We start from the raw sequence: 57,671 nt of genomic DNA, 5'->3' as shown, positions 1-57,671 counted from the left end.
TCGGCGAGCGCCTGCGCCAACGCCAAGAACACCGGCAGCGCAAGGGCGGCGCGACCCGAGGTGGCGGGAATCGCGAAAGCGGTCACGATCAACGCGGCCGTCACCAGATGGGCGAGCTGACGTACGCTACGCGCGCCACTGACGATGAACACTGCTGCGCGCGTTGCCAAACCGGACTCGCGGACTCCCGCGGCGATGATGAATGCCGCGATGAGAAGCCAGATGGTCTCCTCGCCGAGAGTGTCGAACAGTGCGTCGGTGCTCACCACACCGGTCAGTACCAGAGCAAGTGCGGCACCGAGAGCTACGTAGGTGTCGTCGATCTTCGTGAACACCCAGAGCGCGACAGCTGCGGTGAAGACCACGAGCGTGGTCCGCCCGGCGCTGGGCAGCCCTTGCGCCGCGCCGGCGAGTACGGCCAGGAGTACCAGCAGCGCAACCGAACTCATGACACCCTGGACCAGTCGGCGGGTCAACAGATCGCGAAAGCGCCACGCGCGCATCGGTTCCGGGACAGGAGGTGGCTGCGTTCTGTAGCTGACCGTGTTCATGGTGACCAGTCTCGGTCCGTCCGATGAAACGTCGATGAACGTTCCATGAGCGTTCTTTCATGTGCCGTTCCACTGCCGTGGGTGACGTGGAAACATTTCTGGCAGAACGAAATCGTCGGTCGCTCACCGTGCCGGCAGGTCGAGCCCGAATGTCGCACCGGCACCGGGCCGACTGTCGAGTGTCGCGGCACCGTGATGCCCGTCGGCGATCGCTCGCACGATACTCAGGCCCAGACCCGCTCCGCCGTTGTCCGAGCGAGGCGAAGCACTGGTGCCGCGCGCGAATCGTTCGAAGATGGTCGGCGCGTCCTCGCTGGACACACCGGGACCGGTGTCGCTCACCCACAACAGAACTCGGTCCAGGGCGAGCTCGGAGCCCACGACGATTCGGTCACCGGGGCCGGTGTGCGACACCGCATTCTGCGCCAGCTGAAGCACTGCCTGCGTGACTCGTTGTGGATCGACCCGCACCGAGCCCGTGCCGACGTGCCCCAGTATCCAGTCGCGGTCGGCGAGCGCGCGTACCTTCGCGTCGATGTCGCGCGTGAGGGTCTCGAGATCCACCGGTTGCTTGTGCACGAAATCCGGCCGCTCGGCTTTGGCGAGGAGCAAGAGGTCTTCCACGATCCGGTTCATTCGGTCCAACTCGTCGGTGACGAGGCGGACCGTCTCTTCGCGCTCGCGTGGATCATCACCCATCAGTTCGAGATGCCCCAGCACGATCGTGATCGGCGTACGAAGCTCATGGCTCGCGTCGTCGACGAATTGTCGCTGCGCGGCGAACGCGGACTCCAATCGATCGAGCATGTCGTTGAAGGTGTCGGCGAGTTCGGCGACGTCGTCTCGGCCGTCCACCTCGATCCGCCTGGACAGGTCGTCGGTGGTGATCTGGGCTGCGGTCCGCCGAACCAGACGCACGGGCGCAAGGATCTGCCCGGCCACGACCCAGGCGATGCCGCCGGTGAACAGCAGTGCCATCAGTGATACTCCGATCACCACACGAACGGTGTCGGACACGTCCGCGCGTTCGCGGTCGACGAGGATTCCGATCGCGAAAGTTCCGGCCTGGCCTCCGCCGGAAGGTTCGGCGACCTGTTTCGCCCAGACGACCTCGCCTTCCGAAGTCTGCGTCGATCCCACACTGTCGGGTGAGTCCACGATCGCCGATACGACGGCCGCGTCGGCGACCAGATCTCCCGGGCCGCTGCGCTCCTGACGCAGCAGTCGGTCGGTGTAGCCGAACAGGATCTCGTCGTCGTCCGGGTATTGGCGCTGCAGGTGCAACTGGAGCAGATCGGCGACATTGCCGAACGGCAACCCGTCGTCCGGATCCCGGCCGGTCGCAGCGAACTCGCTGAACTCGCCGATCTCTTGCTCGAGCGCCACCGCGGTGTCTCTCTCGACATCGGCGAGGAGGATCGTTCGGACGGCAACCCCCACGGCCAGCATGGCCAGTGCCATGACGAACAACAGCCAGCCGAGGATGCGCACCCGCGCCGGAACACGGGTTCCCACCCGGGGACGACGAGGCGCAGGCTCGGGCACAGGTCCCCTCCGAGCGAGCACCTCGGTGCGGGCATCACTGCCGTCGATCAGTTTCTCGGTCGAGTTCACCCGTCGTCGTCTTCCACATCGTCGTCGCCATCCGCATCGTCCTGGCCACCGACGTCGTCATCATCGTCATCACCGTCCGGAATGACTTCGACAGGCGGAGGGGCAGGGACGACGATGGACTGCGGTGCTGCCGGCGGCTCCGCTGCATCCGGAGCCGTACCGCCCACCGGGCCCGTGGCCGCGGGAGGAATTTCAGCCACCGAGGGGGCCGCGGTCGAGGGTGCAGCGGTCGGGGGTACAGCGGTCGGGGGTACAGCGGTCGAGGAGGCCGGTGTGTCCGATGGGGGCGGTGCCTCGCCGGAGGTCTGGGATGCGCTCGGTGCCGCGACTCCGACGGTGACTCGCGGCTCGAAGCTCGGTGGCTGCGGGGTGTCGGCGAGTACGGTGCTCGCCAGTGCTACGCCCACCGGGACGATGACCACGGCCGCCAGGACGGCGATCTTGGGTGCGAACTTCACATCACCACACTGTCTCGAACGAGTGAGACGCCGATGAAGGCAACATGAGTGAGTTCTCATGTCCGGCTATGGACCGAATTTTCGTCCGCGAACCCGGTGCCTATCCGGCGGACGCGTGGGTCAGCGCGCCGGCGCAGATCGTCGCTCGGATCTCGGTGTCGGCCAGATCGTGTGCCGATCGGTGCACGGGATGCTCGACGAGAACGACGATGTCCGCCGTATCCCCCACGCGGAGTATCCCGCGGCCACCGCACGCCGCCCGCAGTGCCACCTCGAGAGGTACGGCTTCTTCGGGGTGCCACGGGGGTCGGTCGTCGTCGGTACGGAACACCGCCGCGGCGACTCCGGCCAACGGCTCGGGCGGACTGACCGGGGCGTCGGAACCGAACAGCAGCGTCGCCCCGCTGCGGTGCAAGGTTCCGTATCCGTACGCCACCGAGCGCCGTCCGGCCCACAGATCCTCGGCGATCTCGCGATCGGCCATCGCGTGCTGCGGCTGCACCGATGCCGCGACGCCGAGCGCTGCGAAACGCGTGATGTCCTCCGGCAGGATCTGTTGCGCATGTTCGATTCGACCACCGCAACCGGCGCGCTCGAACGCATCGAGAGCAACACCGTTCGCGCGGTCACCGATCGCGTGGATCGCCGGAACGATGCCGCCACGTGAGGCCCGCGACACGAGCTCGAACAGACCCTCCCGGGTCTCGAGCATCAGACCGTACGCGTCGTCACCCTCGATCCCCGGGTATCGGTCGTGGCAGCACGCGGTTCGGGTGTTGAGCGAGCCGTCGAGCATCACCTTGAGTGGTCCCCGCCGGATCAGTTCCGACAGAGCCGAGACGTCTCCGGTCCGCTCGCCGCGCTCGAGTGCTTCGTCGAGCCATTGCGGCCACACGGTCGTGTCGACGCGTACCGCGGGAGAGCCGGCCGTCAGGCGTCGATCCCAGACCGTCTTGTTGTCGGCGAACTCGAAATCCACGACGCCGGTGACTCCGCGGACCGCCAGTGCCGCGGTGGCGTCGAGCACGGCTCGATCGAGTTCGGCCGGGTCCTCCTGCTCTTCGAGAGCCATGACCGCTTCGAGGCCGTCGACGTCACGCAACACACCGGTGGGGTGGTCGATACCCAGGTCGTCGAGCAACGCCGGGCTCAGCCACAGCGTGTGCAGGTCCATGCTCGTCATCGCCACGCGGGCACCGGGCAGCGCATTCTCTAGCAGGTCCTTGTGTGGCTCCTCCGGCCACTGTGCATCGCGGAAACCGTTGGCGCGCACCACGGATTCACCTGCCGTACGCGCGTAGGGGTACACCAGCGCGACGGCGTCGGCCGCCGACATCGCCGGCCCGACGTCGATTCGCTTACGGGCCGCCGCCCACTGCGTCAGATGCACGTGAGAGTCCACGAATCCGGGTAGCGCCACCCCGCCCCCGCCGTCGAGCACCTCGTCACCCGCTGCGCGTCGAGTACCTGCGGGGGTGATCGCCGCGATGACCGACCCTGCCAGTTCGATGTCGAAGAGCACGCCGGAACCATCCAGTGCGACATTGGCGATAATCACTCCTGGGACTCTAGAGCGTCGACTTCACGGGCGCGCATGCCATCCTCTAGCAATGAAGACAGAGCCTGTTGCGATGCAGACACAGCAGACCGGTCCCGTCGGATATCACGCGAGCGTGACGGTGCGCTGGTCCGACATGGACGCCTTTGCGCACATCAACCATGCACGGATGGTCACCCTGCTCGAAGAAGCGCGAATCGAATGGCTGCTCAGCGAGGGCGAGGCCAACGAGTCACTGATCAAGAGTGCGTTGATCGCCAACGTGACCATTGCGTACAAGAAGCCGCTCCGTCATTCGGACAGTCCACTCGACGTCACCCTGTGGTTCGAGAAGGTGCGCGCTGTCGACTTCACCATCGGGTACGAGGTGCGCGCCGCGGGCGCGGCACCGGATTCGCCGCCCGCGGTGGTGGCGACCACGCGAATGGCGATGGTCGACGTCGGTGCCGAGACTCTGCGCCGCATCGCGCCGGAGGAGAAGGCCTACCTCGCGCGCTGGACTCGCTGAAACTCGGCCGCCCGGTCGACGAACCACGCCAACGCCGCCGGGTCGTCGACGGCACTCGCATCGACGGTGCCTGCCGCAGCGGCACCTTGGAAAAGTCGTTTGAGCGGTACTTCGAGTTTCTTCCCGGTTCGAGTGTGGGGCACCGCGGGCGTGGCGATGACGTCGTCGGGAACGTGTCGCGGCGACACCTGGGTTCCGATGACGGATCGGATGCGTTCACCCAACTCGTCGGTCGCGCCGCCCGGGACCACCACGAACAGCGGCATCCAGTATCCGCCGTCGGGTAGCTCGATGCCCAGAACGAGCGCCTCGGTGACCTCGTCCAGCGATTCGACGGCCTGATAGATGTCAGCGCTCCCCATACGAATTCCGTTGCGGTTGAGCGTGGAATCCGACCGGCCGTGGACGAGCACACTGCCGCGATCGGTCCTGGTGATCCAGTCGCCGTGCCGCCAGATTCCCGGATAGGTCTCGAAGTACGCCTCTCGGTAACGAGATCCGTCCGCGTCGTTCCAGAAGTACAGCGGCATCGACGGCATCGGCTCGGTGACGACCAGTTCACCGACGGTGCCACGGACTGCGTGGCCGTCCTCGTCGTAGGCGTCCAGCGCGACGCCGAGGAACGGCACCGACAGCTCCCCCGCCCAGACCGGCGCGGTCCGCACTCCCCCGGCGAACGCCGACACCACATCGGTGCCACCGGAGATGGAGAAGACCGGCACATGGGCTCCGATGTTCTCCGACAACCAGATCGACGACGTCGCAGGCATCGCGGACCCGGTGATCCCGACGGCCCGCAGTGCCGAGAGATCGTGATCGGAGCCCGGATGTGCGTCGGCCTTGATGCATGCGAGTACGTACCCGGGGCTGGTGCCGAGATAGGTCACGCCCAGCCGAGCGGCGATGTCCCACAATGCATCAGGCGTCGGAAATGCGGGATTGCCGTCGGCGCACACGATCGTGGAACCGACCAGCAGACCGGCGACCTGAAAGTTCCACATCATCCAGCTGGGGCTGGTGTACCAGAAGAACACGTCCTCGGGCCCCAGATCGGAGTGCAGGGCAACGGATTTGAGATGTTCGAGCACCACGCCGCCGTGGCCGTGCACGATGCCCTTGGGTAGACCGGTGGTACCGGAGGAGAACACGACCCACAGTGGATGATCGAACGGCACTGCGACCGGTTCCAACTCACGGCTCTGCACTGTTGCGGCAGACCAGCTCACTGCACTTCCCGACGCCTCGCCGACCGTCACCACCAGCCGTAGCGTCGGCAGCCCGGTCGTGAGCGCGTCGACATCGGCGGCCTTGTCTCGGAACTTCCCTCCGTAGACGTACCCGTCGGCCGTGATCAGTGCCGTGGGTTCGAGCTGCCCCAGACGATCGAGCGCTGCCGAGGCCGAGTAGTCCTGCCCGCACGCGGACCACACCGCACCCAGACTCGCGGTCGCCAGAAACGCGATCACCGCCTCGGGGACGTTGGGCAGATACCCGACGACGCGGTCGCCGCGTCGAACTCCCGCACCGGCCAACGTCCCCGCCAGCGCCCCGGCCTGATCGATCATCTCCTCCCACGTCACGGTCCGCGTCGAACCGTCTTCGCGGGCGTGCACGATCGCAGCGCGACCGGGTCGAGCGTGCCGAGTCACGTGGTCTACGTAGTTCAGTTCCGTACCCGGAAACCACTGTGCGCCAGGCATCGTGCGCTCCGCGAGCACCGTTGTCGGCACGCTGGAGGAGCGAACCTCGAAGAAGTCCCACACCGCTCGCCAGAACAGCTCCAGCTCGGTGGTCGACCATCGCCACAGAGCGAGGTAGTCCGGGAGAAGCACATCGTGACGTCGCTCGACGAAGCGCGCGAACTCGGTCACCCGAGCCTCGGCGAGGTCGGAATCCGTCGGCGTCCACAGCGCTCTGGTCATGGAAGCGAGTATGTCAGCCGAAGGGCAGCTGTTCGATCAGGCCGAGCGATCGCTCGCGCATCTCCACCTTGCGCACCTTGCCGGTCACCGTCATCGGGAACTCGTCGACCACGTGCACGTACCGCGGGATCTTGTAGTGCGCCAACCGCCCGTCGCAGAACTCACGCACCGCTGCCGAATCGAGCGGCGCAGCATCGTCTTTCATCCGGATCCACACCATCAGCTCTTCGCCGTACTTCGGGTCGGGCACACCGATCACCTGCGCGTCGAGGACGTCGGGATGGGTGTACAGAAACTCCTCCACTTCGCGGGGATAGATGTTCTCGCCGCCGCGAATCACCATGTCCTTGATCCGTCCGGTGATCGCCACGTAGCCGTCGTGGTCCATCACCCCGATGTCGCCGGTGTGCATCCACCCCTCGTCGTCGATGGCCTCGGCGGTCTTCTCCGGCTGCTCCCAGTAGCCCAACATCACCGAATACCCGCGCGTGCACAGCTCGCCCGCCTCCCCACGCGGCAGTGTGCTGCCCTCGATCGGATCGACGATCTTCACCTCGAGGTGCGGACCGACGCGTCCGACGGTCGACACCCGTTGCTCGATGGAGTCCTCGCTCCGAGTCTGCAGCGACACCGGAGAAGTCTCGGTCATGCCGTAACAGATCGACACCTCGGCCATCCCCATCCGCTCGATCACCTGCTTCATCACCTCGGTGGGGCACGGCGATCCGGCCATGATGCCGGTACGCAGACTGCCGAGGTCGAAATCCTCGAAGTTCTCCAGTGCCAGTTCTGCGATGAACATCGTCGGGACTCCGTAGAGCGACGTGCACTTCTCCGTGGCGACGGCCGTCAACGTCGCGACCGGATCGAACGCGGGTCCGGGAATCACCATCGCTGCGCCGTGCGACGTGCACGCGAGATTGCCCATCACCATGCCGAAGCAGTGGTAGAACGGCACCGGAATGCACACTCGGTCCTCGGCGGTGTAATGGCAGAGCTCGCCGACGAAGAATCCGTTGTTGAGGATGTTTCGATGACTCAGCGTTGCACCCTTGGGAAAACCCGTTGTCCCCGAGGTGTACTGGATGTTGATGGCGTCGTCGCAGCGGAGCCGCTCGGACACATCGGTGATCATGCGCGGAGTCTTCGCCAGCGCTCGATGCCCGCGATCGGTCATCGCTTCCCACTGGATGCTCCCGATGAACAGCACCTCACGCAGGGATTCCACCTCGGGACGCACGTCGTCGATCATCGCCGCGTAGTTCGAACCCTTGAACTCCGTGGCCGACAACAACACCGACACCCCGGCCTGCTTCAACACGAACTGCAACTCGTGCGAGCGATACGCGGGATTGATGTTGACCAACACCGCGCCGATCTTGGCCGTCGCATACTGCGCCAGAACCCATTCCGGGCAGTTCGGTGCCCAGATTCCGACGCGGTCCCCCACCTCGACTCCGGCCACGAGCAACCCGGCCGCCAACAGATCGACGTCGGCGACGAACTCCGAGTAGGTCCACCGCCGCCCGGACGCAACATCGATCAACGCATCACGCTCCGAGTACCGCGCCGCAGTTCGATCCAGATTTGCGCCGATCGTGTCGTCCAGCACCGCTGTGTCGGACGCACCGGAAGAATAACTGTCCATGAACCCCACGGTAGTGACCGCCGTCACCCTCGGCCACCCCCCGGATAGGGGTGATGTCACTCCAGGGTGAGGGCCTCGGTCGCCTCGAGCACATCGGCTCGCGAGGTGTCCTTCAACGCCACACCCGACCGCCCGAGCTTCCTGGCACCGGCCAACAGACCGGCCACGATTCGTGCCGACTGCGCATACCCCTGCCCTTCCGGCGGGTGGATGTTGGAGATGCAATTGCGATCGGCGTCGGTGCACCCGGGTTTCGGCAGATGCGTCAGATAGATACCGAGACTGTCGGCGACCGACAAACCCGGACGCTCCCCGATCAGCACCAGCACCGTCCGCACACCCATCGCCGCCGCGATGTGATCACCCAGCGCCACCCGCGCCTCGGTCGCGATCACCGGGGCTGCTATCGAATAGCGATCGGCCAGTTCGGCTTTCAACGCCTCCAGCATCGGCACACCGTGATCGGCGAGTGCGCGCGGGGACAACCCGTCGCTCAACACGATGCCGATCTCGTCCTCCGACAGCGTGATCGCAGACAGATCTTCCGGCTGCCGACCCAGATCGGGCCGTCGTAGATACTCCGCGCGACTCGTCGCCAACGACGTCACCACCGACGGCGCACCGAGACCGACCTGCTCGACCCGGCCCACGAACTCCTCGACCTCGAGCGGCATGTGCACAGCATCGCGCGCCGCAGCATGCGCCGAGCGAAACTCGAGCACCCGCGTGGTCGGCAACGAATCACCGATGCGGCCCAACCCGATTCGAGCCTGCGTCATCGCGCGCAACTCGCCCCAGAACTCTGTTTCCGGTCGTTCCGCTGGCGTGCTCATCGCGCACTCATCAACGCGCGCAGCGGCGATCCCGCGGCATCGACGTCGAGGACTCTGCCGTCGGCGTCCACCATGCCCAGTCGGGAGAGCCACGACTCGAATTCCGGTGCGGGTCGCAGACCGAGAACCTGCCGAACGTAGAGCACGTCGTGAAAGCTCAACGACTGGTAGCCGAGCATGACGTCGTCGGCACCCGGCACCGCGATCACGAACGCGACCCCGGCGGTACCCAGGAGCGTCAGCAGGGTGTCCATGTCGTCCTGGTCGGCCTCGGCATGGTTGGTGTAGCAGACGTCGACACCCATCGGCAGTCCCAGCAGCTTGCCGCAGAAGTGATCTTCGAGGCCCGCCCTGATGATCTGTTTGCCGTCGTAGAGGTACTCGGGCCCGATGAATCCGACGACGGTGTTGATCAGCAGCGGCTCGAGATCGCGGGCCACCGCATACGCACGCGTTTCGAGGGTCTGCTGATCGACGGGGCGGTCGCCGGTACCGATGTGCGCGCCCGCCGACAACGCCGAACCCTGGCCTGTTTCGAGATACATGACGTTGTTCCCGACGGTTCCGCGGTGCAGCGATCGGCCGGCCTCGTTGGCTTGCCGAAGCAGCGGAATGTTCACTCCGAAGCTCGAATTGGCTCCTTCGGTGCCCGCGATGGATTGGAACACCAGATCGACCGGAACGCCCTTGTCGATCAGTTCCATCGTCGTCGTCACGTGCGAGAGCACGCACGATTGTGTGGGAATCTCGAAGCGCTGCCGGATCTCGTCGAGCAGGTGCAGCAGTTCGGCCGTCGCCTGAGGCGAGTCGGTCGCCGGGTTGATCCCGATGACCGCATCACCCGATCCGAGCAGCAACCCGTCGAGCGTGGCCGCGGCGATTCCGCGGGGGTCGTCCGTCGGGTGATTGGGTTGGAGCCGGGTGGTGAGTGTTCCGGGCAGTCCCACCGTCGTACGAAAAGCCGACGTCACCTGCACGGCTCGAGACACCGCGATGAGATCCTGGTTTCGCATGATCTTGCTGACTGCTGCCACCATCTCCGGAGTCAGTCCGGCGGCCACCGACCGCAACGTCGCGGCCGCGTCCGGCCTGGCGGTGACCTGGAGAAGCCAGTCCCGCAGGCCGCCGACGGTCAGGTGCGACACCGCTCCGAAGGCGAGGCGGTCGTGTGAATCGATGATGAGCCGAGTGACCTCGTCACTCTCGTACGGCACGAGCAGATCGTGTAGGAAGACATCCAGTGACACCTCGGACAGCGCCCACTGCGCAGCAGCCCGTTCGGCATCCGATTCGGCTGCGCAACCGGCCAATTCGTCACCCGATCGCAGCGGGGTTGCCTTGGCCATCAGGTCGACGAGACCGTCGAACGTGTAGGTGGTGCCCGAGACCTGCTGGGTGTAGATCGTCATTCCAGTTCGGCCTCGGCCTCGGCCAGTGCGGCGAACTCCTCGTCCGGCGAATTCGCGACGAGATGATGCCTGCTGTAGATGCCGAAGTAGGCCATGAACGCCACGAACACTCCCAGGCACCACAGTGCCGCAGTGGAATCGACGACGAACGTGGCGACGACGGCGAGCGCCGCGATGATCAACGCGAATCCGGTGGTCACGACGCCGCCGGGGGTTCGGTACGGGCGTTCCATGTTCGGCTCGTTGCGACGGAGCACGATGTGGCTGACCATCATCAGAACGTAGCTCAGCGCCGCCCCGAACACGGCCATGTTCAGCAACATTCCGCCCTGGCCGGTCAGCGAGAGCAGGAAGCCGATGACGCCGGGGACGATCAAGGCGAGCGTCGGTGCCTTGCGAGAGTTGGTGATGGACAGAGTCTTCGGTAGGTACCCGGCACGCGAGAGCGCAAAGAGCTGACGCGAGTACGCGTACATGATCGAGAAGAAGGACGCGACCAATCCGGCCAGGCCGATGTAGTTGACAATCTTGCTCGCTGTTCCGTCCCCGAGGGCTTCGACCAACGGGTTGCCCGATTCCTTGACGGCGTCGGCCCCGCCGGCTCCGGTCACCAGGAACAGCACGACGGCACCGGTCACGAGCAGCACACCCATCGCGGCGATGATGCCGCGCGGGACGTTCTTGGTCGGGTCCTTGGCCTCTTCTGCGGCCAGCGGAACACCTTCGATCGCGAGGAAGAACCAGATGGCGAACGGGACGGCAGCCCAGATGCCGAGGTAGCCGAACGGCAGGAATCCCGAGGCTCCGGCCGCGTCGGTGGGCGCGATATCGGTCAGGTTGCTCGCGTCGAATTGTCCGATGGCGGCGATGGCGAACACGATGAGTCCGACCAAGGCGATCGCGGTGATGACGAACATGATCTTGAGGGCTTCGCCTGCGCCGGACAGATGGATTCCGATGAACACCGCATAGACCACCAGGTAGACCCACCACCCGTCGGTGATTCCGAACAGCCCGAGGGACTCGACGTAGGCACCGATGAACGTCGCGATGGCGGCGGGCGCGATGGCGTACTCGATGAGAATCGCTGTGCCGGTGGCGAATCCGCCCCACGGGCCGAGAGCACGGCGCGCGAAGGTGTAGCCACCACCCGCGGCGGGCAGCGCCGAGGACATCTCGGCCATGCCGAGCACCATGGCCAGGTACATGCCCGCGATGATGATCGCCGCGATGAGCAGACCACCGAAACCACCCTCGGCGAGCCCGAGGTTCCACCCGGAATAGTCGCCGGAGATGACGTAGCTGACTCCGAGGCCCGCCAGCAGGACCCAGCCTGCCGTCCCCTTCTTCAGGGTTCGTTTGGCCAGGTAGTCACCGCCCTCGACGTGTGACTGAGTGCTCTCGTGGGAGCCCGATTTCGGAGGAGACGACTGGGGGTCTACTACGGACATGACAAGCCTCTCGTAGCCTTTACTCTCGGGACGACGGTCACGCCCGAGGGGACGATTCACAACAGGTGTGGCGCGCGAATCGGTTCACGATAGGCCCGTGATGTAAGCGCCGCGTCATCGATGAATGACGGGCAAATTACGACTGGTGCCCCACGGCGTTGACGTCACCGATGTCGCCCTCGTCCGGTTCGGCGACTGTCAATACCGCGTCCACCACAGCTCTGTTGGTTTCCAACTCACGCTCCAGTCGCCGGAGCGTGTGTGCGATGCGTGATTCTGCGAAATCACCGACGAGGTCGACACTCGCCACCACATAGATCTGTTTGGGACCGACGAACTCGATGCGAACGAACCTGACCGACGCCACCTCGGGGAGTTGCTCGATCCGCTGCACCACCGCATTCCATAATGCCCTCGAACCCGGTTCACCGGTGAGGAATCGGCGGTTTCGATCGATCAGAACGAACGCGACGATTCCGAGCAGTATCCCCACGAGAATGGACCCGATGGCGTCGAAGGCGGCGTTACCGGTGAGTTGGTGTAATCCGATTCCGGCACCGGCGATCACGATGCCGATCAACGCGGCACTGTCCTCTGCGAACACTGCGCGCAGCGTCGGATCCGAGGTCTCGAGCGCGTAATCGAGAAAGTCTCTGTGGTACTCGGCGGCCTCGCCGCGAATCTGTCGAACCGATTGCAGAAACGAGACTCCCTCGAGCAGAAATGCGATGCCGAGCACCACGTATGCGACAAGGTAGTTCTCGCTGCTCGATTCGCCGGCGAACAGCGAGGTGATGCCGTGCCACACCGACACCGCCGCACCGGCGACGAAGAGTCCGACCGCTGCGAGAGTCGACCAGAAGTAGGTCTCCCGCCCGTACCCGAGAGGCCGTCGATCGTCCGGTCCGCGCGATCCCCGGCGATTGGCGACGAGCAGAAAGATCTCGTTCCCGGTATCGGCCCACGAGTGCGCGGCTTCGGCAACCATCGACGCAGATCCGGTGAACACCGCTGCAAAGGTCTTCGCGATCGCGACGCCGAGGTTGGCGACGAAAGCGATGACCACGGTGCGCAGGCTCTCGTCACCCTCGACGTGGTCGGACTTCGGTGCGCTCTTCATCGTTTGCACTGTATGCGCTGCGCGCAGTGGTGCGGTTGAGTGCCGCCTGGGGCTCTCAGCCGCACCACTGCCGCAGGCATTCAGCCCTGGAGCATCCCGGGAACGGGACATGCGTCGACGGCCTCGGCGACCACCAGGGGATCGTCGGGGATCTCCGGCCGTCGGCCTTCTTCCCAGTCGACGCCCACGAGCGGTGGGTGCTCGGCGAGGATGTCGTTCTCCTCGGCGGTGTACGCACGTCCGCGGCTGAGGAAGCGCACTCCCTCGGGCGATTCGAGCGAGAACCCACCGCCGCGGCCGGGAACCACGTCGAGCACGAGTTGCGTGTGCTTCCACGCCTGGAATTGAGACCCCGAAATCCACACCGGTACACCGTCGCTCCCGCTCGGGAGATCCTGTGGGACCTCGCCGACCCCGAGCCTGAGGTCGATGTACCCCAGAAGAACGTCCCGGTCGCCGACGATGAATTCGCCTGCGGGATAACACATCGGCGACGACCCGTCACAGCATCCCCCGGACTGATGCATCATCAGTTCGCCGTGGATACCGCCGAGGCGACGGAGCAGGTCCATCGCCTCGACGGTGGTCTTCAGCCGCGCAGGCGGCCGAGGGGCATTCATCAGAAGAAGCCCTGTGCCTTCTGCGCGTAGCTGACCAACAGGTTCTTGGTCTGCTGGTAATGATCGAGCATCATCTTGTGGTTCTCGCGGCCGATACCCGACTGCTTGTAACCACCGAAGGCCGCGTGCGCGGGGTACTGGTGATACGTGTTGGTCCACACACGACCGGCCTGGATATCGCGGCCGGCGCGGTAGGCAATGCCGCCGTCCCGCGACCAGACGCCTGCGCCGAGCCCGTACAGGGTGTCGTTGGCGATCTCGATGGCGTTGTCGTAGTCGGTGAACGACGTGACCGAGACGACCGGGCCGAAGATCTCTTCCTGGAAGATGCGCATGTTGTTCTTGCCGGTGAAGATCGTGGGCTGCATGTAGTAGCCGCCGTTGAGGTCGCCGCCCAGCTGTGCACGCTCGCCGCCGGTGACGACCTGTGCGCCCTCGCCCTTGCCGATCTCGATGTACGACAGGATCTTCTGGAGCTGATCGTTCGAGGCCTGTGCGCCGATCATGGTCTCGGTGTCGAGCGGATCTCCCTGTCGCACAGCCTTGGTACGGATGGCTGCGAGGGCGAGGAACTCGTCGAAGATATCGGCCTGGATCAGCGAGCGCGACGGGCAGGTGCACACTTCACCCTGGTTGAGGGCGAACATCGTGAAGCCCTCCAGCGCCTTGTCCTGGTAGTCGTCGTTGGCCTGCAGCACGTCGGAGAAGAAGACGTTGGGGCTCTTGCCACCGAGCTCGAGGGTCACCGGGATCAAGTTCTGCGACGCGTACTGCATGATCAGGCGGCCGGTGGTGGTCTCGCCGGTGAACGCGATCTTGGAGATACGCGGGCTCGATGCCAGCGGCTTGCCTGCCTCGACGCCGAATCCGTTGACGATGTTGAGCACGCCCGCAGGCAGCAGATCGCCGATGATCGAGATCAGGTGAAGGATCGACGCGGGGGTCTGCTCGGCGGGCTTGAGCACCACTGCGTTACCGGCCGCGAGGGCGGGGGCCAGCTTCCACACGGCCATGAGGATCGGGAAGTTCCACGGGATGATCTGCCCGACGACGCCGAGCGGCTCATGGAAGTGGTAAGCGACTGTGTCGCTGTCGATTTCGGAGAGCGATCCCTCCTGCGCGCGGATGCAGCCGGCGAAGTATCGGAAGTGATCGATGGCCAGCGGGATGTCGGCGTTCAGTGTTTCGCGGATCGGCTTGCCGTTGTCCCAGGACTCCGCCAGCGCGATGGACTCGAGGTTGTCGGCGATGCGGTCGGCGATCTTGTTCAGGATCACGGCACGCTCGGCCGCGGAGGTCTTGCCCCATGCGGGGGCCGCGGCATGTGCGGCGTCGAGCGCGAGCTCGATGTCCTCGGACGTGGAACGGGCGACCTCGCAGAAGTTCTCACCGGTGACGGGAGTCGGGTTCTCGAAGTACTGGCCCTTGACCGGCGGTACCCACTCGCCGCCGATCCAGTTGTCGTAGCGCGACTGGAACGACATGACGGAATCGGCGGTACCTGGACGAGCGTAGACGGACATTGAAAATCCTCCTGATCGACACGTGCTTCACAGTTGATGCGGTGTGTGATTCAGGACACTAGGGGTTGCAACGTTGCAACTACGTTGCCGATTCCGAGGACGGCCTGGAGCGACCGGTTCCTCAGATGCCGAGATCGCGGTCGAGAAGGTCGATACGCGCACTGACCTGCCCGTAGAGCGCGGAGTCGCGGCTGAGCGTGGCCCGGTACGCCTCCCATGCGATGACGTCCGTGCGGCCGTGGATGGACGAGGTCCACTGCGCCAGCAGCACCGGATCTCCGAGTCGGAGCAATGCGGCCTGCATCCGAGACCGCAGTTCCTCGCGGATCTCCTCGATTCCCGGCGCGGACGACCCGGGAAGCACCGGGCCCGAGTAGATGCGCAGAGCAGCGTCGACGTCGCCTCGATCCAGGGCTCGTCGGATATCGCCGACGTCGGAGGACAACTCGCCGACCAGCCGGTAGGGCCGCGATGCCAGGCCTGCAGTACCGAAGGCCTTGCGCAGCCTCGACATCTCGGCGCGAATGGTGACCGAGTCGAGTTCCTGCTCGTCGAGCAGCACGGCGAGGTGGTCGGAGCTCAGACCCTCGGGATGCTCACCGAGCAGAAGCAGAATCTCGGCGTGCCGCTGCGAGAGCGGTATCCGGCCGGATCCGCGCACCACTCCCGGCCGTCCCGATCCCAGGACCTCGAGCCGAGGGGCTGTGTCGCCCAATGATTTCGGCGAGTTCATCAGATGCAGGCGCAGCTCGGATTCAGCAGCGGCGACCGTTGCGCGCACCAACGAGAGCACCTCGGGCACCGCTACCCGCGGGCCACCGGTGATGTCGATGGCACCCAGGATGTGACCACTGGTGGGGTGGTGCACCGGTGCCGCCGAGCAGCTCCACTCGTGCACCGACCGCGAGAAGTGCTCGGATGCGAAGATCTGCACGCTGTGATCGACCGCGAGCGCAGTGCCGGGGGCGTTGGTGCCTTTGCTCTCCTCGCTCCAATCGACCCCCTCGGCGAAGTCCATCGCGAGTGCTCGGTCCTTGGCCGCGGAATCACCCTCGACCCACAGCAGGCGTCCCTCGGCATCGGAAATCGCAACGAGCAAACCGGTGTCGGACGCGTCCTCGACCAGAAGCTTTCGAATCACCGGGCGGATGATGGCCATCGGGTGTCCGTTGCGGTAGCGCTCGAGGTCCGCACCGGTCAGCGCAGGAGTGTCGTTGCCACCGTCCGGGTCGACACCCTTGGTTCGGCTGCGCATCCACGAATCGAGAACGACGGACCGGACGGCCGAACCGTGGGTGCGAACGTCGTCGACGAAAGATTGATGGGCACTGGACATCTGGCGCGCGAGCACAGCGACGTCCTCGCCGGGGCGCACTGCGACCCAGGGGTTGCCACCACTGTCCGATCGGCTTGCCATTCGACGCTTCCTCCGTGACCTGTCCACATCGTTGTAACCCAGCTCACACGCAAGGATACAGCCGTGGCCGACGCACGCGGCCGTGGCCGGTTGCGCCGACCCCGAGTGCCTACTTCTTCTTGACGGCCGTGGTGATGATGTCGTTGCTGGTGTCACCACTCGATTTGGCCCGCTTGTCTGCGCGCTTGTCCTTGAGCGATTTGCCGGATTTCTTGGTCATCGTGTTGCGGGGCGATTTGTCCGACATGGCAGTAACCCATCTATCGGGGAACCTGAACGGTCCCCAGACCACGAACGCTACGCCTAAACACCCTCACCGTGGTCTGCAACAGCCACCGGTCAGTCCGCCTGCTCCACTCACATCAACGCAGCGGCGCGCTCGGCGAACATGATCGCCGTCGCATGCGGGCCGCGGCTGGGCACCACCGGGAACGCCGAAGTATCGATCACGAAGACTCCGTCCACTCCCCGCACGCGACAGTGATCGTCGAGCACCGACCCCGGATCCGACTCGGGACCCATCCTGGCGCTACCGGACAGGTGCAACGACGTGCCCAGTGCCGCGAAAGGGTCGTCGGTCGCAGGGACTTCAGCGCAGGCCATGGACGGCGATGCGATCAGATCTCGCACCAGTGCGACGCCACCTCGCATCGCCTGCCGATCACCCTCCGATTCGAGATAGCGGTAGCGCACGTCCGGAGCCTCGAACGGATCCGTGCTGCGCAGCGCGATGCTCCCTCGCGCCGTCGAGCGCATGAGGCCGACACCGAACACGTGGGGACCCGCGGGGAGCCCGGAAATGAGTCGGTCGAATCTTCCGGTGTAGGGCCTGATCTCCACGTCGCCCGCATGCAGCACCGCTTCCAGAGCACGAGATGCCGTCGGGAATTCGTTCGTCGTGACGACGGGAACGGCAACCTCGGGATGGTCACTGAAACCCTGGCCGACTCCCGGACTGTCGGCGATGACCGAAATGCCCAGCGCAGCAGAGCTTTCCGACGGTCCTATGCCGGATCGAAGCAGCAGGGCAGGAGTATGCACCGCGCCGGCCGAGATGACAACGGTATCGGACTCGACGACACTGCGTACACCGTCGGCGATGATCTCGACCCCGATCACCTTGCTTCCCTTGAACATCAACGACGCGACCGTCGTATTCCCCTGTACCCGTAGGTTCTTCCTTCCGACGACCGGCAACAGATATGCCAGAGCGGCACTTACGCGGACCCCGTCGCGGATGTTCGAGGGCACAACGCCGACTCCCCCCACGGCCGCGTCGGGAGCGTTCAGATCATCATGGAATCGAAAGCCAGCGTTCGTAGCGGCCTCTACGAATGCCGCCGTCACGGGATGTCGGTCCTGCACGTGAGTGCGCGAGACCGGCATCGGTCCGTGGGAACCGTGCCACCGACCGGTCGCCTCGACATCGAGATCGGTTTCGGAGGCGATGTAGAACGGCAACACCTGATCGAACGACCACACCGACTGCGGCCAGGCGTCGAAGTCGCCCGGCGTGGCGCGGATGAAGTAACCGCCGTTCACTGCGCCGGAGCCCCCCAGCACCCGGCCTCGCGCGATCGTCCGAGACATGTCCGACGCGAGTTCGGCCGTGTAGGTTCCCACCCATTCGCTCCCCGGGCCGATGGGAAGCGTCGACGCGTCGAGCAAAGCCGCCGGAACATCGGCGACGCCGGAGAACGCAGGCCCGGCTTCGAGCAACAGCACCGACCGATCCGGATTCTCACTGAGCCTCGACGCAACGACGCAGCCGCAGGAGCCGCCTCCCACGACGATGACGTCCGCGTGCCCGATTCCGATCACACCGTCTGCGGGGCGGGCCCGGCTCGCACCGCGTCAGCCGTCCAGGCGGGGCTTGAGCGCGTCGATACTGCGCGCGGACAGTGCACCGCGCCACAGGCCTGCGCCGTACGCAACATCATCGGCACGTTTGTAGAACGCATACCGCACAGGGTCGAGGCCGCCGAGTTCCCGATGCTTGTACCAATCCGAAAACGCCTCTGCAACAGCCAATCCCAGCGCTATTCTACGAATACGACTCGACAGCAGCACGGCGAGCAGGGTGATCGGCCAATAGTGTCGACACAGGGCCGACGCCAACTGCCACAACCCCGCCACGAAACCCTCGGCAGCGAGAATGGCCGCGATCCGCGTGGGCTGATCCAGACCGACGAACATCTTGCGCAGGCGAACGATCGTGACACCGAGCGTGGCGGCGGCACCGACGAGTCCGATCCTCGTCAGACTCGCGGCGAGCAGACACGCGACCAACGTCCACGGCGACATTGCGATGGGCGGCACCATTCCCGGATGACGTGCCGACAACGGGGTGGCACCGGTCCCGTAGAACAGCTTGCGGGCGAACCACTCGACGAAGGTGACGCGATGCTCGTGCGCGACGTGAGCGACCGGTTCGTAGCGCAGTCGCCAACCCGCCTCCTGCAGCCGCCAGCACAGATCCACGTCCTCGGCCACGTGCATCGACTCGTCGAATCCCTCGCAGTCCATCGCCACCGACCGACGAATCAGCATTGCCGCACTGGGCACGTAGGAGACCGAGCTGCCTGCGCGTACCGCTGCTTCCCTGCGACCGAGATCGAGGGACGAGCGCGCGTGTTCGTACCTGGCCAAGGCGCTGCCCTCGGGCTCCAGCGCGACGATTCGGGGTGCCACCAGCGCCACGGCCGGATCCGAGAAGTGCCCCAGCATCACCTCGAGCCATCCCTTGCGCGGAACGACGTCCGAGTCCAAGAAAGCAACAAAATCTGTTGTGGCACATCGCAATCCCGCGTTTCGCGCCGCAGCGGGTCCGCGCGAGTGCTCGTGCCGGAGCACCGTCACGCTGCCCACACTCCACGAGACCCGCGGCACTGCGACCGGAACGTCCGACCCGTCGTCGACGATGATGACGTGCAGACCGTGGAGTGCTGCGATCAAGCGCTCCAACCCGGCCTCGTTGTTCTTGAGCGGTACGACCACGGTGACGTCGCTCGGCGACGGAATCGACATCGGGCGCGGGTTCCCGACACCCGAGTCGAGCAGTTTGCGAGCGACGAGAGCGGACTGCGAGTCGGTCACTTCGATGAAACCGTCACCGATCATCGCCGCTGCCGTCGGTGCGAGCTTGAGCATGCGTGTCGGTGAACCACCGATCAGGACTCGTCCTTCGGAGAATGTGCGTACGCGTGGATCGACTCGCACCCCGAAGCCGTCAGGCAACCGACCTTCACCCATCAGGAGATCGTAAGCGGACGAGACGCCGAAGTGTCGGCCACCCGTGAAATCGGACGGAACATACCCATGCCCCGTTTTTCCGGAATCGTCGGACGGCCCCTCAGCAGGCATTCCATCGAGCTCGTTCATGTGATCACTCCGTGCTCGGAGGGACTCCATCTCTGCACAGCATCGCCGGCGCGGGTGCAGAGCTGCTCGAACATCCGACGCCCCTCCTCCGGATCGGCCCCGGTGGGATCACCGAGCACCCCGTTCGCGGTGATCGGTGCCATGCCGTCGACGCGAAGCGCAGGCAACAGATCGGCGATGTCGGCGACATTGCCCACCTCGGCCTTGCTCATGTTCACCACCTCGGGCGAAAGGTGCAGCAGCAACGACGTTTCGGTGCGCCCGGCGTGAGCATCTGCTCCCGGTATCGCGCACGGAAACCACACGACGTCGCGGCCCTCGTAGCGCAGCAGCAGTACGGCAGAGCGCACGGTGGGGCCGTTGCCTCCGTGTCCGTTGACGAACACCACTCGCTCGGCCCAGCGGCACGCGGAACGCCCGTACTCCACCAGAACCGATTCGAGAGCTGCGGCCCCGATCGAGACGGTGCCGGGAAATCCCTCGTGCTCGCCACTGGCTCCGTACGCGATCGCGGGGGCCACGAGAGCATCCGCGATGGTGTGCGCCACGGCGGTTGCGATACGAGTGTCGGTATCGAGCGGGAGGTGCGGACCGTGCTGCTCGATCGAGCCGACCGGCACCACCAGGGTGCGAGACCCGTCCAGGTCCGGCCAGTACTGCGTACCGAGGGGGTCCGTGGCCATGAGTGCAGATGCTATCGGATGGAACGAGGACGTCACGCCGCCGAAACACTGCGACGATAATCTTCGATTCGTGCCACCCCGTCGCCGATCCGTATTGCTCTCGCAATTGTCGATATCGGCACCCGGCGGCCCGCAACCGACAATTCTGCAAGAGTTACGCCGAGTCATTCTTGCCGGCGATGCGCCGCCGAATACGCCGATTCCACTCAATGAAGTAGCGGAACTCTTCGGGGTGAGCAGAATTCCGGTGCGCGAATCCCTCAAGACACTCATCGGCGAGGGACTGGTCGATCATCGACCGAATCTGGGCTACACGGTTGCGCAGTTGACCGCAGCCGAACTTCGCGAAATGTACATCGTGCGAGAGGTATTGGAGACGGCTGCACTACCGTCCGCGGTCGAGCTCGCCACCGAGGCCGACCGGGCCCATATCGTCGAGATCAATCGTCAACTCGAGGCCTCGCTGGCCCAGGACGACTCGCGAGAATATCACCGCCTCTCGCGTGAGTTCCACCTGTCCCTGACCCGTCCGTCCCGCATGCATCGATTGCTGCACATGCTCGAATCCGCCTGGAACATCACCGAACCCGTGCAACCCATGGTGCATGTCGCCGGGTCGGACAGGGCGTCGCTGCACAGCGATCACGCCGAAATGCTCGCGGCATTTCTGGCCGGCGATTCCGCGGGCTTGCTGCGCGCCGCGCAGCATCACCACACGCGTCTCAATTCGGTCATTTCGACGCTGTCGAACGATCATGGGTTGTTCGCCGATCCGTCGTCGGAATAGGGCCACAGGAACGACCGGAAAAGATACGGGAGTGGAGCCTGCAGGAACGACCGGAAAAGATACGGGAGTGGAGCCTGCAGGAACGACCGAAAAGATATATCGCTCTCGTCACGAGTGCGCAACACTTCGCCGCTAACTTTTCCTCATTCGCTCGTTCACCTCCTTCGTTCGTCTCATACGCCATGCCGTCAGGAGCATCGATGACAGATACAGCGCACGGTCCCGCTCAAACGGGAGATCTCGTGGAAGCCGCGGGCCACCCCGTCGGTGGTGGACTGATCAAGGACAGCTATGACCCGCGGCTGACCAACGAGGATCTCGCTCCGCTGAAGAAGCAGACCTGGACTTCGTACAACCTCTTCGCCTTCTGGATGTCGGACGTGCACTCGGTCGGCGGTTACGTGACGGCGGGCAGCCTGTTCGCGCTCGGGCTGGCCAGTTGGCAGGTGCTGATCGCGTTGCTCGTCGGCATCACGATCGTCTACTTCTTCTGCAATCTGGTCGCCAAGCCGAGCCAGGTGACGGGGGTTCCGTATCCGGTCATCTGTCGCAGCGTGTTCGGAGTGCTCGGTGCCAACATCCCGGCGATCATCCGTGGCCTGATCGCGGTGGCCTGGTACGGCATCCAGACATTCTTGGCATCGGCTGCCCTCGACATCGTGCTGATCAAGCTGTTCCCGTCTCTGGCTCCGTACGCCGTCACCGCGGACTACGGTTTCGCCGGACTGTCGCTGCTCGGTTGGGCGAGTTTCCTGTTCCTCTGGGTCGTTCAGGCTGCGGTGTTCTGGCGCGGGATGGAGTCGATCCGCAAGTTCATCGACTTCTGCGGCCCTGCCGTCTACGTCGTCATGTTCATGCTGTGCGGCTACCTGATCTGGAAAGCCGGCTGGGGCGCAATCGATCTCACCCTCGGCGATGTCGAGTACACCGGCTTCAGCGCCGTTCCCGTCATGCTGGGAGCCATTGCGCTCGTCGTCTCGTACTTCTCCGGTCCGATGCTCAACTTCGGTGACTTCTCTCGATACGGAAAGTCCTACGCTGCCGTCAAGAAGGGCAACTTCCTCGGTCTGCCCGTCAACTTCCTGGTGTTCTCCATCCTCGTTGTCGTCACCGCCTCGCTGACTCTGCCGGTGTTCGGCGAGCTGATCACCGACCCTGTCGAGACGGTCGCCCGCATCGACAGCACCTTCGCCATCGTCCTCGGTGCCCTCACCTTCGCCATCGCAACGGTCGGCATCAACATCGTCGCCAACTTCATCGCTCCGGCGTTCGACTTCTCCAACGTCAGCCCGCAACGCATCAGCTGGCGCGCCGGTGGCATGATCGCCGCAGTCGGTTCGGTACTGATCACCCCGTGGAACCTGTACAACAATCCCGAGGTCATCCACCTGACGCTCGAGACCCTCGGCGCGTTCATCGGGCCTCTGTTCGGAATCCTGATCGCCGACTACTACCTGATCCGTAAGCAGCACGTGGCGGTCGACGAACTCTTCTCGATGTCCAAGACCGGCCTGTACTGGTACTCGAAGGGCTACAACCCGGCGGCGGTGTACGCGACCGTCGCGGGCGCAGCGGTGGCGATGTTCACCGTGCTGTTCAACGGAGCCGTCGACGGCCTGGAGATCGCTGGTATGTCCACGGCGTCGAAGTACAGCTGGTTCATCGGCTGCGGCATCGGATTCGCCACGTACTACTTCCTTGCGACGCGAACCAAGCTGGCTGTCACCAACTTCGACGTTCCAGCGAAGGCATAGGATCTCTTCCGTGCTCATCAAGGTCATCAATCCGAACACCACCAGTTCGATGACCGCAACGATCGGTGACTGTGCCCGGGCCGTGGTCGGCCCGGGCACGGTCGTCGACGCGGTCAGCCCCGCGATGGGGCCAGTTTCGATCGAAAGCCATGTCGACGAAGCCCTCAGCGTCCCAGGAATTCTCGCCGAGATCGCCAGTGGCGAGGCCGAGGGGGTCGACGGCTACGTCATCGCCTGCTTCGGTGATCCCGGCATCGACGCGGCTCGCGAACTCGCGGCCGGGCCGGTCATCGGTATCGCCGAGGCGGCCATGCACGCCGCGAGCTTCCTGGGCCGAGGCTTCAGCGTCGTCACCACACTCGGACGCACCGTCGGGCGTGCCCAGGATCTGGCGAACCACTACGGCTTCGGACGCCACTGCCTCGGCATCCACGCGTGCGACCTGCCGGTCCTCGATCTCGAGACGGACCCCGACGCCCGCAAGATCGTCACCGAGGCGTGTCGCATCGCCGTGGAGACGGACGGTAGCGATGCCGTGGTCCTCGGATGTGCGGGGATGGCCGATCTGTGCCAACACATTTCGGCCGAGATCGGCGTACCGGTGGTCGACGGCGTCGCCGCGGGAACACTGTTCGTGCAGTCACTGATCTCGCTGGGACTGGGTACCGGAAAGCGCGGCGAATTCGCCGCCCCGCCGCCCAAGCGCTACACCGGGATGCTGGAGGGTTTCAGCCGACCGATCCCTGATCCTTAGCCCTGGCTCCGCGATCGATCAGGTCTCGCACAACTGCCGATACGGCACCCCGGGCAGATAGCGGGCCCATTCGGCCTCGGTGGCCACCGAGCCCCCGGATTCGCACAGGCGACTGCGGACTTCATCCGGCTCGGTGCGCCACACGCGGACATCGCGGCCCGTGCCGCCGCCGAAGAGCACCTGTCCGGCCGCGCCGAACACCGCGGTGTAGACACGCTGGCCGTACGCGGTGAGGGCGGCATACTCCTCGGGTGCGTAGCGGTCGCCCACGTTCCACAGCCACAGCGTCGATCCCCCGTCACCGGCGGCCAGCCTCGTACCGGATGGATCGAACGAGAGCGACCAGATCGGGCTGGACGGCCCGACGATACGAGACAGGTGCTGTGGGTTGTCCGGATTCACCATGTCCCACAGTCGGATCGAGCGATCCGCACTCCCGGCGGCGAGGATTCGCCCCTCCGGTGAGATGGCCACGGCCTGGACGTCACTTCCGAAACCGCCCAACGTGGTCCTTCGACGCGGATCGGTGGGGTCGGCGATGTCCCACAGTTCGACCACGCCACCGACACTGGCGATGACGAGTACCGAACCGTCGGGCGACAGCGCCATACCCGCGGGGTAGTTACCCGCCTCCAGGGTCGACAACGCTCGCGGGGTCGTTGGGTCCGCCAGCGACCACAACGACACGTCGTTCGAGTTCTGGCCGGAGACGACCAGAAGCGATCCCGTTCCGTCGAAGACCAGCCCCGCAGTCAAGCTGGTCGTTGCCTCCCGAATGCCACCGAGGGCGACCGGATCGGTGAGATCGGTTGTGTCCCAGAGCTGAAATCCACCGGTGGTGGTACCCACAGCAGCACGGGTGCCGTCGGCGGTCAGTGCTACCGCCCCCGTCTGCTGGGCACCGTCGCCGATCACCAACGGTGCCGACGCCACCGGATGCTCCACATCCGTGACGTCCCAGACGATCGTGGCCGGGGCTCGGCTGCCGGCACCGACGAGCATCCGGGTGTCCGACGCACCGATGGGGTTCTGATAGATCGTGTCGCCGGCATCGACCAGGGCCGGTCCGGGAAGTGGCCAGATCCGCGTGATGCCATCGCCACTGGCCGTCACGATCGACGAGCGATCCGGTGAGAACGCGAGCGAAGTGACCTGGACCGGGCCGGGCAGCGTCCGTTGCAGCGTTCCCGAGGCGGCGTCCCACACCTTCGTGGTGTTGTCCGAACTCGCCGCAGCGATCAACACCCCGTCCCCGCTGAACGCGACGTCGTTGACGTAACTGGTGAATCCAGTCAACGCCGGTAGTGCAGTCAGCCGACCGCCGTCGACCGCCCAGCGTAGAACCTCGCGACCGGTGGTACCCGCGATCAACGTGGTGCCGTCGGGAGAGAATGCCAGCTGTAGCGCGGTGTAGCTCGACCCGTCCGAGGGGACGTCGAGCAGTGGAACGGACTGGGCTGCAGCAGGAACGGCCAGCCGGGTCGCGTCCCACAATCTCATCGCACGTCCCGGACCCGCCGTCACCAGGAACCGGCCGTCCGGGCTGAACTCCGTTGCCGTCGACGAACCGGGTTGAGAGACTCCACCTATCGTGCGCGGCGCGGTGGGTTCTGCAACGTCGAGGAGAGGCAGTGTGTCATCTTGGGTTCCGACGAGGAGCAGCCGGCCGTCGGGAGAGTACGACAGGCTACTGACGCCAGTTGCGTCGATGCGCGACAACAACATCGGTGCCGACGGGTTCGCCACATCCCACAGCTCGACGCCGTACGATCCTCCCACAGCGAGCACGCTCCCCTGCGGATCGAAAATCAACACCCGGGCGTCACGCAAGACAATTTCACCGAGCTTCGCGTGCCCGTCTGCGAGCGACCACATCCGCACGTGTCCGTCGGAACCGGCTGTCGCCACGATGTTTCCGCGCGGGTCGACCGCGGTCACCGCCCCGCCCTCCACTCCGAGCAGCCGCGCAGGAGTATGGATCGCGGACGAGTCGAGCAGTGACGATCGCGCCTCCGTCGTGCGGTCCACCTCGTACGACGCCAACGCGAAATATGCCGCCAGCCCGGGATCTTGACTCCTCAATTGCTCTGCGACACCGGCGATCTGACGTGAGACAGCCTCTGCCTCCGCGCGCTCGGCCTCGACCCGTCGGTTGTTCGCGTCCGACCGAGCAACGAACGCGGTCACTGCCAGTGTCACAGCCAGTACGGTCAGCAGCGCGAGTGCAGTGACGAGCGTTTCGAGGGTGCGTCGCCGACGTCGGTCGCTTCGGTTCTGTTGCTCGATTCGGTTCGCACTCGCGTCGAGGTAGCGCCTCTCCACCGAGTTGAGATCTCGCCGACGTACCGGACCGAGGGATTCCTGCACCAGCGCCAACCTCGATTCCGGCAGCAACGAACCGTCGTCGCGATCGTTGTTCTCCCACAGTTCTGCGGCCTGGGTGAGTCGACGGTGCTCGACGAGCCACTGACGATCGTCGTCGAGCCACTCGCGCAGCCGCTGCCACGCCGTCAGCAACGCCTCGTGGGTGATCTGGACGGTCTCTTCTCCGACGGTCAGCAGTCTGCGTGCGGCAAACCGTTCGACGACGATGTCGACGTCGGTGACCGCGACCGCGTTCTCGTCTCCGTTGAACAGCTCCACGCGATCGACGCGGCGACGAGTGACGACCTCGTCGTCGAGATTGACCAACCGCATGAAGATGCGCCGTGTCTCGCGCTGCTGTTCGACGGTCAAAGCCGAGAACACTTCCTCGGCGCTCTGCCCCACGGCACCGCCGATCCCGCCGGTTGCGAGGTAGTCCGAGACAGTCAACGTTCTGCCGCTCGACACCTGCCACGTGGTGAGCAGGGCATGGGACAGCAGCGGCAGGGCACCGGAGTCGTGGGCGAACTGCGATCCGCGTGGACCCAATTCGCCGACCAAGACCTGCACGAGGGCGGCCTCGACGGAGACACCCGCCTTCGCGGCAGGCGACACGATGACCTCCCGCAGTTGTGACTCGGTGAGACGTCCGACAACCACCGGGTTGTCGGACAGGCCGGCGAGCAGCGCGTCCTCGGACACGGCGTTCTGGTAGAAATCCGCCCGCAGTCCGACCACGAGAACCGACCCCGCGCTCGGCAACGCCGCTGCCGCACGCAGAAAGTTCTCGCGCTCGAGCGGTGTCGCCAGTGTCCACAACTCCTCGGCCTGATCGAGGACGAGAACCGATCCCGGCGCAAAGGATTCGGCTCGCTCGGGGAAGGCACGAATATCGCCGACGCCGGAATGGACTTCCGAACCGGTAAATCTCGATGCCAGCCCGGCACGCAGGAGCGAGGACTTACCGGAGCCCGAAGCACCGACGACGAACACGATGCCTCCACCGGAGCCGAGGGCTTCCCGGACGCGCGTGCTCAGACGCTCGATCACGTCGTCACGTCCGAAGAACCACTCTGCATCGGCCGGCTCGAACGCCTCGAGACCCTTGTACGGAGGGTCGCCCTTCACCAGATCGACGGTCCGCCTGCCCGGGATCGACCGCACCCTCGACACCGCGTCCCACCACAGGGCGCGCTCGTCCTCGTCGGCGACGCCGCATGCGATCAGTACGGCAGCGAACATTTCGGCGCTGGCTTTGGTCGGGACGTGATGTCCGGAGAACCAGCCACTGATGGTGCCGTGCAAGCCACCGGAACGCTCGACGATCTCTCGGACCGTGGCACCCGCCTCGGTCCGGATCGCACGCAATGCTGCCGCGAATTCCGTGCGGTCCGTGATCGACGAAGGATCCGGACGGTCGATGGTCATGAGCGAGAACTATAGAACCGGGAAAACCTCGAAAGAGGCACTCGAGCGTCGCGCTGAGCTGCACGAACAGCAAATTGATGCGTTTGAATGACGCTCGTACGGAGTCCGTGGCCGTCCGTATTGACCTTGTACGGACATGCTCGTTCAGCTGGATCCGCGACGAAGTCCAGTCGACGATGGACGGTGTGGTCGGGGCAGAAGGACACTCCAGGGGGGAAATTTTCGTGCTCGAACGAACGCTGGCATCGGCAGTGCATCACCCGTTCCGAAGGCCGGCACAGCGGGGACCCGGTGCAGTCCCGACACCGCTCGAAGCTCGCCACCGCAAGCCTGCGTTGAGCGCCCGCGAGATCGAGGTCATGCTCGCCTGGTTCGCCTCCGACTCGAAAACGGTCGCAGCTCGGTCCGTCTACATCTCGGTGGGCACGATCAACACCCACATCACCCGCATCCGGCAGAAATACGCGGCGGTGGGACGCAGCGCGCCGACGAAGGCCGCCCTGTTCGCTCGCGCATTACAGGACGGCCACACTCACCTGTCCGAATGGTGACTGTCGATCCTTCTCCCTGTGGCGGCCGTCCACGTCGAATCGGCCCCTCGGTTCTGGATCCCGGCCTCCGATCGGCGTCGGTTATCCCAGACCGGGGAGCTGATTCGACGGCGTGAAGTCAGGCGGCACGAGGAGATCCGACGGTGACAGTTCGTGGACCGACGTGCGACCGAGACCGAGTACGGCGGAGTCCAGGCCGCCGCGCAGGATGTCGAGGACGTTCTCCACTCCGGCCTGACCGTTCGCCGCCAGACCCCACAGGTATGCGCGTCCGATCAGCACTGCCCGCGCACCGAGCGCGAGTGCCTTCGCGACGTCACTTCCTCGACGCACACCACCGTCGAGGGTGATCTCGACCTGAGCACCCACGGCCTCGGCGATGGACGGAAGCACCCTGATCGATGCCGGGGAACCGTCGAGATTGTTGCCACCGTGATTGGACACCGAAACTGCGGTCACGCCTGCGTCCACGGCCCGCAGTGCGTCGTCGACCCGCGAGATGCCCTTGAGCATGAACGGCCCGTCCCACTGCTCGCGCAACCACGCGATGTCGTCCCACGTGGGCAGCGGGGTGGATTTCCACTCCCTGTACGCAGCGAAGAACGTCGGCGCAGGCCCACCGGGCGGCGCGAGGTTCGGGGCAGTCAGATCAGGGAACGCGCCCGACCGCGCCCACTGCGTCAGCCACCGTGGCCGACACAGCGCTTCCGGTGCGAACCGGATCATCGCCCTCGGATCGAGGCGTTCGGGAATCACCGGGCTACCCCAGTCACGGCCCTCCGAGAACGACCAGTCCATCGTCAGAATCAGCCCGACCGCGCCGGCATCACGTCCACGATGAATCATGTGCAGCAACAACTCTCGTGAACCGGCCCAGTGCAGCTGAAAGAACGTCCGTGGGTTCGCGGCCACGACCTCTTCGATCGGTTTGCTCGCGAACAGCGACAACCCCATCGAAATACCCCGCGCCGCTGCAGCTCTGGCGACGGCGACCTCACCGTCCGGGTGTACCGCCTGCACACCCGTCGGGGAGATCATCACGGGAAACGAAAGAGACTGTCCCATCAGTGTTGTCGACAACTCACGGGTGTCCGACAGCCCTGCCACGTGTGGGGCGAACCCGAGTTCGGCGAACGCGGCGGTGTTGTCGCGACTGGTCAGCCCCTGTTCGGACCCTGCTACCAGCGCCGAGTACACCGACGGCGGTAGACGTTTCCGGGCTCGCCGCTGCGCTTCTGCAACGGTCTCGAACCACACGCTGGTGCTCAGACGCCGAGCTTCCGGTCGAACCCGGGCGGCATCACCACATCCGACGGCGAGAGATCGTGTACCGAGGTGTGTCCGAGTCCGAGGACGGCGGAATCGACTCCGCCGCGCAGAATGTCGAGCACGTTCTCCACCCCGGCCTGACCGCCGGCCGACAGACCCCACAGGTACGCCCGCCCGATGAGCACCGCACGCGCACCGAGTGCCAGCGCCTTCACCACGTCGCTGCCGCGTCGGATTCCGCCGTCGAGGGTGATCTCGATCTGATCGCCGACGGCTTCGGCGATCGCAGGCAACGCCCGGATCGGTGCCGGGGTGCCGTCGAGATTGTTGCCGCCGTGATTGGAGACGGAAATAGCAGTCACGCCCGCGTCGACGGCTCGTTTGGCGTCATCGACCCGCATCACTCCCTTGAGCATGAACGGCCCACCCCACTGCTCACGCAGCCACGCCACGTCCTCCCACGTCGGCAACGGGGTGCCCATCCATTCCCCGTACGCACCGAAGAACGTCGGCGCAGGACCGCCGGTGGGTGGCGTCAGGTTCGGGGTCGTCAGGTCGGGAATCTTGCCGGTCTTGGCGAACTCCCACAACCACTTCGGTCGCATGATGCCCTCGGGGGCGAACTGCACCATTGCCTTGAGGTCCATCTTCTCCGGAATCGACGGGCTGCCCCAATCGCGGCCGTTCGAGAACGACCAGTCCAGGGTCATGATCAATCCGACGGCTCCCGCGGCGCGCGCCCGCTCCATCCGCTGCAGCAAGATCTCACGCGAGCCCACCCAGTACATCTGGAAGAACGTCTGCGGATTCGCCGCAGCGACCTCCTCGACGGACTTGCTGGCGAACGAGGACAATCCGATCGGAATACCCCGCGCTGCAGCAGCTCTCGCAACAGCAACCTCCCCGTCGGGATGAACCGCCTGGACACCCGTCGGGGAGATCATCACCGGGAACGACAGGGGTTGCCCCATCACCGTCGTCGACAGGTCCCGCTTGTCGGACAGTCCGGCAACGTGCGGGGCGAACCCCAGTTCGCCGAATGCTGCCATGTTGTCGTCGATCGTCAACCCGCGTTCGGACCCCGCCACGAGTGCGGCGTACACGGACTTCGGTAGACGTTTCTTCGCTCGCCGCTGCGCTTCGGCAACGGTTTCGAACCACGCACTCTTGGCCATCAGTGTTCCTGTTCCATTCCTGCGAGCGGGTTCTCGTCGCAGATCTTCGCCGGGGGACGCATCATCAGCGTCAGCGGCACCGACTTTCGTGGGGTCTTGCGCTGCCCGGTACGGGAATGGTCGACGCTGGACTTGGGGATCTCCCCCGCCGCCGCCAACGCCATTTCGCCGTTACCGATGACGCATTCGGGATCCGGACCGTCCATGGGCAGGCCAGTGAAGAATTTCGCCGCCATGCAGCCACCGCGGCACGCATCGAAATGAGCACACTTGGTGCATGCTCCCGAAGTCTGCGGAGACCTCAACTCCTGGAACAATTCGGAAGTCTGCCAGACGGATTGGAACCCGCCCATGCCGTCTTTGGCGTCTCGCACGATGTTGCCGGCGAGGAAGTTCTCGTGGATGGCGAAGGGGCATGCGTACACGTCGCCGATCGGGTCGATCAGACACACCACGCGCCCGGCACCACACAGGTTGAGTCCGGGCAGAGCATCACCGAATGCCGACAGATGGAAGAACGAATCACCGGTCAACACCCCCTCACCGTTCGCGACGAGCCAGTTGTAGAGCTCTCGCTGCTGCCCCGCAGTCGGATGCAGATCGTCCCAGACATCCGCGCCACGTCCCGACGGTCGAAGCCGCGTGATGCGTAGTGTCGCAGCGTATTTGTCGGCCAAGGCCTTGAAGTCGTCGAGCTGAGAAACGTTGTGCCGGGTGACGACCACCGAGATCTTCGCGTCCCGGAAGCCCGCCTCCTTCAGATTCTCCAACGCCCGGCAGGCCATGTCGAACGAGCCCGGCCCGCGGACCGCATCGTTGACCTCTGCCGTAGCGCCGTCGATGGAGATCTGCACATCCACGTAATCCGACGCAGCCAAACGCGCCGCGACCTTCTTGTCGATCTTGACCCCGTTGGTGGAGAACTTCACCCCCACCTGATGCGCAGTCGCATAGTCGACGAGCTCCCAGAAGTCCGACCGCACCGTCGGCTCACCGCCACCGATGTTGACGTAGAACACCTGCATCTTCTGCAGCTCGTCGATGATCGACTTGCACTGCTCGGTACTGAGTTCGCGCGGGTCACGGCGACCCGACGAGGACAGGCAGTGCACGCAGGAAAGGTTGCAGGCGTAGGTCAACTCCCACGTCAGACAGATGGGGGCGTCGAGTCCGAGTTCGAATTGATCGACCAGTTTTCCTACCGGAGCTGGTCTTTCGAGGGTGGAGGTCATGGGCGGAAGTCCTCTTCTGCGATAGGTCAGGGCTTTACGGGCGAGTGATCATGTTCGAGCGGGCCAGCGTCGCGAGTGCCGTCACATACGGCGCCGACTGCGACTCGGTGATGCCCGCAGCCGCAATCGCCGACCGCATATCCGGGTGGTCGGGCAGCGATTCGATGATCGCCACGATCGTGCGGTTCTTCAGGAACGAGAGCTTGCGAGTTCCGAAGTGGTAGAGCAGCGCCCCGAACGACTCCGGCCGCAACGCCACCTGCGGATGCAGAATCCACCGCACATCCAGGTCCAACTCGTCGAGGTCCTCGCGCACCGCAGTGGTCATGATCAGTACACGCCGCACATGCCGTCGATGGATACTTCCTCGACCAACGACTCTTCGACCAGATCGGATTCGACGACTGCCGTATCGACTACAGCGTTCTCGTTGTTCTTCGACATCGGAAACCTCCTGAGGTTGTTCGGACCACAATCGGAGTCGACAGTGGCTTGGGTCACCAACATAATGACACTGAGTGCAGAAAACCAGAGAATGGAAAGAAGAAAATGGTCAGGAGCGCAAAACCGTCCAGTCAGCCAGGTAGGCGCCCGTCCACAACGCGGGGCGAGCTGAGCGATCTCGGAATCGAACTGTTCGCCGCCAAGGGATTCGAGGAGACCAGCGTCGACGACATAGCCGATGCCGCGGGCATCGCTCGACGCACGTTCTTTCGCTACTTCCCGTCCAAGAACGCAGTTCCCTGGGGCGATTTCGACGCTCAACTCACGGCATTGAGGACGCATCTGAACGACCTGCCCGGCAACGTCGGACTCGCGGACGGATTGCACTCGGCCCTGTTGCAGTTCAACACATTCCCCGAGGAAGAAGCAGCCGTTCACCGTCAGCGCATGGCACTCATCCTGGGAAATCCAGCACTGCAGAGCTACTCGATGGTGATGTACGAGGGCTGGCGTCAGGTCATCGCCGAATACGTGGCAGCTCGGACGAACTCCGACCCCGGCGACCATCTTCCGCGCACCGTCGGATGGATGCTCTTGGGGGTGGCGATCTCGGCGTACGAGCATTGGCTGATCGACGAGAACAACAGCCTTCCCGAGCTTCTGACGGCAGGAGCGTCGGTTCTCTTCACCGGTGTCGGTCCGCTTCGAGCGTCCGGCGGCACTGCCGAGAGCCGACTGGACGGAGAGCGCATCGAGTGAGCACTGGGAAAAAACTCCAAAGATACTTCGTGAAATCGGTGCCGCGAGACCCCTCGTCAGACGCTCGAGATGTCGGCCGCCAGCTCCCGAACTTCCTCGGAGAACCGACGTCGGCCGAGACCGGCCAGAACCGCATCCTCGGTGAGCCATGACGAGGCTGCCACTTCGAGCAGGGTAGTCAACGCAACAGCTGCGGCACCCTGCTTCGCTTTGGACGCGATACCGCTTCGAGTGCGCAGTTCGGCCGAGAACAGCGCCAACATCACCGAACGCACTTCTCTTCGCAGGGTTTCGATGGACAGACTCCAACCGGGCGATCGGGTGAAGTACACCAATGCGGCAGCACGGTGCTGATCCGTCCACTCGAGCAACGAAGAAATGATGTCACCCAGAGCAGCGTCCGGATCGGCCGCGATCTCTGCCCGAAGTTCGTCGAGGAGACCATCCGCGAACAAACGTAAACCCGCGAGCAGAACCTCGTCCTTCGACGGGTAGTGGTAATACACGGCCGCCGACGTCATCTGAGCCTCCGCGGCGATATCGGCCACGGTGACGTCCTCGATGGACCTGACCGAATACAGATGCATGGCGGCCTCGACCACTACTTCGCGCCGCGAGGGCCGATGCGCCGCACGCTTGGCCCCCTTGTCCGCCGGGGGCGTCACCGTCGATTTCGGCTTCACTGCCTTTGCTGCCATGACGGAGATCATGGCACCATGCACTGACCCAGGTGGCGAGGAGGACGCTGTGCCGCGACGAACCAGCAGCTCGACGTCCGAAGTCGACGAGAGTTCCGCGCTCGGAGCTGCAGTCGATGCTCCGATTGCGTCCGAGCCCGATGCCCAGCCCCCCAAGGGATCTGCCCACCGGCCCTCTCGCCGCCACCTCATCGTCCAGGCGGCGGTGCGTGTCTTCTCCCGCAAAGGTTTTGCGGAAACGTCCATTCAAGAGATCGCCGAAGCAGCGGGCATGGTTCCGACGGCGGTCTACTACCATTTCGCCGGCAAGGAAGAGCTGTTCGATACCGCGCTCGGATACGCGATGGATGCCAGTACCGCCGCAGCCCAGGCAGTTCGACCGGACGACACCGAGGCCGATTCCGCCGCGTTCAAGGAGGCCGTCGACGCCGTCTGGGACTGGACGGCAGAACACCCCGATGCGGCCCGGATGCTGTTTCTTCAGGTGGCCGGCGGTGCCACCCCTGGGACGCGCCTGCTGACCAAAGAGTACGAGGACAGGCACGTACGCCGCGCCTTCGACTACTTCCCCGACTCGGAGACACCGGCGGACAAGCGGTCGGCCGCGGCGCATCACGCCGCTCGGTCGCTGCGAGCACGCACGATGATCGCCACGACCATCGCCATCCAGCCCTTACGGATCGAGGGCGGGCCCTTGTCCCACATCGCGGTGGCGCGTCTTCGGTCGGCCACCACAGATGTGTGCGCGAAAATGATCGAGGGTCGCTGAAGCTCCGACGGACGTCCACCACCGTCGAGTAACTCGACCGAAACAACAGTCGAAACTCGGAGTGGACCTCCCTCATGCGTATCGCGTCTTTTTCGTGGACACTCCTTGGATCGTGACGCGTTCGCCGAGTTTCGGGAGTCGACACGAACTGACCTTCCGGGTAGGCAGTGGCCCGTCCGGCGCGTGGGGTCCACGTCCTCCGAACGGCCCGATCTGCTCTGGATCGGACCGTTCGCACACCGTCGTGTGGAACGCTCTACGGTGTGCGAAGGGATGGCTTCGCCGAGAGTCCGACGAACAGAATGGCTTTCGATGACCGAGTTGGATGCACTCGCACCGAGCCCGGATGGAGTCTGGGCTCACGAGAACGTGGTGGTTCGGCACCTCCCCGGACTGGAATTCGACGCGGCCCGAACAGGGTCGACCGTGCAGGTCTGCCACGGCCTGACGTCTGCGGGTATCGGTGAGCGCCTGGTTCCGATGGTCACCGCACACGCCCGCCATGTAGGTCTTTCGCAGCGCGAGTTCGAGTTGGTGTTGGTCGGGATCGTCCGCACCACGGTCGCCGATCCGGTCGACGCATGGGCCACCTATTACCGCAATTCGTTGGACGAGCTGCTCTCGGGCACCGCCGATTTCGCGCCTGTCCACGAACGGGCGGAGAACCTGATCGTCGGGTCGGTGCTCGACCTGGGTTCGTGTTTCGGCTTCTTTCCACTGCGGCTGGCGATGGAAGGCCACTCGGTGACTGCGACGGACCTGTCGGCCGGAACCATGCGGTTGCTCGCCACCGTGGCCCCACACCTCGGGGTCACGCTCGACACCGTGGTGTGCGACGCCGCGAATGTTCCCGTTGCCGACGGCAGTGCCGACACGGTGACTGCACTGCATCTCCTCGAGCACGTCGACGCCGAGACCGGCTCCCGCATAGTGGAAGAAGCGCTACGCATCGCGCGCACCCGTGTCGTTGTCGCCGTGCCCTTCGAGACCGAGACCACCGCCTGCCACGGACACGTCCGCACATTCGACGAGGCATCACTGGTCGAGCTCGGTCGGTCGTCGGGCCGCGCATTTCGGACCTTCGAGCACCACGGTGGGTGGCTCGTGATCGACAAGACCTCGACCCCCCAACTGGTCTGACAGGCCGCTGGGAGTACCACATCGCAATACCGACGTGGTGTCAGGATCGCAATGGATCCTGACACCACTGCGTCCGTCGACCTAGGCGTACTCGGGTACCGACAGTCGATTCTCCGCTGCACCGAGTGAGTCGAATCCGTCTGCCTTGAGCAGATTGTGGACGTTACGCCGTCGGACCCCCATGTTGCCGCCGTCGTAGACCGGGAAACACAGGACGTCCTCCATGATCGCGGCGATCGGTGTCAGGTTCGTGTACGCATCGACGCCGACGAGACGCATGGCGTCGTACACGACCTGCACGGCCGTCTCGGATGCGAAGATCTTTGCTTCGTTGGCCAATTCCCGATCCCGTCCGCCGGTGCGGTCGAAATGGTCGGCGGCCTTCCACGCGAAGTAGCGCACCGCCTCGATGCGAGTCTTGATGTCCACCAACATGTAGCCGGCGTTCTGATACTCGATGACGGGTACCGGACCGGAGCGGTGGTCGGTCTTGGCGAAGTGCAAAGAGTAGTCGAATGCAGCTCGCATCCTGCCCACGCACGCGGCAGCGATGGACGAGCAGGTCCAGGAGAACGCGGTGGCGACGATGTCCAACCCGTCGCCCGGCTTGCCGACGATGTTGCCGACCGGCACCCGCACGTCGCGAAATTCCACCCGCGGCGAATTGGTGGCGCGATGTCCGATGGTGTCGATCATGTCGGTGATCTCGACCCCGGGCGTTCCCTTCTCCACGACGATGACGGCGAGCGACTCCAACGGCGGCAGTGCAGGATCGGTACGGCAGACCACACTGATCAGGTCGGCACCCTGACCGTCCCAGCCCGAGGCATTGGTGGTGTAGTGCTTGGCACCGTTGATGACCCACTCGTCGCCCTCGCGACGCGCGAAGGTCCGAATTCCGACGGTCGGGTCCTCCGAGTCGTAATTGGCCCCGCCGGTCACCTCTGTGTAGGCGATCGCAGCCAATCGGGGTTCGCCGTCGCAGAACAACGGGAGCCACCGGTTCTTCTGCTCCTCGGTACCGAAATTGATGATCGGGTTGAGTCCCAATCCCGTGCCCAGCAACGCAGTCGGAGCGTTGATGTCGACCCGAGCGAGTTCCTCGGCTGCGAGCGCGAAGGTGAGATTGTCGAAGTACGCGCCGCCGTATTGGTCGGGAACCAGTCCCTTCACGAAGCCGAGACCGGCCAGCTGCTTGTAGACCGGCTGCAGCGCGTAGAAGCGATCCTCGGGGCGCGGTATGGAGGAAATAGCGGGCGCTACTTCGCTCAGAATGTCGTCTGCCACTTGCCGCGCCTGCATGCGCACTGCCATCTGCTCGGGGCTGAGCTCGAAACTCAGGGTCATGTGAGACTCCTCGATGTCTGTCCTGGTGGGGGTGAAGAACGGAATCGGGCGACGCTGCCCTACCCACCATGTTTCACGGCCCGACGCATCCCGGTCTTGTACCGGACTGCGCCGTCATCGGTACCGTTCTGCATTGTCGAACAAACAGTTCACCCCTGCGCCGACTGCGGCACTTCCCCTGTCTGCACCAACGCGCGGTATTCGACCGGACTGCATCCGAAGCGTGATCGAAAGGTCTTGGCCAGATGGGCGGAATCCGAGAATCCCCAGGCTGCCGCTATCGTTCCGATCGATCGATTGTCCCGAGAATCGGCAAGCTCACGCCGACACGCTTCGACGCGATGCTCACGGACCACGGCACCGAACGTGGTTCCCGTCCTCTCGAAGAGGGCATGGAGCGTGCGTACAGATACCCCGACATGGCGGGCCGCATCGGTGGCGGGAACTCGGCCGAATGCAAGCCTGGAGTCGATGTACCGAACGACGGAGACCCGAAGTGCTTCGTCGGTCTCCAACGAGCATCCGGTGCGCCGTTGTGTCCCTCCCAGTACGGCACGCAGCAGATCGACATGGGCCGCTCCGATCATCTGCCGCTCGGCGGTCTGCAGCGAGGAATCGGTCCGCCAGGTCTCCACCATCAACGAGCTGAGCAGCCGAGCAGAACCCGACGAGCTTGCGAAACGCCGCGCAGTCGTCGCTGCCGACGGGCCGACCACATCTGCCAGCAGAGGGCGCGGCAGTCGGAAGGACAGCACTCGCCACAGTTCGTCGTTGCCGGGCTCGACGAACTCCAGCCGGTACGGGCGAGTCGAGTCGACGATGGCGAACTCACCTCGGGAGACCGTGCACTGCCGCCCGTCCTGAGTGGTCGTACAGTGCCCGTCCAGTTGCAGATTGACGAAGACGACATCCTCGTCCGCGCGGGCTACCTCGCGTTTTCCGTGATCGATTCACTGTGTGCAGGAAGCGATCTCCGCTGCGTTGCCACCTCCGATCGCCGCGGAGCGCACCCATCCGGGGAGTCCTGAACGTGACGAACTGTGTTCGACGTGGTCCCGGGATCGCCACGGTGCCAGCGGCGTGAATGCCTGGCAGAGAACATCGGCCCAATAGCTCATCTGATCGGCCGGGCCGAGTCCCCGGGTTGTCCAATACGACGTCATGATGCACTCCGCGCTAGGTTCGAGTGCACACACGGTAAGCCCTGGGCGTAAGCCATCCGAGGCATTTGCGTTACGAAATGTGTGCACTCTTCTCACACCGGCGGGCTAGGCGCGGAGAGCTTCCCCGCACCTTCGGATGTTTGGGCGTGGCTCAGATCAACCCCTGCTTACTCGCCGCGTACACGGCCTCGGCTCGCCGAGACACTGCGAGCTTGCGCATGATGTTGCTGACGTGAAATTTCACTGTCGTCGCCGAGATGAACAGTCGGGTCCCGATCATGTTGTTGGACAGGCCCGTCGCGAGCAGCCGGAGTACTTCGAGTTCGCGCTCGGTCAGCCGCTCGATGCTGCTCGGGGTGCCGTTGAGTGATCGCACGACAGCCGAGGCACTGCGCGAATCGAAGGCACTCTCGCCTCGCGAGACAGCACGTATCGCCCGCACCAGTTCGGTGGTATCGACGTCCTTGACGACGTATCCGCGCGCACCGGCGTGCACCGCCTCCACCACGAGTCGGTCGTCGAGGAAAGTTGTGAGCACCAGTAATCCGATTCCGTTGTGCGCCTTGGCCAATTGTGCGCACAAGGCAAGGCCCTCGTAATCCGAACTGGCCGAGAGCTTGAGATCCATCAGCACGATATCGGGCTCGACCCGCGCGACGACGGCCAATCCCTCCTCCCGCGTCGACGCCTCCCCCACGATCGTCAGATCCGACTCGCGCTCGAGCACCGAACGCAGCCCGTCGCGCAGAATTGCATGATCGTCGACCAGGACGATGCGGACAGTAGGTGCCGCCACCTGCCCCATGCCCGTGCGAACCGTCGGAACGCTCACTGTGTTTCGCCCTTCTCGGATCTTTCCTGGAAGGGAATGCGCACTGCCACACGCACACCCCCGGTTCGGGCGCGGCGAATCTCGAAGACCCCGCCGTGTTCACGGGTGCGGGCCGCCATGTTCGCCAATCCGCGGTGACGGCCGTCGACATCGGTGGACTCGGCCAGGTGCAGCATCATTCGCAGGTGGGCCGGATCGCCGTCGCCGTCGTCGGCGATCGACAACTGCACCTGATCGAGCGAATAGGTCAACCGAAGAATCGCCCGCGACGCGTGCGCGTGCACCGCTGTGTTGAACAATGCTTCGCCGGCGATACGGAGCAATGCATGCTCACACTCGCTGCTCAGCTCGACGGGGGTTCCCTCCACACGCAACGAGACCTGCAACTCGTCGGGCATGTGGACCACGGAAAGCTGTTCGAGCATTTCGGGAAGCGACGTTCGATCCGCGTCCTGCGGATGATTGAGCGCGTAGATCGCCGACCGCAGTTGTTCCACAGCTCGACGCGTCAGATCCTTCGCAAGATCCAATCTGTCGCTGCGTTCTTCGGCCGAGATCTCGCTGCGACACACTTCGATCTGCATACCAGCGGACAACACGGCCTGAGTGACGCTGTCGTGCAATTCGCGAGCGATGCGGTGGCGTTCGTCGTCGAGGACCTGATGCCGGTGCGCGGCACCCAATTGCCGCTGTGTCAGCAACAGTTCGGCATTGCGGGCTGCGAGATCGGCCGCTGTGCGGTTCGCCTGGGCGTAGGCACTCTCGGTTCGCTCGAGCAATTGCCGTCGACTCTGGAAGAGCGCCGAATTCTGCAGCGCCACCGCCGTTTGACTGGCCAGAATGCTCAACACCGCCGCGTCGGTGGCGTCCAGCACCCGCTGCTCTCCGGTCCACGCCGCAAAAGCACCCACGACGCCTCCGTCGAACGCGATCGGCACGAAGGCGTGATGAGCGGAGATCACCGGTGTCTGCCCGTCGCCGCACGTCGACTGTCGAATCGACTCGAGGCAGTCGACGACGTCGTCCGGCAACGGTGGCCCCTCGACGTTGTCGACCAGAAACGGCGTGGCGTCCGGTCCGAGCACGAGTCGACGAGGACCGGCATCCGGCAGAGCGCCATCGGCAAGAGCAAAGACCACCCAGCGTGCGCTCAGATGGGCACGAGCTGCTTCCGCGACCGCGCACACCAGCGTCTCGGGCCCGTCGACCGTCCGAACCAGTGCCCGTGAAATCAACTCCAGCGCATAGACGACGCGCTCCAAACGTTCGGCCGCGCCGCGATATTGGGGGTAGAACGTGTTCTTGCCCGAACGCAGTCCCGTCAGCAGCGACAGGTCGGGTCCGGACGTCACAGCGCACTCCTGAACAGATCGACCATCTCGCGGTGCGTGGCGGAGCGAGGATTGGTGGACATGCAGGCATCATGTAAAGCGTTGGTGGCCAACACATCCAGATCGGACTCGCGGACACCGATCTGTGCCAGACCGGTGGGAACGCCGACCTGACGTGCAAGGCGATCGACACGCTCCGCCACAGCCATTGCGGCTTCCTCCGGCCTGGCTCTGCCTTCCGGCAATCCGAGGCTCGTCGCGATGGCAACGTAGGGCAACGGATCCTCCGCGGCGTTGAAACGAATGACATGCGGCAGCAGCACTCCGTTGATCACCCCGTGCGGGAGGTCGAGGAGTCCTCCCACCTGATGGCTCATGGCATGGGTGGCACCGAGAATCGCATTCGTGAACGCCAGACCGGCTTCCAGACTTGCCTGCGCCATCGAACCACGCGCGGCCATATCGGTGGGCTCGTCGATGGTGCGCGCCAACTGCGACATCACCATGGTGATGGCCCGAAGTGCATGGTGGTCGGTGAGCTGGTTGTGACCCAGCGAGACGAATGCCTCGATTCCGTGCGTCAGAGCGTCCAAACCGGTTGCCGCGTTGAGCCATTCGGGCATCGTTGTGAGCAACATCGGATCGATCACGGTGATATCGGGAACGAATGCCCGGCCGAGGATGGTGATCTTGGTCGAGCGCGCCGTGTCGGTGACGATGCAGAACTGCGAGACGTCGGCCCCGGTGCCCGATGTCGTGGGCACCATCACCAGCGGGGGAATCGGCCGAGTGGCCTGATCGACGCCCTCGTAGTCGAGGATTCTGCCGCCGTTGCCCGCGAGGATGGCGATCCCCTTGGCCGCATCCATGACCGACCCACCGCCGATCGCCACCAGCACGTCGCAACCGTTCTCTGCGTAGTAGCCGTGCCCGGCCTCGATTTCGACGTCCTTGGGATTGGGCGTGAGCGCGCTCCAGACCTGGGGGTCGAGGCCCTGGGCAACGAGTAGGTCGACCAGCTGCCCGGCCCAGCCGCTCTCGATCAACCCCGAGTCCGTGACGAGCATCGGCCGGACCCCACCGAGACGACATGTCGCGTGCGCGACCTCGCCCAGCGAATCCGGACCGAACACGATCTCGGGTGCGTGGAATTTGAGAACTCGTGGCGTCTCGGCTCGGCTGCGCTGCGCATCGAGGTCGTGCAGCGCCTTGCCGACGTCCGCCGTAGCTGCCTGGTCCACCGTTCACACCCTCGCTGTCCATCGATCCCAGAACTCTCGGACCTGTGATTCAGGTTACAACCTTACGAGCACGGCTGGTCCGATCCCACCAGCACCGGGCCAGGTTCCTACCTGCCCGATCGGGTAGGTAGGCGGCACGATCGGTCAGGTCAGGACAGCGCATGGCCCAGTTCGGCCGCCTGCGAGGTCAACTGTTCGCCATCCCGCGCGACAACGACCCGGTCGCAAATTCGCTCGTAGTCCTCCATCGAGCACGCTGCCTGCGACCAGTAACGACGAGCTTCGGGGGTGATCCACGCGATGCGGTGCACCTTCGACCGGATCTCGTCCAGGGCCTCCAGGCCAGCCGGGCGTCCGTTGCACCGGCCGTCACCGACGATGATGACCGCGGTGCGCTTGTCCAGGACTTCTGGGTGTGACTGCAACAGATCGGTGAAGGTTCTGCCGTAATCGCTGCTCGCTTCGAGGTCCAGCCGCGCGTCCGCGAGCACCGCGGCCAGTGCACCGTCGCCGGTACTGCCGAGCAAGGTGGTCGTCACATCGACCGGTGCGTCGACGAACCCCATCACCGTGCATCGGTGTGCGCGCGCATGCATGGCTTGCGCAAGCCTCAGGGTGAACGCGGTGATGGGCCTGACCGACAACGACACATCCGCCAGTACCAGCAACCGAACCTTACCCGGCACAGGGGTTTTCGTCACCAGACGGAACGGGATGCCGTCGGTACGCAGACTGGACCGGACGGTGCGCCGCATGTCGAGCGGTCCGCGTGAATGCTCCCGTGGTCGTGGGCGAGGAGTGCCCCGCATGTGTTTGAGCACTTCGTGACTCGCGCGCTCGATCTCGGCATGCCGGCCGATCGCCTGCGCCGCGCCGTCGACCGGCACCGGTGACGACATCGTCCCCGTCACATCCCCCAGCGCCGCGACGAAAGCCTCGACGGCATCGGTGATGCGGTCGAGCATCGCAGCGCTCAGTGGACCGGAATCACCCCCGTCACCGTAGACGCTACTCGGATCGTAAGCATCGAACCACGCCAGGATGCTCGCCGGATCCTCCCAGTTCAGCTGTCCCGCAACAGCTCCGCTGGTGCTCGACGCCAACTCCCCGGCCGCCGTCGACCCGGACCGCTCCAGGTCGACGGTGTAGGTGACACCCCGTCGACCCATGTCGCCGTCGGTGTCGATCGACAGATCGTGGTCCTCGGACGAGAGACTGATGTCGTCGTCGTCCTTGTGCGGGTTGAAGCCCTTGTCCGCTTCCGGGGCGTCGAGCAGATCACCGATTTCGACCGCACGCTCGTTGTATTCGGCGTATTTGGCCGCTTCCTGGTCTGCGCCGACGTCCAGGTCCGTCGGCAATCCGCCTGCTACCTGCGCTCCCAGTGGCGAACGATGCTCGTCCGTGGCGCTCTCGACGAGTGCCCTGAACATCGACTCGAAGGCCAGATCGAAACCGTGCTGTTCGTGGTCGTACTTGGCGCACGTCGCACGCAAGGCCGCGCGCAACACCGCCAGGTCACGTGCCCCGAGAAGTCCGAGGACGCGTCGTACCTCGATGACCTCTGCCGGCGACGCAGCTACTCCGAAGTGCCTGAGCGTGCGCCCGAACACCGCAGCCAGCACATCGAGCACCACCGATGCCGAGAACGTTTGTGCCACGGTCATCGTCGTATTCCGATGCCACCCTTGTCGCGTCCACCGTGCCCTCTGAAGGCCGACGCGGTCGTGTTGACGACCGTTCCGAGTGATGTTGCTGCAGAGGGTGTTTCTGCGACCGGTCCGGCCAGCGCGATCTTCATGTCCGACGAGTACTTCACCAGGGCCGCGAGCAGGTACTTGCGGGTGTCTTCGGTGTGACCGAGGACCGAGGCGATACGAGCCGCATCGATCACTTCCGAGATCGACGGGCTCTTGCGGAGCGGTAGCTCACGCAATTCCGTTGCCAGCTCCACGATCTCGGACACGATGTGCGCGGGCACCTCGGGGGCACGAGCAGTGACGATCTCGCGCTCACGCGCCGCGGTCGGATAATCGAGATGGAAATGCAGACAGCGACGTTTGAGGGCCGACGACAGCTCACGAGTGTCGTTGGAGGTCAGTATCACCCACGGATCACTGCGCGCGGTGAACGTACCGACCTCGGGGATCGTCACCTGCTTCTCGGCAAGCACCTCGAGCAGCAGTGCCTCCATCGATTCCTCGGTGCGATCGACCTCGTCGACCAGGAGCACCACCGGCTCCTCGGAGAGCACCGATTCCAACAGGGGCCGCACGGCGAGAAAAGGCTCGGAGTAGAGGCCGAAGTCTCTGGCGGCGAGCATCTTCGAGGCGTCGTCGATGTCGGTGACGTGCTGGGTGAGTGCGCCGATGTGCTCGCGGAGCATCTGCACGTGCAGAAGTTGCTTGGCGTAGTCCCACTCGTAGAGGGCCCGATTGTCGTCGAGACCCTCGTAGCACTGCAGGCGTACCAGCTTGCGTCCGCTCGCCGCGGCCAGGGACTTGGCCAGCTCGGTCTTGCCCACGCCCGCGGGGCCTTCGAGCAGCAGTGGGCGATCGAGTGCTGTCGCCAGATGCACCACGGTGGCGAGATCGTCGTCCGCGATGTAGTCCTGCTCTCCGAGCGCGCGCTGCAGATCGGCGGCGTCGGTGAATCGAACGGTGCCGGTGTCGTCGCTACGCACTGTCGACAGCGAGGTCATGTGCTTCCTTTCAGGCGGCGCAGTGGTGCGGTTGTGCGCCGCCCGGGGCACACAACCGCACCACTGCGAAGCATCAGTAAGACTCGTTGATCGCGTGCGAGACGACGGGGAGCATCGACTGGACGGTCACCTCACGGGGGTTGCCCGGGGTGCACCAGTCTTCCTGGATGTGCTCGGAGATCTTCAGAACCGACTTCTCGTCGCCCTTGATCACGTCGCCCTTGCCGGCGTACTTGCCGGTGTTCATCCGGTTCTTGTCGTACGTCGCCGAACGGATCGATCCGAAGTTGTCCGGAATTCCGACGTCCTTGGCGAGCCTGATGGCCGCCTCGACTGCCGCGTCGGCAGCCTGAACGGTGGTCATGTTCTTCGTGTCCACGCCCATGGCCACGGCGATCTCGGCGTAGCGCTCGTAACGCGAGGGCAGGTTGTACTCCCACACGCGCGGTAGAGCGATGGCGTTGTTGAGGCCGTGCGCGCTGTCGTAGAAAGCGCTGATCGCGTGCGAGATCGAGTGGATGACGCCGAGTCCACCGGAGTTGAAGGCCTGTGTGGCGATGTACTGGGCGTTCATCATGCCCTCGCGAGCCTTCAGGTTGCCCGGGTCGTACACAGCTTCACGAAGATGCTTGGAGACCAGCCCGATCGAGTAGATCGCGTTTCCCAGCGACGGCGCAAAGTCCAGCCGCGACACGTACGGCTCAGCACCGTGGGCGAGGACGTCGAAGCCGCAGAACGCCGTCCACTGCTGGGGGCAGGTGTAGTAGAGCAGCGGGTCGTCCAGTGCCAGCGTCGGTGTCGACGCCTCGTCGAAGGCGAGCCACTTGTGCGGCTTCTCCATGTCCGAGGTGTCGGTGATGACGTAGGCCCAGGATGTCTCCGAACCCGTTCCGGCAGTGGTCGATACGGCGATGTGCGGCGGGTTCTGCTTGTTGGTGGACTTGGAGAATCCCTCGAACTCGTTGATGTTGCGGCCGTCGTGGGCGACGACGACGCGGATGCCCTTGGCCGCATCGTGGCTCGAGCCACCACCGACGGAGATGACGCTGTCGCACTTCTCCTTCTGGTACAGCGCGGCACCGTCCATGACGTTGTAGTCCTTGGGGTTGGACTCGACCTTGTCGTAGAGGACCACCTCGACGCCCTGGTACTCGATCTTGCCGATCAGTTCCTCGATGATGCCCGATCCGCGCAGACCGGTCGTGACCAGCAGCGAGCGCTTGAATCCGAGTTCCTTGGCCTCGACACCGATCATGTCGTGGGCGCCGACTCCCAGCTTGGCGCGCGGCAGCGGGTGAAACTCCTTGATGGGGAATTCCCAGATCTGATTGAGCTCGATGACCATCGGTGTCTCCTCGGTGAGTGTGAGTACAAGACGCCTTCCTCTGTGATCGGCGTCTCACTGATGACCACACTCCCCTGCCCGGTACCGCGTGGGAACACCTCGAGGCGGGAACCCTGCCAACGACTCGACCGAACTACCCGATCGGGTAGGAGTACTCGCTCACCCTCGGCAGAGGAGAACTCACAAGCTTTGGTGCACTATCGATCTCGCCGCTGCGCCAGAGAGAATCCGAGAACCGAGATCAGCGCCAGCGTGATGACGAACCCTCCGTACACTTGCACCGTCGTGCTCAGGCCGAGGCGATGCACGGCCAGCCCGGCGACCACGGCGGGCAGGCTGAACGCGAGGTAGCTGATGACGAACGTCGTGGCGAACACCCCACCTCGCTCCGCTGCGGGGACCAGCGCGCCGAGCGTGCGCATCGAACCGAGGAACGTTGCTCCCCAGCCCGATCCGGCGATGACAGCCCCGACGAAGTACAGCACGATCGACTCGATCTGCACCGACACCAGGGAGAGCGCGACACCCGCCGCCAACACCGTCGCCCCGATCATCATCACGGTGCGGGGAAACCCGTTGCGTACCAGTGCAGCTGCCACCGCGCCCGAGGCGAACATCGCGAAAATCTCCAACCCGCCCACTATGTGGTTGTCCACGCCGAACACCGTGCCGATGATGGACGGCCCGAGCGAGAGGTGAAACCCGCCGAGCGACCAGGTCGCGAACAGAGCGGGAGCGATGAGCAGGAACGGTGCCCGCACCGACGTGGGGATCGACATCCTCGGCAGCAGGGTCGAGGCGAGGTGACGGCGGGAATCGAAGCCACGCAGTGCCGAGGTCTCGGGGACGAACAGCAATGCCACCGCGAGGATCAGTGCCGCGCCGATCAGCAGTGCGAACACCAAGATGTCGGGCGCAGGTGCCAATTGGACCAGCAATCCGGCCCCGAGCGCGCCGCTTGCCAGACCGAGAGAGGGCGCGACACTGTTGAGCAACGGTCCGGTGGACGCGTCGGGCTGCAGGTCGATGACGGCTGCGCTCAGCGCACCGGTGGCCGCACCCGCGGCAGTTCCCTGCACGACGCGAGCCGCGAGGAGTACCGGGACGCTGTCGGCGACGATGAACAGCATCAAGCTGACCGCAAGGAGAATCAGTGAGGCGATCAGAATGGGTTTGCGCCCGATGTGGTCCGACAGACTGCCTACGGTGAGCAACGTTGACAGCAACGCGACCGCATAGACGGCAAAGATGACCGTGAGGGTGAGAGCGCTGAATCCCCAGGCCTGTTGGTACACCGGGTACAGCGGTGACGGTGCCGACGCGGACGCCATCAGAACCAGAAAGGCGACGCCGACGACCCAGAACGCGTACCGATGCGGCATGCGCACCGCCGTCCGTTCCACTGGAGTCCGAGTGCCCACGCCGACCATGTGTTTCCCTTCACCGCAGTAACCGTTAGCTCAGTGAAAGACAACGCTCGGGAGCGCCCCGCATTCCCCGACGGTCAGTGTTGCTCGGCTCGTGCGTCGCCCCGCAGCAGTTTTCCTTCGCGGTACCGCTGCGCGCTCGCGGGCAAGTCGCCCTCGATTCCGCTCAACCACACCGAGACACGGCCGGTGCCCGAGCCGCTCGAACCGACTTCGTCGACGCGTCGCACCGTCTGGTTGGCCACCGCCTCGGCGCTGTCGAACATCGTGACGTCGCCCGGCAGCTGCGAAACGATCCGGTCCAACACCAGTGGGTAGTGCGTGCAACCCAGCACGATCGATTCGACGTCCGTGGGTGTCGCGGCCACGGCCGCGGTGATGGCGGCACCGATCCCCCGCTCGTCACCACGGTCGATCGAATCCGCCAGTCCGTGGCACGCCACACTCGTCACCGTTCGGTGCGAGGCGAACTGCTCGATCAAACGCCCCTGATAGGCGCTCGCGGTCGTGGCCGCCGTCGCCCAGATCGCTATCCGATCACTCACCGCTGCAGCGGGTTTGATCGCCGGAACGGTACCCACCACCGGAATCGTGTCACCGAGCGCGGCCCGAACGTGACTCAGCGCCGTCACACTGGCGGTGTTGCAGGGAAGCACGACCACCTCGGCACCGAGTTCGACTGCATGCTGGGCGGTGCCGACCACTCGATCGACGACCCACCCATCGGGTTTGGGTCCCCACGGAGCGTTGTCGGGGTCCATCATCAGCACCAGATCGAGCTCGGGGCGCGCTTGTCGCAGCCGCGCAGCCGTCGGGAGCATCCCGAGGCCCGAGTCGATCAGTGCGACGATCATGCCAGCGCTTGCTCGACGTCACCGACCAGATCGGCGCCGTCCTCGATACCGACCGACAGACGCACCAGATCGTCGGGCACCTCGAGCAACGAACCGGCCGTCGAGGCGTGGGTCATCGCACCGGGATGCTCGATCAACGATTCGACGCCGCCCAGAGACTCGGCGAGCGTGAAGATCTCGGTCTTCGCGCAGAAGTCCAGCGCAGCCTGCTTGCCACCGGCCAGACGAACGGAGACCATCCCGCCGAACCGTCGCATCTGCTTCGCGGCGACAGCATGAGACGGGTGAGATTCGAGTCCGGGGTAGATGACCTGCGAGATGGCCGGATGCCCGTCGAGGAATTCGACGATCTTCTCGGCATTGTCGCTGTGTCGCTCCATCCGCAGCGCAAGAGTCTTGATGCCGCGCAAGGTCAGGAACGCGTCGAACGGTCCGGGAACGCCACCCGCGCCGTTCTGCAGGAACGCGAAGGCCGTGTCCAGTTCCTCGCTGTCGGTCACCAATGCGCCGCCGACGACATCGGAGTGTCCGCCGATGTACTTGGTGGTCGAGTGCAGCACCACGTCGGCACCGAGACTCAGGGGCTGCTGCAGGTACGGGGACGCGAAGGTGTTGTCGACGACCAGCTTGGCCCCGCCCTCGTGTGCGACGCCCGAGAGGGCCTCGATGTCACCGACGTTGAGCAACGGGTTGGTAGGTGTCTCGACCCAGACGAGCTTGGTGTTCGGACGCATCGCTGCGCGGACCTCGTCGACGTCCGACACTGCAGCCACCGAGTACTCGATGCCCCACTGGGTGAAGACCTTGTCGATCAACCGGTACGTGCCGCCGTAGGCGTCGTTGGGGATGACGAGGTGATCACCGGGGCGAAGCGCCGAGCGGAGCAGGCAGTCCGTGGCTGCCATGCCCGAGGAGAACGCGCGCCCGTAGGTGCCGGACTCGATCGCCGCGAGATTGGCTTCGAGCGGCCGACGCGTCGGGTTGCCGGTGCGCGCGTACTCGAAACCGCTGCGCATGCCGCCGACGCCGTCCTGAGCGAAGGTGGAGCTGGCGTAGATCGGCACGTTCACCGCGCCGGTCAGCGGATCGGGCTCGTACCCGGCATGGACCGCCTTGGTGGAAAAGCCCTGCCAGGAGGTGTTGTCTGCCTTGCTGCGCTGCTCACTCATGCCCTCCACCCTAATCGGCCTGCGTCGCCCGGCGGGGGCGTGGGTAACCTGCGAAGACAACCCCCAGCGGAAAGAGGCACCGTGGCCAACTCCCAGAGCGTCGACGAACTGTTCGCGATCGATTCACTCCTCGACGACGAGGAGCGCCAGATCCGGGACACCGTCCGCAAGTTCGGCAACGAGCGCATCCGTCCGCACATCGCCGACTGGTTCGACGAGGGCACGGTGCCGGCGCGTGAACTGGCCAAGGAGCTGGGCTCGCTCGGGTTGCTGGGCATGCATCTCGAGGGATACGGCTGCGCCGGAACCTCGGCGACGGCGTACGGCCTGGCCTGCCTCGAGCTCGAGGCGATCGACTCGGGCATCCGATCGTTGGTCTCGGTGCAGGGCTCGTTGGCGATGTTCGCCATCTGGAAGTACGGCTCCGAGGAGCAGAAGCAGCAGTGGCTTCCGGGCATGGCCGAGGGATCGCTGATCGGCTGCTTCGGGCTCACCGAGGCCGACTTCGGATCGAACCCAGGCGGGATGCTCACCCGGGCCAAGCGCGACGGTGACGACTGGATCCTCAACGGCAGCAAGATGTGGATCACCAACGGTCCCGTCGCCGACGTCGCCGTCGTGTGGGCGCAGACCGAGGACAAGATTCGCGGATTCGTCGTGCCGACCGACACACCGGGATTCACCGCCAACACGGTCAAGAAGAAGCTGTCGCTGCGTGCGTCGATCACCGGTGAGTTGGTCTTCGACGACGTTCGACTGCCTGCCGACGCGATGCTGCCCGAGGCCCGCGGTCTGAGCGGACCGTTGAGCTGCCTCAACGAGGCCCGCTTCGGCATCGTCTTCGGCGCTATGGGTGCGGCGCGGGACTGCATCGAATCTGCCATCGAGTACTCGCAGACTCGCGCGGTGTTCGACAAGCCACTCGCCGGATACCAGCTCACCCAGGCCAAGCTCGCCAACATGGCACTCGAACTCGGCAAGGGGCAACTGCTCGCACTGCACCTGGGCCGACTTAAAGACAAGGGCGAACTGCCGGGCGAGCGGGTGTCACTCGGCAAGCTCAACAACGTGCGCGAAGCGATCAAGATTGCTCGTGAATGCCGAACGATATTGGGAGCCAACGGAATCACGCTGGAATACCCGGTGCTCCGACATGCCAACAACCTCGAATCCGTCCTCACCTACGAGGGCACATCCGAGGTCCACCAACTCGTGATCGGCCAGGCACTGACCGGAACCAGCGCAGTGCGGTAGAGCGGCTGCGCCGCATGTGAACGGAAACTCGTAGCAGGCTACGAGCTTCCGTTCACATGCCTAGGCGCCCTTGCTGAGGAATCCGAGCAGGTCGTGGCGAGTGATGACGCCGACGGGCTTGCCTTCTTCGACGACCATCAGCGCATCGGACTCGCCGAGTGCCTTGGTGGCGTCGGAGACGGTTTCGCCGGCACCGATCAGTGGGAACGGCTCGCTCATGTGCTTGGCGACCGGGTCTGCCAACGCGGCGCGACCCTCGAACACGGCACTGAGAAGGTCGCGTTCGGTGACGCTGCCCGCGACTTCGCCTGCCATGACGGGAGGCTCGGCGCCGACGACCGGCATCTGCGAGACGCCGTACTCGCGCAGGATCTCGATGGCGTCGCGGACGGTCTCCGACGGGTGGGTGTGCACCAGATCCGGCAATGCGCCGGACTTTCCGCGCAACACCTCGCCCACGGAGGTCTCGTGAGTCTTGCCGTCCAGACGCGAACGCAGGAAGCCGTACGAGGACATCCACGAGTCGTTGAAGATCTTGGCCAGGTAGCCGCGGCCACCGTCGGGCAGCAGTACGACGACGAGGGCGTCGGGACCTTCGCGCTCGGCGACCTGGATCGCGGCGACGGCAGCCATGCCGCACGAACCGCCGACCAACAGGCCCTCCTCGCGAGCGAGACGCCGAGTCATGTCGAACGAGTCGTTGTCGGAGACGGCGATGATCTCGTCCGGGATGGACGGGTCGTAGGCGGTCGGCCAGAAGTCCTCGCCGACACCTTCGACGAGGTACGGACGCCCGGTTCCGCCGGAGTAGACCGAGCCCTCGGGGTCGACGCCGATGACCTTGACCTTGCCGCCGGAGACCTCCTTGAGGTACTTGCCGGTGCCGGAGATGGTTCCGCCGGTACCGACGCCTGCGACGAAGTGCGTGATCTTGCCGTCGGTGTCGGCCCAGATCTCGGGACCGGTGGTCTCGTAGTGGCTGGCCGGGCCGGCCGGGTTGGAGTACTGGTTGGGCTTCCAGGCTCCGTCGATCTCGCGGACGAGTCGATCGGAGACGCTGTAGTAGCTGTTGGGGTCTTCGGGTGCGACAGCCGTGGGGCAGACGACCACCTCGGCTCCGTAGGCGCGCAGCACGTTGCGCTTGTCCTCGCCGACCTTGTCGGGGCACACGAAAACGCACTTGTAGCCACGCTGCTGAGCGACCAGGGCGAGACCGACGCCGGTGTTGCCGGACGTGGGCTCGACGATGGTGCCGCCGGGCTTCAGTTCCCCTGCTGCCTCGGCCGCGTCGATCATCTTCACCGCGATGCGATCCTTGGACGAACCACCCGGGTTGAGGTACTCGATCTTGGCCGCGACAGTGCCTGCACCGTCGCCGACGACGGTGGACAACTTCACCAACGGGGTGTTGCCGATGAGTTCGGTGATGTGCTGTGCGATGCGCATTGCTCCATCTTCCCAGATGCACCTGTTTCACTCTCGGTCACGGCCGTCGATACCCCGCATACGATGGTGACAACGGCACGAGGAGAGGGATCGATCTGTGACGGCGAGCGGATGGCGTACCGCTGCTAAAGCGAGCGCCGCGACAGTACTTGCAGGCTCCGGAGCAGGGACTGCATCCTGGGCCGCGTACCGACATCTGATGGCGCAGGCCGCGGCGGCACGCGGCGTCATCGGGCGCACCACCGCCAAGCCACCGGAGGCGGACGGCGTCTACACCGCGGGATGCGCGGCCCCGGAACGATGGCGGATGGGAAATTCAGCAGATATTCATCTGATGATCTTCGGCGACTCCACCGCTGCCGGCGTGGGATGCACGGTAGCCGACGAAGTTCCCGGCGTACTGATCGCCCGCGGACTGGCCGAGGAAACCGGGCAACGAATTCGATTGAGCACCAAAGCGATTGCCGGTGCCACCTCGAAGGGGCTCGAAGGCCAGGTCGACGCGATGTTCGTCGCCGGCCCGCCCCCGGACGCGGCGGTCATCTTCGTGGGCGCGAACGACGTCACCAAGAAGTTCTCCATCCCGGCGTCGGCGGCCCGGCTGGGCGACGCCGTCGAACGATTGACGGCCAAGGGCTGCGTCGTGGCAGTGGGCACATGCCCCGATCTCGGTGTCGTGACGGCTATCCCGCAGCCACTGCGCACCGTCGTCCGCAATTGGGGTCGACGTCTCGCCAACGCCCAGACGGCCAGGACTCTCAGCGCCGGTGGCCATCCGGTGGCTCTGGCCGATCTGCTCTCCCCCGAATTCCTGGCAGCGCCCGACACCATGTTCTCGGCCGACCGCTTTCACCCGTCGGCCGCGGGGTACGAGCTCGCCGCTCAGCAGATTCTGCCGGTACTCGCATCGGCGCTGGGCGTGTGGCACGGCGGCCCGTTGCCCGAGCTGCCGACCGTGTCCGCTGCCGCCGAGTCACGCAAGGCCATCCCCCGCGCGACGGCCGCGTTCGATCGCTTCCTGCGCCGGAGAAGCGCCGAGCTCGACGCCGAGATCGTCACTGCGTCGGAGGATCTCGTACGTCGTGCCGGTGACCGATCGGCGGGGTTGTAAGTTCGGACAGGAGACATCGCCTACCCGGCGGTAGCACTGTAGTCACGCAGTATCGATTCGAAGGAGATCTCATGCCAGAGGCAGTCATCGTCGCCACCGCGCGCTCACCGATCGGCAGGGCCATGAAGGGGTCGCTCAAGGACATTCGTCCCGACGACCTCACCGCCCAGATGGTCGCCGCAGCGCTGGCCAAGGTGCCCTCGCTCGACCCGAAGGACATCGACGATCTCCTCCTGGGCTGCGGTCTGCCCGGCGGCATGCAGGGCAACAACCTCGCTCGCATCGTCGCAGTGCAGCTCGGCTACGACTCGCTGCCCGGAACGACGATCACGCGCTACTGCTCGTCCTCGCTGCAGACCACCCGCATGGCGCTGCACGCGATCAAGGCAGGCGAGGGTGACGTGTTCATCTCCGCTGGCGTCGAGAGCGTGTCCAGCTTCGTCCACGGCAGCTCCGACTCGCTGCCCGAGAGCCACAACCCGATCTTCGCCGACGCCGAGGCCCGCACCAAGAAGGCACAGGAAGAGGGCGCGGACAGCTGGACCGATCCCCGCGAGAACGGCGAGCTGCCCGACGCGTACATCGCGATGGGCCAGACCGCCGAGAACGTCGCGCTGCTCACCGGCATCACCCGCGAGGATCAGGACCACTGGGGCGTCCGCAGCCAGAACCGCGCCGAAGAGGCCATCAACGCCGGCTTCTTCGAGCGGGAGATCACCCCGGTGACCTTGCCCGACGGCACCGTCGTCAACACCGACGACGGCCCTCGCGCCGGCACCACCTACGAGAAGATCAGCCAGCTCAAGCCGGTCTTCCGACCGAACGGCACCATCACCGCCGGTAACGCCTGCCCGCTCAACGACGGCGCAGCAGCGCTCGTCATCATGAGCGACACCAAGGCCAAGGAACTGGGCCTGACTCCGCTCGCCCGCATCGTCTCGACCGGCGTGACCGGCACGTCCCCCGAGATCATGGGCCTCGGACCCATCGAGGCGACCCGTAAGGCGCTGAAGATCGCGGGCATGTCGATCTCCGACATCGACCTGTTCGAGATCAACGAGGCCTTCGCCGTGCAGGTCCTCGGCTCGGCGCGCGACCTAGGCATCGAAGAGGACAAGCTCAATGTCTCCGGTGGTGCCATCGCGATCGGCCACCCGTTCGGCATGACCGGTGCGCGCATCACCACCACGCTGCTGAACAACCTGACGACCCACGACAAGACGTTCGGCGTCGAGACCATGTGCGTCGGCGGCGGCATGGGTATGGCGATGGTGCTCGAGCGCCTCAGCTGATCCGAGACATCACAACGAAAAAGCCCCGCCCTCCTTCAACGGAGTGGCGGGGCTTTTCGCGTGAGTACTAGTCGTTCTGGAAGTAGCTCAGCAGACGCAGGATCTCGACGTACAGCCAGACCAGCGTGATGGTCAGACCGAGGGCGACGCCCCAGGCTGCCTTCTCGGGAGCCTGTGCGCGGATCAGCTGATCCGCCTGATCGAAGTCGAGCAGGAAGCTGAACGCCGCGATGCCGATGCAGACGAGGCTGAAGATGATGGCCAGCGGTCCGCCGGAGCGAAGTCCGAAGCCGTCCTCCATGAAGAAGCTGGCGACGAGATTGCCGAGCATCAGCACGACGACACCGATGAGGGCACCGACGACCATGCGGGTCAAGCGCGGGGTGACGCGGATGGCACCGGTCTTGTAGACGATCAGCATGCCGAAGAACACGCCGAACGTACCGAGGACTGCCTGGCCTATGAGGGCGGATCCACCGACCCCACCGAACTCGACGCCGGTGAACATCAGCGACAGCGCACCGAGGAACACGCCTTCGGCTGCGGCGTACGCGAGCACGATCGCCTTGTTGTCCATCTTGCGGCCGAAGGTCGCGAACATGACCAGACCGAAGCCGATCAAGCCACCGCCGATGACGAACGGGATGGCCAAGTCGGTGTTGCTGGAGACGAGCAGGTACGAGATGATCGCCGTCACGCTCAGCACACCGAGGGTGATGCCGGTCTTGGTGACCACGTCGTCGATCGTCATGGCCCGCTGTGCGGGCTGCGTGGTGTACGGGTCGGCCTGCGTTCCGGGATGCTGGCCGAAGGTTGCGGCCTGCGAGGCTCCAGCCGTCGCAGATCCGAATGTGGCGTATCCGCCGCCCTGCTGCTTGGGCAGGTTGCGGAACACCGGGTTGCTGGAGGTGCGCACCGTGTCTCTTCCCTTCGTAAGTTCTGATCCCCACCGGGGATCTCCCCGTCGGTCATCAGTAGAACGTCTGACATCCGGACAAAAGTTCCCAGGAGGAGAACTTCTACGACGGACAAAACGGACTCTACCGGGTACCGGGCACACACGCGGAGACGACCGCGTGTGTGACACCGAATCGAAACGGGCAGTATGAGGAAATGGCAATCGAAGACGGACCCGACCAGACCTTGGACCCCAGTGAAAGCGTCGACTCCGACGAGGTGCGCAACGACGACGGCGACACCGTGGTCGATCCCCCCGACCATTGGAGCGAGGCCAACAGCTTCGGCACCACCGCTCGCGAGGCTGCCGAGGGCGAGAGCCTGGATCTCAAGCTCAGCGAGGAAGAACCCGACATCGCCGTCGAGGAGGAACTCGACCGCCCGATCACCGAGACTCCAGACGACGAACTGACCGAGGAACTCGTCGACCACGTCGTCGAGGAATCCGACGAGGATCCCGACATCGACTACGCGGAAGGCCAGCGTCAGGCCGAGATCGTCGAGGGCACCCTCGTCGAGGACCTCGGGCGCAACCGGGGACAGATCGACGGAACTCCCGAAGACGGCGGCCCGGTCACCTGACAGTCATCGTTGCTCGCTCGGGCGTACCGAGCGAGCAACGGTGAACTTGCCGTTGCGGCCCATGAGATCGGTGGGACCCACCGCGTCGGCCAGTTCACGCCGGTAGTTCAAGTGTGTGTTGTAGACCGTCCACATCTGTCCGCCCGGTCGCAGCACCCGACCGGCGGCAACGAACAATTTGCTCGCCGCGCCCGTGTGCACCGCGGCACCCTCGTGGAACGGTGGATTGCAGACCACCAGATCGACCGATTCGGAATCGAAGGTCGACATCGCGTCATCGGCGATCACCGAAATTCGAGTCCCGTTCGCCGCCGCAGTGGCCGAGGCCGATGCGATCGCTGCCGCCGAGCGATCTGTCGCGATCACCTCGAGATCGGGCCTGGTCCGAGCCAGCTCGGTGGCGAGAATCCCTGTGCCACAACCCAAATCGACGGCGCTGCGGGCTCGCGGCAGCATCTTCGGTGTGTACTCGAGCAGAAAACGAGTTCCGATATCGAGGCCGGCCCCCGCGAACACCGCACCGTGCGCCACCACCGTCATGTCCACATCGGCAATCCGCTTGCTCACCGGATACGTCATGCCCGACGCCACCGCCCCGGTTGCGGTGAGCACTCGGGCTTTCTGCCGGCCGCGGCCGGCCGTGACGGTCTCGAACGACTTTTTCAGGACGTCGTTCATCGCGGGGGTCATGTGTTTGTCTCGCCCGCCTGCGAGGACGACGACGTCCGCCGCCGCGTGTGCCGCGATGTGCTCGGCGATCTCGGTGAGTTCGGCCAGACTTCGTGGCAATTGCATCAGTACTGTGCCCACGCCGGTCAGCAGTTCGGCACCCAGGGTGTGCTGGGTGTAGGAGTCCGACAACGAGACTCGCGCGGCGTTCAGCTCGAGTGCCCGCGCGCCGGTGACGGCGTCCTGATGGACGCGAACCGCGGTGAAACCGAGGGAAACGGCACCGAGGGTCATGGCTCCGTACCTGTCGCCGATCACCGCGATCGGCATGGTCCTGTCGATTCCGGGGAGTTCGGCGACGGTATCGAGGACGAGGCGGTCCGCGGCGTCGACGGCATGAAGGTTCGGTGCCTCGGCGTCGGGCTCACGGCGGAGGGCGTCGAACAGGGATTCATCGGGCACCCGAGCAGTATCCCACCCTGCACACCCACGACAGCCCGCGCGGCGAGTGGCTATTGCGGCGAATCAGGGGCATGCTCGGGGAATGGAACACAAAGACAAGAACGAGGCACTCTTCAGCCATCCTGACGATGCATCGACCGATGCACACGCCGAAGCTTCGAAGCCTGCCGTCTACACCGCCCTGTTCAGCGGCGCGAACGAATGACGTTCGGAACGTAACGAGCAACTCTCACGACAGGTAGCGCAGGTACTCGAGCGCCTTGGTCGCATGCACGTGACCGCGCTCGCTCCGCACCGTCATCCGCACCACTCGGTGCCGATCGATCACGAATGTCGTCCGCTTCACGGACAATAATTGCCTCACATATCCGCGACGGCCCGCGTTCGAGTGGCCGCGTTCGAGCTCTCGGAGCCGACGCCGCCGCGTGAACCACCCGCCTCTACGCACTCCGAACTGTTCGGCGACCGCCCCGTCGGGATCGGAGAGCAACGGAAAGTCGAACGACCTCTGCAGCGCGAAATGATGGTTCCGATCTCGGGTGTCGGTACTGATGCCCACGCGTTGTGCGCCGAATCTGTCGAATTCCGTGCCCAGGTCCCTGAAGTGACACGCTTCGGCTGTGCAGATGGGGCTGTTGGCCGCCGGGTAGAAGAACAGGACGACCGGA

Annotated in this window: 51 protein-coding genes (2 of these 51 cut by a window edge); 12 read left to right on the top strand and 39 right to left on the bottom strand. The window is 64.9% G+C overall.

From position 1 onward, the window contains the following. The 4 genes from R3P93_RS00800 to R3P93_RS00785 all read right to left on the bottom strand — a co-directional run. Positions 1–551, bottom strand: partial view of an SLC13 family permease gene (locus tag R3P93_RS00800; RefSeq protein ID WP_317532207.1) — the 5' portion only. The gene continues 949 nt to the left of window position 1, outside the view; 551 of the gene's 1,500 nt are visible here — the first part of the coding sequence; its start codon is at positions 549–551; the stop codon falls past the left edge of the window. 123 nt (positions 552–674) lie between these two features. Beyond that, positions 675–2,165 (bottom strand): sensor histidine kinase, encoded by a 1,491-nt coding sequence (locus tag R3P93_RS00795; RefSeq protein ID WP_317532206.1) that lies wholly within the window; start codon positions 2,163–2,165, stop codon positions 675–677. Then, positions 2,162–2,623: a hypothetical protein gene (locus R3P93_RS00790; RefSeq protein WP_317532205.1), complete on the bottom strand. Its 462-nt coding sequence runs from the start codon at positions 2,621–2,623 to the stop codon at positions 2,162–2,164. Before R3P93_RS00790 ends, R3P93_RS00795 begins: the two co-directional genes overlap by 4 nt. A gap of 100 nt (positions 2,624–2,723) precedes the next feature. Next, entirely contained in the window at positions 2,724–4,181 is a 1,458-nt protein-coding gene (locus R3P93_RS00785) for an amidohydrolase (RefSeq protein WP_317532204.1), read from the bottom strand. 52 nt (positions 4,182–4,233) lie between these two features. Here R3P93_RS00785 and R3P93_RS00780 point away from each other — a divergent pair, with 52 nt between their 5' ends. Then, positions 4,234–4,689 (top strand): acyl-CoA thioesterase, encoded by a 456-nt coding sequence (locus R3P93_RS00780; protein WP_317532203.1) that lies wholly within the window; start codon positions 4,234–4,236, stop codon positions 4,687–4,689. Here the strand turns inward: R3P93_RS00780 and R3P93_RS00775 are convergent. The 13 genes from R3P93_RS00775 to mftE all read right to left on the bottom strand — a co-directional run bounded on the left by R3P93_RS00775 (position 4,665) and on the right by mftE (position 20,696). Next, positions 4,665–6,611: an acetoacetate--CoA ligase gene (locus tag R3P93_RS00775; RefSeq protein WP_317532202.1), complete on the bottom strand. Its 1,947-nt coding sequence runs from the start codon at positions 6,609–6,611 to the stop codon at positions 4,665–4,667. The genes R3P93_RS00780 and R3P93_RS00775 overlap by 25 nt on opposite strands. 13 nt (positions 6,612–6,624) lie before the next feature. Continuing rightward, entirely contained in the window at positions 6,625–8,259 is a 1,635-nt protein-coding gene (locus R3P93_RS00770; protein ID WP_317532201.1) for an AMP-binding protein, read from the bottom strand. A gap of 56 nt (positions 8,260–8,315) precedes the next feature. Further along, a complete protein-coding gene (eutC, locus tag R3P93_RS00765) occupies positions 8,316–9,092 on the bottom strand; it encodes an ethanolamine ammonia-lyase subunit EutC (protein ID WP_317532200.1) in 777 nt (258 codons plus the stop codon). Continuing rightward, complete coding sequence (locus R3P93_RS00760) at positions 9,089–10,501, bottom strand: ethanolamine ammonia-lyase subunit EutB (protein ID WP_317532199.1); 1,413 nt, start codon at positions 10,499–10,501, stop codon at positions 9,089–9,091. Before R3P93_RS00760 ends, eutC begins: the two co-directional genes overlap by 4 nt. Beyond that, on the bottom strand, positions 10,498–11,952 hold the full coding sequence (gene eat, locus R3P93_RS00755; RefSeq protein WP_317532198.1) for an ethanolamine permease: 1,455 nt from the start codon (positions 11,950–11,952) through the stop codon (positions 10,498–10,500). The genes R3P93_RS00760 and eat overlap by 4 nt, the downstream gene beginning before the upstream one ends. 136 nt (positions 11,953–12,088) lie before the next feature. Further along, a complete protein-coding gene (locus tag R3P93_RS00750; RefSeq protein WP_317532197.1) occupies positions 12,089–13,072 on the bottom strand; it encodes a cation diffusion facilitator family transporter in 984 nt (327 codons plus the stop codon). Between the two features lie 80 nt (positions 13,073–13,152). Beyond that, positions 13,153–13,692, bottom strand: coding sequence for a DUF779 domain-containing protein (locus tag R3P93_RS00745; protein ID WP_300514581.1), 540 nt, complete (start codon positions 13,690–13,692; stop codon positions 13,153–13,155). Continuing rightward, positions 13,692–15,215, bottom strand: coding sequence for an acetaldehyde dehydrogenase ExaC (exaC, locus tag R3P93_RS00740; protein ID WP_068051492.1), 1,524 nt, complete (start codon positions 15,213–15,215; stop codon positions 13,692–13,694). The genes R3P93_RS00745 and exaC overlap by 1 nt, the downstream gene beginning before the upstream one ends. A 121-nt stretch (positions 15,216–15,336) precedes the next feature. Next, positions 15,337–16,632 carry a sigma-54-dependent transcriptional regulator family protein gene (locus R3P93_RS00735; protein ID WP_068051494.1) on the bottom strand — a complete coding sequence of 432 codons (1,296 nt, stop codon included), beginning with the start codon at positions 16,630–16,632 and terminating at the stop codon, positions 15,337–15,339. A gap of 109 nt (positions 16,633–16,741) precedes the next feature. Next, positions 16,742–16,879 carry a hypothetical protein gene (locus R3P93_RS00730; protein ID WP_176460347.1) on the bottom strand — a complete coding sequence of 46 codons (138 nt, stop codon included), beginning with the start codon at positions 16,877–16,879 and terminating at the stop codon, positions 16,742–16,744. A gap of 110 nt (positions 16,880–16,989) precedes the next feature. After that, positions 16,990–18,453: a mycofactocin dehydrogenase MftG gene (gene mftG / locus R3P93_RS00725; RefSeq protein WP_394855233.1), complete on the bottom strand. Its 1,464-nt coding sequence runs from the start codon at positions 18,451–18,453 to the stop codon at positions 16,990–16,992. A 33-nt stretch (positions 18,454–18,486) separates the two neighbouring features. Then, positions 18,487–19,884: a mycofactocin biosynthesis glycosyltransferase MftF gene (gene mftF, locus R3P93_RS00720; protein ID WP_317532467.1), complete on the bottom strand. Its 1,398-nt coding sequence runs from the start codon at positions 19,882–19,884 to the stop codon at positions 18,487–18,489. A 125-nt stretch (positions 19,885–20,009) separates the two neighbouring features. Beyond that, the gene (gene mftE, locus R3P93_RS00715; RefSeq protein ID WP_149405319.1) at positions 20,010–20,696 is read right to left on the bottom strand and encodes a mycofactocin biosynthesis peptidyl-dipeptidase MftE; all 687 of its coding nucleotides are present in this window, start codon (positions 20,694–20,696) and stop codon (positions 20,010–20,012) included. A gap of 70 nt (positions 20,697–20,766) precedes the next feature. Between mftE and R3P93_RS00710 the strand changes: the two genes are divergently transcribed. The 3 genes from R3P93_RS00710 (at position 20,767) to R3P93_RS00700 (ending at position 23,991) form a co-directional block, all read left to right on the top strand. Further along, positions 20,767–21,483: a GntR family transcriptional regulator gene (locus tag R3P93_RS00710; protein WP_300514642.1), complete on the top strand. Its 717-nt coding sequence runs from the start codon at positions 20,767–20,769 to the stop codon at positions 21,481–21,483. Between the two features lie 200 nt (positions 21,484–21,683). Further along, positions 21,684–23,237 carry an NCS1 family nucleobase:cation symporter-1 gene (locus R3P93_RS00705; RefSeq protein ID WP_300514567.1) on the top strand — a complete coding sequence of 518 codons (1,554 nt, stop codon included), beginning with the start codon at positions 21,684–21,686 and terminating at the stop codon, positions 23,235–23,237. A 10-nt stretch (positions 23,238–23,247) separates the two neighbouring features. After that, on the top strand, positions 23,248–23,991 hold the full coding sequence (locus tag R3P93_RS00700; RefSeq protein WP_317532196.1) for an aspartate/glutamate racemase family protein: 744 nt from the start codon (positions 23,248–23,250) through the stop codon (positions 23,989–23,991). Positions 23,992–24,009: 18 nt separating this feature from the next. Here the strand turns inward: R3P93_RS00700 and R3P93_RS00695 are convergent, their stop codons facing one another. Next, complete coding sequence (locus R3P93_RS00695) at positions 24,010–27,783, bottom strand: NACHT and WD repeat domain-containing protein (RefSeq protein ID WP_317532195.1); 3,774 nt, start codon at positions 27,781–27,783, stop codon at positions 24,010–24,012. 224 nt (positions 27,784–28,007) lie between these two features. Between R3P93_RS00695 and R3P93_RS00690 the strand changes: the two genes are divergently transcribed. After that, the gene (locus R3P93_RS00690; protein WP_317532194.1) at positions 28,008–28,334 is read left to right on the top strand and encodes a LuxR C-terminal-related transcriptional regulator; all 327 of its coding nucleotides are present in this window, start codon (positions 28,008–28,010) and stop codon (positions 28,332–28,334) included. A gap of 81 nt (positions 28,335–28,415) precedes the next feature. Here R3P93_RS00690 and mftD (R3P93_RS00685) read toward each other — a convergent pair whose 3' ends face one another. Genes mftD (R3P93_RS00685) through mftA form a run of 5 tightly spaced genes read right to left on the bottom strand, consistent with a single transcriptional unit; the run spans position 28,416 to position 32,454 of the window. Beyond that, a complete protein-coding gene (gene mftD / locus R3P93_RS00685; RefSeq protein WP_317532466.1) occupies positions 28,416–29,603 on the bottom strand; it encodes a pre-mycofactocin synthase MftD in 1,188 nt (395 codons plus the stop codon). Beyond that, positions 29,600–30,778 carry a pre-mycofactocin synthase MftD gene (mftD, locus tag R3P93_RS00680; protein ID WP_269594349.1) on the bottom strand — a complete coding sequence of 393 codons (1,179 nt, stop codon included), beginning with the start codon at positions 30,776–30,778 and terminating at the stop codon, positions 29,600–29,602. Before mftD (R3P93_RS00680) ends, mftD (R3P93_RS00685) begins: the two co-directional genes overlap by 4 nt. After that, a complete protein-coding gene (mftC, locus tag R3P93_RS00675) occupies positions 30,778–32,010 on the bottom strand; it encodes a mycofactocin radical SAM maturase (protein WP_037188381.1) in 1,233 nt (410 codons plus the stop codon). Before mftC ends, mftD (R3P93_RS00680) begins: the two co-directional genes overlap by 1 nt. A 34-nt stretch (positions 32,011–32,044) precedes the next feature. Then, positions 32,045–32,338, bottom strand: coding sequence for a mycofactocin biosynthesis chaperone MftB (gene mftB / locus R3P93_RS00670; protein WP_068051521.1), 294 nt, complete (start codon positions 32,336–32,338; stop codon positions 32,045–32,047). A 2-nt stretch (positions 32,339–32,340) separates the two neighbouring features. Further along, the gene (mftA, locus tag R3P93_RS00665) at positions 32,341–32,454 is read right to left on the bottom strand and encodes a mycofactocin precursor MftA (protein WP_094639111.1); all 114 of its coding nucleotides are present in this window, start codon (positions 32,452–32,454) and stop codon (positions 32,341–32,343) included. Between the two features lie 105 nt (positions 32,455–32,559). Between mftA and mftR the strand changes: the two genes are divergently transcribed. Further along, positions 32,560–33,213, top strand: a complete 654-nt coding sequence (gene mftR, locus R3P93_RS00660) for a mycofactocin system transcriptional regulator (RefSeq protein WP_269594348.1) — start codon at positions 32,560–32,562, stop codon at positions 33,211–33,213. A gap of 56 nt (positions 33,214–33,269) precedes the next feature. Here the strand turns inward: mftR and R3P93_RS00655 are convergent, their stop codons facing one another. After that, positions 33,270–33,911 (bottom strand): TetR/AcrR family transcriptional regulator, encoded by a 642-nt coding sequence (locus R3P93_RS00655; protein ID WP_269594347.1) that lies wholly within the window; start codon positions 33,909–33,911, stop codon positions 33,270–33,272. 49 nt (positions 33,912–33,960) lie between these two features. Here R3P93_RS00655 and R3P93_RS00650 point away from each other — a divergent pair, with 49 nt between their 5' ends. After that, positions 33,961–34,680, top strand: coding sequence for a TetR/AcrR family transcriptional regulator (locus tag R3P93_RS00650; RefSeq protein ID WP_269594346.1), 720 nt, complete (start codon positions 33,961–33,963; stop codon positions 34,678–34,680). A gap of 312 nt (positions 34,681–34,992) precedes the next feature. Further along, on the top strand, positions 34,993–35,820 hold the full coding sequence (mftM, locus tag R3P93_RS00645) for a mycofactocin oligosaccharide methyltransferase MftM (protein ID WP_269594345.1): 828 nt from the start codon (positions 34,993–34,995) through the stop codon (positions 35,818–35,820). A gap of 81 nt (positions 35,821–35,901) precedes the next feature. On the opposite strand, the gene R3P93_RS00640 is transcribed toward mftM, so the two are convergent. From R3P93_RS00640 to R3P93_RS00590, 11 genes are all read right to left on the bottom strand, one after another. After that, the gene (locus R3P93_RS00640) at positions 35,902–37,167 is read right to left on the bottom strand and encodes an acyl-CoA dehydrogenase family protein (protein WP_269594344.1); all 1,266 of its coding nucleotides are present in this window, start codon (positions 37,165–37,167) and stop codon (positions 35,902–35,904) included. A gap of 149 nt (positions 37,168–37,316) precedes the next feature. Beyond that, on the bottom strand, positions 37,317–38,117 hold the full coding sequence (locus R3P93_RS00635) for a helix-turn-helix domain-containing protein (RefSeq protein ID WP_269594453.1): 801 nt from the start codon (positions 38,115–38,117) through the stop codon (positions 37,317–37,319). Between the two features lie 364 nt (positions 38,118–38,481). After that, complete coding sequence (locus R3P93_RS00630) at positions 38,482–39,135, bottom strand: MadR family response regulator transcription factor (RefSeq protein WP_032405004.1); 654 nt, start codon at positions 39,133–39,135, stop codon at positions 38,482–38,484. Positions 39,136–39,158: 23 nt separating this feature from the next. Beyond that, entirely contained in the window at positions 39,159–40,514 is a 1,356-nt protein-coding gene (locus R3P93_RS00625; RefSeq protein ID WP_068051604.1) for a MadS family sensor histidine kinase, read from the bottom strand. Further along, positions 40,511–41,698: an iron-containing alcohol dehydrogenase gene (locus R3P93_RS00620; protein ID WP_317532465.1), complete on the bottom strand. Its 1,188-nt coding sequence runs from the start codon at positions 41,696–41,698 to the stop codon at positions 40,511–40,513. The genes R3P93_RS00625 and R3P93_RS00620 overlap by 4 nt, the downstream gene beginning before the upstream one ends. 185 nt (positions 41,699–41,883) lie before the next feature. Continuing rightward, positions 41,884–43,401 (bottom strand): MadC family VWA domain-containing protein, encoded by a 1,518-nt coding sequence (gene madC, locus R3P93_RS00615; protein ID WP_269594343.1) that lies wholly within the window; start codon positions 43,399–43,401, stop codon positions 41,884–41,886. Continuing rightward, complete coding sequence (locus R3P93_RS00610) at positions 43,398–44,435, bottom strand: MadB family AAA-type ATPase (protein WP_121870487.1); 1,038 nt, start codon at positions 44,433–44,435, stop codon at positions 43,398–43,400. Before R3P93_RS00610 ends, madC begins: the two co-directional genes overlap by 4 nt. A gap of 73 nt (positions 44,436–44,508) precedes the next feature. After that, positions 44,509–45,780: an NDMA-dependent methanol dehydrogenase gene (gene mdo / locus R3P93_RS00605; protein ID WP_269594342.1), complete on the bottom strand. Its 1,272-nt coding sequence runs from the start codon at positions 45,778–45,780 to the stop codon at positions 44,509–44,511. A gap of 197 nt (positions 45,781–45,977) precedes the next feature. After that, on the bottom strand, positions 45,978–47,162 hold the full coding sequence (locus tag R3P93_RS00600) for an MFS transporter (RefSeq protein WP_317532193.1): 1,185 nt from the start codon (positions 47,160–47,162) through the stop codon (positions 45,978–45,980). 122 nt (positions 47,163–47,284) lie between these two features. Next, positions 47,285–48,061, bottom strand: a complete 777-nt coding sequence (locus R3P93_RS00595; protein WP_317532192.1) for a glutamate racemase — start codon at positions 48,059–48,061, stop codon at positions 47,285–47,287. Next, positions 48,058–49,230 (bottom strand): cystathionine gamma-synthase, encoded by a 1,173-nt coding sequence (locus tag R3P93_RS00590; protein ID WP_032376589.1) that lies wholly within the window; start codon positions 49,228–49,230, stop codon positions 48,058–48,060. The genes R3P93_RS00595 and R3P93_RS00590 overlap by 4 nt, the downstream gene beginning before the upstream one ends. An 81-nt stretch (positions 49,231–49,311) precedes the next feature. Here R3P93_RS00590 and R3P93_RS00585 point away from each other — a divergent pair, with 81 nt between their 5' ends. Further along, on the top strand, positions 49,312–50,484 hold the full coding sequence (locus R3P93_RS00585) for an acyl-CoA dehydrogenase family protein (RefSeq protein WP_094611864.1): 1,173 nt from the start codon (positions 49,312–49,314) through the stop codon (positions 50,482–50,484). Between the two features lie 60 nt (positions 50,485–50,544). Here the strand turns inward: R3P93_RS00585 and R3P93_RS00580 are convergent, their stop codons facing one another. Beyond that, on the bottom strand, positions 50,545–51,930 hold the full coding sequence (locus R3P93_RS00580; RefSeq protein WP_094670436.1) for a cystathionine beta-synthase: 1,386 nt from the start codon (positions 51,928–51,930) through the stop codon (positions 50,545–50,547). A gap of 97 nt (positions 51,931–52,027) precedes the next feature. On the opposite strand from R3P93_RS00580, the gene R3P93_RS00575 reads away from it, so the two are divergent. Further along, on the top strand, positions 52,028–53,041 hold the full coding sequence (locus R3P93_RS00575; RefSeq protein WP_094686551.1) for an SGNH/GDSL hydrolase family protein: 1,014 nt from the start codon (positions 52,028–52,030) through the stop codon (positions 53,039–53,041). Between the two features lie 71 nt (positions 53,042–53,112). Further along, positions 53,113–54,333 carry an acetyl-CoA C-acetyltransferase gene (locus R3P93_RS00570; protein ID WP_068051627.1) on the top strand — a complete coding sequence of 407 codons (1,221 nt, stop codon included), beginning with the start codon at positions 53,113–53,115 and terminating at the stop codon, positions 54,331–54,333. A 67-nt stretch (positions 54,334–54,400) separates the two neighbouring features. Here R3P93_RS00570 and R3P93_RS00565 read toward each other — a convergent pair whose 3' ends face one another. Next, the gene (locus R3P93_RS00565; protein ID WP_317532191.1) at positions 54,401–55,249 is read right to left on the bottom strand and encodes a Bax inhibitor-1/YccA family protein; all 849 of its coding nucleotides are present in this window, start codon (positions 55,247–55,249) and stop codon (positions 54,401–54,403) included. Between the two features lie 197 nt (positions 55,250–55,446). Between R3P93_RS00565 and R3P93_RS00560 the strand changes: the two genes are divergently transcribed. Further along, on the top strand, positions 55,447–55,872 hold the full coding sequence (locus R3P93_RS00560; RefSeq protein WP_068051629.1) for a hypothetical protein: 426 nt from the start codon (positions 55,447–55,449) through the stop codon (positions 55,870–55,872). A gap of 3 nt (positions 55,873–55,875) precedes the next feature. Here R3P93_RS00560 and R3P93_RS00555 read toward each other — a convergent pair whose 3' ends face one another. Together R3P93_RS00555 and R3P93_RS00550 are read right to left on the bottom strand one after the other, a co-directional pair. Then, positions 55,876–57,003: a class I SAM-dependent methyltransferase gene (locus tag R3P93_RS00555; RefSeq protein ID WP_317532190.1), complete on the bottom strand. Its 1,128-nt coding sequence runs from the start codon at positions 57,001–57,003 to the stop codon at positions 55,876–55,878. A 229-nt stretch (positions 57,004–57,232) separates the two neighbouring features. Continuing rightward, a protein-coding gene (locus R3P93_RS00550) for a peroxiredoxin (RefSeq protein ID WP_068051633.1) crosses the window boundary here: on the bottom strand, positions 57,233–57,671 show its 3' portion. The gene runs 86 nt beyond the window's last position; only the last 439 of its 525 coding nucleotides appear in the window; the start codon falls outside the window, past its right edge; its stop codon occupies positions 57,233–57,235.

Source organism: Rhodococcus cerastii (assembly GCF_033042195.1).
Lineage (GTDB): Bacteria > Actinomycetota > Actinomycetes > Mycobacteriales > Mycobacteriaceae > Rhodococcoides.
This window is presented reverse-complemented; position numbering and strand designations above follow the sequence as displayed.

Bases quoted from the DNA above. Each gene is read 5' to 3' on its own strand.
- mftE (WP_149405319.1), bottom strand. From the start codon at position 20,696: ATGGCCACGGACCCCCTCGGTACGCAGTACTGGCCGGACCTGGACGGG.
- R3P93_RS00610 (WP_121870487.1), bottom strand. From the start codon at position 44,435: ATGACCTCGCTGTCGACAGTGCGTAGCGACGACACCGGCACCGTTCGA.
- mftF (WP_317532467.1), bottom strand. From the start codon at position 19,884: ATGGGTGAAGGTCGGTTGCCTGACGGCTTCGGGGTGCGAGTCGATCCA.
- R3P93_RS00640 (WP_269594344.1), bottom strand. From the start codon at position 37,167: ATGACCCTGAGTTTCGAGCTCAGCCCCGAGCAGATGGCAGTGCGCATG.
- R3P93_RS00590 (WP_032376589.1), bottom strand. From the start codon at position 49,230: ATGAGTGAGCAGCGCAGCAAGGCAGACAACACCTCCTGGCAGGGCTTT.
- R3P93_RS00730 (WP_176460347.1), bottom strand. From the start codon at position 16,879: ATGTCGGACAAATCGCCCCGCAACACGATGACCAAGAAATCCGGCAAA.
- R3P93_RS00695 (WP_317532195.1), bottom strand. From the start codon at position 27,783: ATGACCATCGACCGTCCGGATCCTTCGTCGATCACGGACCGCACGGAA.
- R3P93_RS00570 (WP_068051627.1), top strand. From the start codon at position 53,113: ATGCCAGAGGCAGTCATCGTCGCCACCGCGCGCTCACCGATCGGCAGG.
- mftD (WP_269594349.1), bottom strand. From the start codon at position 30,778: ATGGCCAAGAGTGCGTGGTTCGAAACCGTTGCCGAAGCGCAGCGGCGA.
- mftC (WP_037188381.1), bottom strand. From the start codon at position 32,010: ATGACCTCCACCCTCGAAAGACCAGCTCCGGTAGGAAAACTGGTCGAT.
- R3P93_RS00560 (WP_068051629.1), top strand. From the start codon at position 55,447: ATGGCAATCGAAGACGGACCCGACCAGACCTTGGACCCCAGTGAAAGC.
- mftA (WP_094639111.1), bottom strand. From the start codon at position 32,454: ATGTCGAAGAACAACGAGAACGCTGTAGTCGATACGGCAGTCGTCGAA.
- mdo (WP_269594342.1), bottom strand. From the start codon at position 45,780: ATGGTCATCGAGCTCAATCAGATCTGGGAATTCCCCATCAAGGAGTTT.
- R3P93_RS00760 (WP_317532199.1), bottom strand. From the start codon at position 10,501: ATGACGATCTACACCCAGCAGGTCTCGGGCACCACCTACACGTTCGAC.
- R3P93_RS00750 (WP_317532197.1), bottom strand. From the start codon at position 13,072: ATGAAGAGCGCACCGAAGTCCGACCACGTCGAGGGTGACGAGAGCCTG.
- R3P93_RS00780 (WP_317532203.1), top strand. From the start codon at position 4,234: ATGAAGACAGAGCCTGTTGCGATGCAGACACAGCAGACCGGTCCCGTC.
- R3P93_RS00705 (WP_300514567.1), top strand. From the start codon at position 21,684: ATGACAGATACAGCGCACGGTCCCGCTCAAACGGGAGATCTCGTGGAA.
- R3P93_RS00775 (WP_317532202.1), bottom strand. From the start codon at position 6,611: ATGACCAGAGCGCTGTGGACGCCGACGGATTCCGACCTCGCCGAGGCT.
- eutC (WP_317532200.1), bottom strand. From the start codon at position 9,092: ATGAGCACGCCAGCGGAACGACCGGAAACAGAGTTCTGGGGCGAGTTG.
- exaC (WP_068051492.1), bottom strand. From the start codon at position 15,215: ATGTCCGTCTACGCTCGTCCAGGTACCGCCGATTCCGTCATGTCGTTC.
- R3P93_RS00595 (WP_317532192.1), bottom strand. From the start codon at position 48,061: ATGATCGTCGCACTGATCGACTCGGGCCTCGGGATGCTCCCGACGGCT.
- mftM (WP_269594345.1), top strand. From the start codon at position 34,993: ATGACCGAGTTGGATGCACTCGCACCGAGCCCGGATGGAGTCTGGGCT.
- R3P93_RS00735 (WP_068051494.1), bottom strand. From the start codon at position 16,632: ATGGCAAGCCGATCGGACAGTGGTGGCAACCCCTGGGTCGCAGTGCGC.
- R3P93_RS00655 (WP_269594347.1), bottom strand. From the start codon at position 33,911: ATGGCAGCAAAGGCAGTGAAGCCGAAATCGACGGTGACGCCCCCGGCG.
- R3P93_RS00600 (WP_317532193.1), bottom strand. From the start codon at position 47,162: ATGCCGCATCGGTACGCGTTCTGGGTCGTCGGCGTCGCCTTTCTGGTT.
- mftB (WP_068051521.1), bottom strand. From the start codon at position 32,338: ATGACCACTGCGGTGCGCGAGGACCTCGACGAGTTGGACCTGGATGTG.
- madC (WP_269594343.1), bottom strand. From the start codon at position 43,401: ATGACCGTGGCACAAACGTTCTCGGCATCGGTGGTGCTCGATGTGCTG.
- R3P93_RS00770 (WP_317532201.1), bottom strand. From the start codon at position 8,259: ATGGACAGTTATTCTTCCGGTGCGTCCGACACAGCGGTGCTGGACGAC.
- R3P93_RS00745 (WP_300514581.1), bottom strand. From the start codon at position 13,692: ATGAATGCCCCTCGGCCGCCTGCGCGGCTGAAGACCACCGTCGAGGCG.
- mftR (WP_269594348.1), top strand. From the start codon at position 32,560: ATGGTCAGGAGCGCAAAACCGTCCAGTCAGCCAGGTAGGCGCCCGTCC.
- eat (WP_317532198.1), bottom strand. From the start codon at position 11,952: ATGTCCGTAGTAGACCCCCAGTCGTCTCCTCCGAAATCGGGCTCCCAC.
- R3P93_RS00580 (WP_094670436.1), bottom strand. From the start codon at position 51,930: ATGCGCATCGCACAGCACATCACCGAACTCATCGGCAACACCCCGTTG.
- R3P93_RS00630 (WP_032405004.1), bottom strand. From the start codon at position 39,135: ATGGGGCAGGTGGCGGCACCTACTGTCCGCATCGTCCTGGTCGACGAT.